This is a genomic window from Micromonospora chokoriensis (assembly GCF_900091505.1).
GTDB classification, from domain to species: Bacteria; Actinomycetota; Actinomycetes; order Mycobacteriales; family Micromonosporaceae; genus Micromonospora; species Micromonospora chokoriensis.
The window spans coordinates 5170018-5226639 of record NZ_LT607409.1; the positions used below are offsets into that span (position 1 = coordinate 5170018).

Annotated in this window: 52 protein-coding genes and 1 pseudogene (2 of these 53 cut by a window edge); 33 read left to right on the plus strand and 20 right to left on the minus strand. The window is 71.1% G+C overall.

Going from position 1 to position 56622, the window contains the following annotated elements; all coding sequences use genetic code 11:
* The 9 genes from GA0070612_RS24010 to GA0070612_RS24050 all read left to right on the plus strand — a co-directional run.
* A protein-coding gene (locus GA0070612_RS24010) for a helix-turn-helix transcriptional regulator (RefSeq protein WP_088989967.1) crosses the window boundary here: on the plus strand, positions 1-114 show its final stretch. Its footprint begins 378 nt before the window's first position; the window shows 114 of its 492 coding nt (coding positions 379-492); its start codon lies beyond the left edge, outside the window; it ends in the stop codon at positions 112-114.
* Between the two features lie 253 nt (positions 115-367).
* Positions 368-2758 (plus strand): sensor histidine kinase, encoded by a 2391-nt coding sequence (locus tag GA0070612_RS24015; protein WP_088989968.1) that lies wholly within the window; start codon positions 368-370, stop codon positions 2756-2758.
* A gap of 16 nt (positions 2759-2774) precedes the next feature.
* Positions 2775-3179 (plus strand): roadblock/LC7 domain-containing protein, encoded by a 405-nt coding sequence (locus GA0070612_RS24020; RefSeq protein WP_088989969.1) that lies wholly within the window; start codon positions 2775-2777, stop codon positions 3177-3179.
* A 51-nt stretch (positions 3180-3230) separates the two neighbouring features.
* Positions 3231-4424: an ABC transporter substrate-binding protein gene (locus tag GA0070612_RS24025; protein WP_088989970.1), complete on the plus strand. Its 1194-nt coding sequence runs from the start codon at positions 3231-3233 to the stop codon at positions 4422-4424.
* A complete protein-coding gene (locus GA0070612_RS24030; protein WP_231924695.1) occupies positions 4424-5317 on the plus strand; it encodes a branched-chain amino acid ABC transporter permease in 894 nt (297 codons plus the stop codon). Before GA0070612_RS24025 ends, GA0070612_RS24030 begins: the two co-directional genes overlap by 1 nt.
* A complete protein-coding gene (locus GA0070612_RS24035) occupies positions 5314-6327 on the plus strand; it encodes a branched-chain amino acid ABC transporter permease (RefSeq protein WP_157742579.1) in 1014 nt (337 codons plus the stop codon). Before GA0070612_RS24030 ends, GA0070612_RS24035 begins: the two co-directional genes overlap by 4 nt.
* A complete protein-coding gene (locus tag GA0070612_RS24040) occupies positions 6324-7067 on the plus strand; it encodes an ABC transporter ATP-binding protein (protein ID WP_088989973.1) in 744 nt (247 codons plus the stop codon). Before GA0070612_RS24035 ends, GA0070612_RS24040 begins: the two co-directional genes overlap by 4 nt.
* Positions 7067-7864 (plus strand): ABC transporter ATP-binding protein, encoded by a 798-nt coding sequence (locus tag GA0070612_RS24045; RefSeq protein WP_088989974.1) that lies wholly within the window; start codon positions 7067-7069, stop codon positions 7862-7864. The genes GA0070612_RS24040 and GA0070612_RS24045 overlap by 1 nt, the downstream gene beginning before the upstream one ends.
* A gap of 6 nt (positions 7865-7870) precedes the next feature.
* Positions 7871-8674 (plus strand): methyltransferase, encoded by an 804-nt coding sequence (locus tag GA0070612_RS24050; RefSeq protein ID WP_088989975.1) that lies wholly within the window; start codon positions 7871-7873, stop codon positions 8672-8674.
* A gap of 173 nt (positions 8675-8847) precedes the next feature.
* On the opposite strand, the gene GA0070612_RS24055 is transcribed toward GA0070612_RS24050, so the two are convergent.
* The 3 genes from GA0070612_RS24055 to GA0070612_RS24065 are packed head-to-tail and all read right to left on the minus strand — an operon-like array spanning position 8848 to position 11107.
* A complete protein-coding gene (locus GA0070612_RS24055; RefSeq protein WP_088989976.1) occupies positions 8848-9819 on the minus strand; it encodes an ABC transporter permease subunit in 972 nt (323 codons plus the stop codon).
* On the minus strand, positions 9816-10715 hold the full coding sequence (locus GA0070612_RS24060) for an ABC transporter ATP-binding protein (protein ID WP_088989977.1): 900 nt from the start codon (positions 10713-10715) through the stop codon (positions 9816-9818). The genes GA0070612_RS24055 and GA0070612_RS24060 overlap by 4 nt, the downstream gene beginning before the upstream one ends.
* A complete protein-coding gene (locus tag GA0070612_RS24065) occupies positions 10712-11107 on the minus strand; it encodes a GntR family transcriptional regulator (protein ID WP_088989978.1) in 396 nt (131 codons plus the stop codon). Before GA0070612_RS24065 ends, GA0070612_RS24060 begins: the two co-directional genes overlap by 4 nt.
* Positions 11108-11623: 516 nt before the next feature.
* Here GA0070612_RS24065 and GA0070612_RS24075 point away from each other — a divergent pair.
* Positions 11624-11911, plus strand: coding sequence for a hypothetical protein (locus GA0070612_RS24075; protein ID WP_088989980.1), 288 nt, complete (start codon positions 11624-11626; stop codon positions 11909-11911).
* A 678-nt stretch (positions 11912-12589) separates the two neighbouring features.
* Here the strand turns inward: GA0070612_RS24075 and GA0070612_RS24085 are convergent.
* Positions 12590-12757, minus strand: a complete 168-nt coding sequence (locus tag GA0070612_RS24085) for a hypothetical protein (protein ID WP_157742580.1) — start codon at positions 12755-12757, stop codon at positions 12590-12592.
* 855 nt (positions 12758-13612) lie between these two features.
* Between GA0070612_RS24085 and GA0070612_RS24090 the strand changes: the two genes are divergently transcribed.
* The 3 genes from GA0070612_RS24090 to GA0070612_RS24100 all read left to right on the plus strand — a co-directional run bounded on the left by GA0070612_RS24090 (position 13613) and on the right by GA0070612_RS24100 (position 14586).
* The gene (locus GA0070612_RS24090; RefSeq protein WP_088989983.1) at positions 13613-13864 is read left to right on the plus strand and encodes a hypothetical protein; all 252 of its coding nucleotides are present in this window, start codon (positions 13613-13615) and stop codon (positions 13862-13864) included.
* Positions 13861-14079 (plus strand): hypothetical protein, encoded by a 219-nt coding sequence (locus GA0070612_RS24095; protein WP_088989984.1) that lies wholly within the window; start codon positions 13861-13863, stop codon positions 14077-14079. The genes GA0070612_RS24090 and GA0070612_RS24095 overlap by 4 nt, the downstream gene beginning before the upstream one ends.
* A 222-nt stretch (positions 14080-14301) precedes the next feature.
* Positions 14302-14586: a hypothetical protein gene (locus GA0070612_RS24100; protein ID WP_088989985.1), complete on the plus strand. Its 285-nt coding sequence runs from the start codon at positions 14302-14304 to the stop codon at positions 14584-14586.
* A gap of 44 nt (positions 14587-14630) precedes the next feature.
* Here the strand turns inward: GA0070612_RS24100 and GA0070612_RS24105 are convergent, their stop codons facing one another.
* A complete protein-coding gene (locus GA0070612_RS24105; RefSeq protein WP_088989986.1) occupies positions 14631-14840 on the minus strand; it encodes a helix-turn-helix transcriptional regulator in 210 nt (69 codons plus the stop codon).
* A gap of 337 nt (positions 14841-15177) precedes the next feature.
* On the opposite strand from GA0070612_RS24105, the gene GA0070612_RS24115 reads away from it, so the two are divergent.
* Positions 15178-15393 (plus strand): hypothetical protein, encoded by a 216-nt coding sequence (locus GA0070612_RS24115; protein WP_157742581.1) that lies wholly within the window; start codon positions 15178-15180, stop codon positions 15391-15393.
* 152 nt (positions 15394-15545) lie between these two features.
* Here the strand turns inward: GA0070612_RS24115 and GA0070612_RS24120 are convergent, their stop codons facing one another.
* The gene (locus GA0070612_RS24120; protein ID WP_088989989.1) at positions 15546-16157 is read right to left on the minus strand and encodes a dihydrofolate reductase family protein; all 612 of its coding nucleotides are present in this window, start codon (positions 16155-16157) and stop codon (positions 15546-15548) included.
* 268 nt (positions 16158-16425) lie between these two features.
* On the opposite strand from GA0070612_RS24120, the gene GA0070612_RS24125 reads away from it, so the two are divergent.
* The 4 genes from GA0070612_RS24125 (at position 16426) to GA0070612_RS24140 (ending at position 20817) form a co-directional block, all read left to right on the plus strand.
* The gene (locus tag GA0070612_RS24125) at positions 16426-17406 is read left to right on the plus strand and encodes an ATP-binding cassette domain-containing protein (protein WP_088989990.1); all 981 of its coding nucleotides are present in this window, start codon (positions 16426-16428) and stop codon (positions 17404-17406) included.
* Complete coding sequence (locus GA0070612_RS24130) at positions 17403-18230, plus strand: ABC transporter permease (protein WP_088989991.1); 828 nt, start codon at positions 17403-17405, stop codon at positions 18228-18230. Before GA0070612_RS24125 ends, GA0070612_RS24130 begins: the two co-directional genes overlap by 4 nt.
* Positions 18231-18334: 104 nt before the next feature.
* A complete protein-coding gene (locus tag GA0070612_RS24135) occupies positions 18335-19876 on the plus strand; it encodes a hypothetical protein (protein WP_088989992.1) in 1542 nt (513 codons plus the stop codon).
* Positions 19877-20016: 140 nt separating this feature from the next.
* The gene (locus GA0070612_RS24140; protein ID WP_088989993.1) at positions 20017-20817 is read left to right on the plus strand and encodes a trypsin-like serine protease; all 801 of its coding nucleotides are present in this window, start codon (positions 20017-20019) and stop codon (positions 20815-20817) included.
* Here the strand turns inward: GA0070612_RS24140 and GA0070612_RS24145 are convergent.
* Positions 20798-24007, minus strand: a complete 3210-nt coding sequence (locus GA0070612_RS24145; protein ID WP_088989994.1) for a BTAD domain-containing putative transcriptional regulator — start codon at positions 24005-24007, stop codon at positions 20798-20800. The genes GA0070612_RS24140 and GA0070612_RS24145 overlap by 20 nt on opposite strands.
* A gap of 112 nt (positions 24008-24119) precedes the next feature.
* Between GA0070612_RS24145 and GA0070612_RS24150 the strand changes: the two genes are divergently transcribed.
* From GA0070612_RS24150 to GA0070612_RS24175, 6 genes are all read left to right on the plus strand, one after another.
* Positions 24120-24953: an ABC transporter ATP-binding protein gene (locus GA0070612_RS24150; protein WP_088989995.1), complete on the plus strand. Its 834-nt coding sequence runs from the start codon at positions 24120-24122 to the stop codon at positions 24951-24953.
* Positions 24954-24986: 33 nt separating this feature from the next.
* Positions 24987-25970, plus strand: a complete 984-nt coding sequence (locus GA0070612_RS24155; RefSeq protein WP_088989996.1) for an ABC transporter substrate-binding protein — start codon at positions 24987-24989, stop codon at positions 25968-25970.
* A 5-nt stretch (positions 25971-25975) separates the two neighbouring features.
* Positions 25976-28075 (plus strand): iron ABC transporter permease, encoded by a 2100-nt coding sequence (locus tag GA0070612_RS24160; protein ID WP_408630580.1) that lies wholly within the window; start codon positions 25976-25978, stop codon positions 28073-28075.
* A 22-nt stretch (positions 28076-28097) separates the two neighbouring features.
* Positions 28098-29003 carry a siderophore-interacting protein gene (locus tag GA0070612_RS24165; RefSeq protein ID WP_088989998.1) on the plus strand — a complete coding sequence of 302 codons (906 nt, stop codon included), beginning with the start codon at positions 28098-28100 and terminating at the stop codon, positions 29001-29003.
* 128 nt (positions 29004-29131) lie between these two features.
* Positions 29132-30604, plus strand: coding sequence for an SDR family NAD(P)-dependent oxidoreductase (locus GA0070612_RS24170; protein ID WP_088989999.1), 1473 nt, complete (start codon positions 29132-29134; stop codon positions 30602-30604).
* Positions 30605-30658: 54 nt separating this feature from the next.
* The gene (locus tag GA0070612_RS24175; RefSeq protein WP_088991729.1) at positions 30659-31135 is read left to right on the plus strand and encodes a heme-degrading domain-containing protein; all 477 of its coding nucleotides are present in this window, start codon (positions 30659-30661) and stop codon (positions 31133-31135) included.
* Positions 31136-31180: 45 nt separating this feature from the next.
* Here GA0070612_RS24175 and GA0070612_RS24180 read toward each other — a convergent pair whose 3' ends face one another.
* Entirely contained in the window at positions 31181-32557 is a 1377-nt protein-coding gene (locus GA0070612_RS24180) for an FAD-dependent oxidoreductase (protein ID WP_197699231.1), read from the minus strand.
* Positions 32558-33225: 668 nt separating this feature from the next.
* Here GA0070612_RS24180 and GA0070612_RS24190 point away from each other — a divergent pair.
* Positions 33226-34554: an alpha/beta hydrolase gene (locus GA0070612_RS24190; RefSeq protein ID WP_088990001.1), complete on the plus strand. Its 1329-nt coding sequence runs from the start codon at positions 33226-33228 to the stop codon at positions 34552-34554.
* A gap of 27 nt (positions 34555-34581) precedes the next feature.
* Here GA0070612_RS24190 and GA0070612_RS24195 read toward each other — a convergent pair whose 3' ends face one another.
* A complete protein-coding gene (locus tag GA0070612_RS24195; RefSeq protein WP_331716381.1) occupies positions 34582-35799 on the minus strand; it encodes an MFS transporter in 1218 nt (405 codons plus the stop codon).
* Between the two features lie 50 nt (positions 35800-35849).
* On the opposite strand from GA0070612_RS24195, the gene GA0070612_RS24200 reads away from it, so the two are divergent.
* Positions 35850-36944 (plus strand): ROK family transcriptional regulator, encoded by a 1095-nt coding sequence (locus GA0070612_RS24200; protein WP_088990003.1) that lies wholly within the window; start codon positions 35850-35852, stop codon positions 36942-36944.
* Between the two features lie 75 nt (positions 36945-37019).
* Here the strand turns inward: GA0070612_RS24200 and GA0070612_RS24205 are convergent, their stop codons facing one another.
* Entirely contained in the window at positions 37020-37406 is a 387-nt protein-coding gene (locus GA0070612_RS24205; protein WP_088990004.1) for a MerR family transcriptional regulator, read from the minus strand.
* A 116-nt stretch (positions 37407-37522) separates the two neighbouring features.
* On the opposite strand from GA0070612_RS24205, the gene GA0070612_RS24210 reads away from it, so the two are divergent.
* Positions 37523-38227, plus strand: a complete 705-nt coding sequence (locus GA0070612_RS24210) for an SDR family oxidoreductase (RefSeq protein ID WP_088990005.1) — start codon at positions 37523-37525, stop codon at positions 38225-38227.
* Positions 38228-38254: 27 nt separating this feature from the next.
* On the opposite strand, the gene GA0070612_RS24215 is transcribed toward GA0070612_RS24210, so the two are convergent.
* Entirely contained in the window at positions 38255-38707 is a 453-nt protein-coding gene (locus GA0070612_RS24215; protein WP_088990006.1) for an Rv0361 family membrane protein, read from the minus strand.
* 55 nt (positions 38708-38762) lie between these two features.
* The gene (locus GA0070612_RS24220; RefSeq protein WP_088990007.1) at positions 38763-40025 is read right to left on the minus strand and encodes a L,D-transpeptidase; all 1263 of its coding nucleotides are present in this window, start codon (positions 40023-40025) and stop codon (positions 38763-38765) included.
* A gap of 214 nt (positions 40026-40239) precedes the next feature.
* Between GA0070612_RS24220 and GA0070612_RS24225 the strand changes: the two genes are divergently transcribed.
* On the plus strand, positions 40240-40887 hold the full coding sequence (locus tag GA0070612_RS24225) for a hypothetical protein (RefSeq protein WP_157742582.1): 648 nt from the start codon (positions 40240-40242) through the stop codon (positions 40885-40887).
* A 37-nt stretch (positions 40888-40924) separates the two neighbouring features.
* Here the strand turns inward: GA0070612_RS24225 and GA0070612_RS31600 are convergent, their stop codons facing one another.
* On the minus strand, positions 40925-41251 hold the full coding sequence (locus tag GA0070612_RS31600) for a hypothetical protein (RefSeq protein ID WP_157742583.1): 327 nt from the start codon (positions 41249-41251) through the stop codon (positions 40925-40927).
* A 19-nt stretch (positions 41252-41270) separates the two neighbouring features.
* On the opposite strand from GA0070612_RS31600, the gene GA0070612_RS24230 reads away from it, so the two are divergent.
* The 3 genes from GA0070612_RS24230 to GA0070612_RS24240 all read left to right on the plus strand — a co-directional run bounded on the left by GA0070612_RS24230 (position 41271) and on the right by GA0070612_RS24240 (position 47232).
* A complete protein-coding gene (locus tag GA0070612_RS24230; protein WP_088990009.1) occupies positions 41271-42368 on the plus strand; it encodes a DUF1996 domain-containing protein in 1098 nt (365 codons plus the stop codon).
* A 213-nt stretch (positions 42369-42581) separates the two neighbouring features.
* Entirely contained in the window at positions 42582-46847 is a 4266-nt protein-coding gene (locus tag GA0070612_RS24235) for an nSTAND1 domain-containing NTPase (RefSeq protein WP_088990010.1), read from the plus strand.
* A 46-nt stretch (positions 46848-46893) separates the two neighbouring features.
* The gene (locus GA0070612_RS24240; RefSeq protein ID WP_088990011.1) at positions 46894-47232 is read left to right on the plus strand and encodes a CU044_2847 family protein; all 339 of its coding nucleotides are present in this window, start codon (positions 46894-46896) and stop codon (positions 47230-47232) included.
* Between the two features lie 65 nt (positions 47233-47297).
* On the opposite strand, the gene GA0070612_RS24245 is transcribed toward GA0070612_RS24240, so the two are convergent.
* From GA0070612_RS24245 to GA0070612_RS24255, 4 genes and pseudogenes are all read right to left on the minus strand, one after another.
* Positions 47298-47927 (minus strand): hypothetical protein, encoded by a 630-nt coding sequence (locus tag GA0070612_RS24245; protein ID WP_088990012.1) that lies wholly within the window; start codon positions 47925-47927, stop codon positions 47298-47300.
* A gap of 76 nt (positions 47928-48003) precedes the next feature.
* A pseudogene (locus GA0070612_RS33080) lies at positions 48004-48081 on the minus strand (hypothetical protein); the annotation flags it as partial.
* 52 nt (positions 48082-48133) lie between these two features.
* Positions 48134-48307 (minus strand): hypothetical protein, encoded by a 174-nt coding sequence (locus tag GA0070612_RS31955; RefSeq protein WP_167393670.1) that lies wholly within the window; start codon positions 48305-48307, stop codon positions 48134-48136.
* Entirely contained in the window at positions 48304-48522 is a 219-nt protein-coding gene (locus GA0070612_RS24255; protein WP_088990013.1) for a flavin reductase, read from the minus strand. The genes GA0070612_RS31955 and GA0070612_RS24255 overlap by 4 nt, the downstream gene beginning before the upstream one ends.
* 407 nt (positions 48523-48929) lie before the next feature.
* On the opposite strand from GA0070612_RS24255, the gene GA0070612_RS24260 reads away from it, so the two are divergent.
* Positions 48930-49679: a helix-turn-helix domain-containing protein gene (locus GA0070612_RS24260; RefSeq protein WP_088991731.1), complete on the plus strand. Its 750-nt coding sequence runs from the start codon at positions 48930-48932 to the stop codon at positions 49677-49679.
* A 119-nt stretch (positions 49680-49798) separates the two neighbouring features.
* Positions 49799-50302 (plus strand): hypothetical protein, encoded by a 504-nt coding sequence (locus GA0070612_RS24265; protein ID WP_088990014.1) that lies wholly within the window; start codon positions 49799-49801, stop codon positions 50300-50302.
* 66 nt (positions 50303-50368) lie between these two features.
* Here the strand turns inward: GA0070612_RS24265 and GA0070612_RS24270 are convergent, their stop codons facing one another.
* The 3 genes in view from GA0070612_RS24270 to GA0070612_RS24280 are tightly spaced (at most 32 nt apart) and all read right to left on the minus strand, a layout consistent with a single transcriptional unit that may run on beyond the window.
* Positions 50369-51346: a hypothetical protein gene (locus tag GA0070612_RS24270; RefSeq protein ID WP_088990015.1), complete on the minus strand. Its 978-nt coding sequence runs from the start codon at positions 51344-51346 to the stop codon at positions 50369-50371.
* A 32-nt stretch (positions 51347-51378) separates the two neighbouring features.
* Complete coding sequence (locus GA0070612_RS24275) at positions 51379-52905, minus strand: OmpL47-type beta-barrel domain-containing protein (protein WP_088990016.1); 1527 nt, start codon at positions 52903-52905, stop codon at positions 51379-51381.
* A gap of 8 nt (positions 52906-52913) precedes the next feature.
* Positions 52914-56622: the 3' portion of a ThuA domain-containing protein gene (locus GA0070612_RS24280; RefSeq protein ID WP_088990017.1), read on the minus strand. The gene runs 230 nt beyond the window's last position; only the last 3709 of its 3939 coding nucleotides appear in the window; its start codon lies off the right edge, out of view — the gene reads right to left on this strand; its stop codon occupies positions 52914-52916.

Below are 56622 nucleotides of genomic sequence, written 5' to 3' on the forward strand. Positions count from 1 at the left end.
GACGAGCTGCGTGAGCTGATCGGCCAGGTGCTCAACACCCCGGCCGACCCGGGCGAGCCCAGCGACACGCAGCGGCGGCAGCTCGCCGCCGACCCCTACGACGATCAGCGCTGACCCCACGGACCCAACTCCGTCTCACGGCGTCACCGGATGCTGACGTTGGGTACAGATGCTGGTACGGGCAGTTTGTACCACGGCCAGGTCTGGTCTACGAGCGCGGCTTCCGGCCGAATGGGACTTGCATTCGGCAACGTGCGGATAGACCGTCATCGACGAGTCGTGGGAGTCAATCTTGGCGTCGAGCACCCGGTCCCACGCGGCCAGACCCTACCCGACCCGTCGACGCGGTTGGAAGATCGCCGGCCGGATGCGCCTCATCGTCGCGGCACCGCTCGTCGCCGTCATCGGCTTCGCCGGGCTCGCGCTGACCGAGAGCGCCCGACAGACGGCCCGTGCCAGCGACCTTCGGATCCTCGCCCAGGTCGGCGCCGAGGCCGGCGACCTCGCCTACCGCCTGCAACGCGAGCGGATCGCCGCCGCCGACCTGCTCACCTACGGCGCGCCGGAGCAGCAGGACGCCTTCAGCGCGGAGATGACCGCCACCGACGACGCGGTCAGCCGCTACCGCGCACACCGTGAACGGCTGAGCGCCGACACCGACGCCAACCGGGACCTCCTGCGCCGCATCGACGCGGCCCTGGACGGCCTCGCCCCGCTGCGCACCCAGGTACGCACGGCGACGCACGCGTCGGTGTCGGCGATGACCTTCAGCTACCGCATCGCGATCGCCGATCTGATCAACTTCCGGGAAGCCGTCTCGCACGGCGTGGTCGACGCCCAACTCGCCGACGGGATCCGCGCCTCGGCGGCACTGTCGAAGACCGCCGAGGCGATCGGTCAGCAGCAGGTCGCCGTGCTGCGGACCGTCGCGGGCGGTGAGCTGACCCCGGCCATGCAACAGGACATCACGGCAGCCCGTACCAGCTACACCGAATCGAGCCTGTCGTTCCTGGCCCTCGCCCCGCCCGAATGGAGCAGCTGGTGGGAGCAGGCCGGCACCGGCAAGGAGGCGCTCGCCCTGCAACGGATGCAGGACGAGGTGTCCCGCGCCCAGCCGGGCTCACGGCTGCAACTGGAGACCCCGAGTTGGGTGTCCACCACCCAGACGCGTGCCGCCCGCCTGGCCGACCTGCGGGCACGGGTCGACGCCGCGGTCCGTGACGACGTGCGGGCCGCACACGCCGACCAGCGCCGCCGAGCCGTCGCCGAGGCGGTCGGCGTCCTCCTGGCGCTGGTCCTCACCGCGCTGGTGACCTGGGTCGTCGCCCGGCAGATCACCCGGCGCCTGCGTCGCCTGCGGGACGCGGCGAACGCTGTCGCGTTCGAGCAGCTCCCCGCCGTGGTGGCCCAGCTCCAGCTACCGGGCAGCGCCGCCGTCGACCCGGACAAGCTGGCCCGCCAGCAGTCCTCCGCCGCCCTCGAGCCGTCCAGCGACGACGAGATCGGCGAACTGGGCCAGGCGTTCAGCGCCGTCCACCAGGCCGCCGTGCGGACCGCCGCCGAGCAGGCCGTCATGCGTGCCAACACCGCCGACATCTTCATCCACCTGAGCCGCCGTGAACAACGACTCGTCGATGCCGTCCTGGCCCAGGTCGACCTGGTCGAACGGGACGAGACCGACCCCGACCGGCTCCACCAGCTGTACACGCTGGACAACCTGGCGACCCGGATGGGGCGGATCAACGCCAGCCTGCTGGTGCTCGGCGGCGTCGGCGTCGGCCGCGTCCGCCAGCGCGACGTCCCCCTGCAACAGGTGCTCCAGGCGGCGCTGTCCCAGATCGAGCACTACGCGCGGATCCGGCTCGGCATGATCGACGGGGACGTCGCCGTGGCGGCGAAGACCGTCGACGAGGTCGTGCACCTGCTCGCCGAACTCATGGACAACGCGACGACGTACGCACCGCCGGGCAGTGAGACCTGGGTGAGCGGCCGGAGCCTGGGCGACCGCGTCATCATCCAGATCAGCGACGAGGGCGTCGGGTTGTCGCCCCAGCGGATGCAGCAGCTCAACGAGCTGTTGGCCCGCCCACCCGCCATCGACGTGGCCGCCGTACGGGCGATGGGGCTGGTCGTCGTCGGTCAGCTCGCCCAACGCCTGGGCGCCACCGTCCAACTGCGACGCGGCCCCCGACGCGGCACCCTCGCCGAGGCGACGCTTCCCGCGGCGATCATCCGGTCGCTGCCGCCGGAGGAATACCTGCTCGCCCCCGGACGGCTGTCCCGCCGGGCGGCCCGCACGACCAGCGCCCCACCGCCGTACCCGCCGCGCCCCGAGCCGACCGCCGGGCACCCACCGGCCGAGCGGACCCTGCCCACGGCCACGGTGTTCCGAGCGTCACCCCCGCCCCCGGACCGGGGTGACGCGCCCACCGAGGAACTCCTCATCTTCGAGCAGGTCAACCACTGGTTCCAGAGCGACGTCGTCGACGGCCACGAGACCCGGGAATGGTCCAGTCCCGCCGACGACGCCTGGCGCACCGCCGCCCGGGCGACCACCCCCGACGTCAGCACGACCACCACCTCCGGCCTGCCCAAACGGCAGCCGCAGCGGCACCTCGTTCCCGGTGGCGTGACCGTCCCCCAGCAGCAGCAGAGATCCGAGTACCGCGACCCGGCCCAGGTGGCGACGGCGATGGCCGCGTACGCGCGGGGTGTGGCGAACCGACGGCGCACCCCGATCAACCTCGGCAACCCATGACGCGACAGGAGAGCACGTGAGCGACCAACAGGATCTCGGCTGGCTGCTGGACAACTTCGCGGCACGTGCCAGCGAGGTCAGCCATGCGATCGCCATCTCCAGTGACGGCCTGATGGTGGCCGCCACCCGTGACCTGCCGCCGGACCGGGCCGACCAGTTGGCCGCGACGGGTAGCGGGCTCGTCAGCCTGCTGCGCGGAGCGGCGGCCTTCTTCGACGCCGGCGCGGTGATCTCCAACGTCACGCAGCTCGAGGGCGGATTCATGTTCTCGATGGCCTTCAACGACGGCGCCTCGCTGCTGGTGCTCGCCGCGCCCGAGTGCGACGTCGGCAAGGTCTCCTACGAGATGACCGAGCTGGCCAACCGCATCGGCGACGCCCTCACCCCCGCGGCCCGGGCGGCACTCGCCCGCAGCCGCTGACAACCCCGGCGCCCCCACGCCGGAGACCCCTCCCTTCCTCTGGAGAAAGACATGCCTCTCACCACCCCTGGGCGCAGCCGTGCCCTCACCGCCGCACTGCTCGCGGTCGTCCTGACCGGCAGCGCGGCCTGCGGTGACGACGCGCCGGGCACGAGCGCCGGCGGTTCGATAAAGATCGGCCTGCTCGCGTCCCTGTCCGGGACGTACCAGGCCGTCGGTACGGAGATCCGCGACGGTTTCCAGCTCTACCTCGACACCCACGACGGCAAGCTCGGCGGCCGACAGGTCGACCTGGTCGTCGCGGACGAGGGCAACGGGGCCCAGACCGCCGTCCCGGCGGCCACCAAGCTCCTCAAGCAGGACCGGGTGTCGGTGCTCACCGGCATCGTCGGCGGCGGCTCGGTCGCCGGGGTCGTCCCGCTGCTGGAGGAGACCAAGGTGCCTCTCGTCGGCTCCAACGGGCGGCCGGAGCTCAAGGACGTCTCCCGCGTCTGGCACACCTCGTACCTGTCGGACGAGCCCGGAGCGGCGATCGCCCAACACGTCCGGGACAACGTGAAGGGCTCGGTGTACGCCATCGGCCCGGACTACCAGGGCGGCTGGGACGAGCTGCGCGGGTTCACCGACGCGTTCGGGAAGATCGGCGGGAAGCTCGCGAACGCCGACGGCAAGACGACCTTCACCCCGTTCCCGGCGACCACCAACTTCACGCCGTACTTCGCCCGCATCAAGGCCTCCGGCGCGTCGGCCGTCTTCACGTTCTACGCCGGCAGCGCCGCCGTCGACTTCGTCAAGCAGTACGCGCAGTCCGAGATCAAGGACATCCCGCTGTACGCGGCCGGGTTCCTCACCGAGGGCGGTGTGCTCAACGCGCAGGGCGACGCGGCCCGGGGCATCTACTCGGTGCTCAACTACTCTCCCGACCTCGACAACGCCGAGAACCGCGCCTTCGTGGCGGCGTGGAAGTCCAAGCACGACGGTTCACCGACGACCTACGCGCTCGCCTCGTACGACGCGGCGGCGGTGCTGGACCGGGCGATCGGCGCCGCCGGGAACGACCCGACGCCGGAGGCCATCAACACGGCCATCGGCCAGCTCGGCCAGATCGCCAGCCCGCGCGGCACCTGGCAGTTCTCCACCAGCACACACTCCCCTGTGCAGAAGTGGTATCTGCGGCAGGTCCGCCAGGACGGCCGGGCGCTGTCCAACACCGTCGTGGGTGACCTCGCGACCGTCGGCCGGTGATGGCGGTGGCGGCCGGCACGAACCGGATCGACCCGTACCTGATACCGGCGCTGGACGGAGTCGCCTACGGGCTGCTCGTGTTCGTCGCCGCGTCGGGCCTGGTCTTCTGCTTCGGCGTCGCCAACATCCTCAACCTGGCGCACGGCATGCTCTACGCGATCGGCGGTTACACCGCCGCGGCGCTGCTCGACGGCGGCTGGGCGAGTCTGTCGTTGGCGCTGGGGGTCGGCGTGCTGGCCGCCGCCGCGGCGGGGGTGCTCCTGGCCGGGCTGCTCACCCCGGTGGCCACCGGTGACCACCTGGGTCAGGCACTGCTGACGTTCGGCGTGGCGTTGGCCGGCGGCAGCCTGCTCGTCGCCGGCTTCGGCCCCGACGATCCACAGGTCCGGGTGCCCGCCGCCCTGGAGGGCTCGGTGGTGGTCGCCGGTCACCGCTACGCCGCGTACCGGCTGGTCTTCATCGTCGTCGCCGCGGTGATCGCCGTCGCGCTCTACCTGATGGTGCGACGGACCAGGGCCGGGATGCTGGTCCGCGCGGCCGTCGACGACGCGGAGATGGTCGCCTGTCTGGGGGTGAGCCCGGCGCGGATCCGCGCCGGCGTGCTCGCCGCCGCCGGCGCGCTGGCCGGCGCGGCCGGGGTTCTGGGCGCGCCCATCATCGGCCCCGGCACGGACACCGCGGACACCGTGCTGCTGTTGTCCCTGGTCGTCGTCGTTCTCGGTGGCCTCGGCTCCATGGGAGGCACCCTGCTGGCCGCGCTGGCGATCGGCGAGATCCAGACGCTGGGGGTGGCCCTGTTGCCGTCCGCCGCGCCGTTCCTGCTGTTCGCCGCCATGGCCGCGGTGCTGGCCGTGCGCGCACGCGGCCTGGCCGGCAGGTGGAGGACGACGTGAGCAACGAGGTCGTCCGGCGGGCCCGAGGCGCCGTCGCGGCACTGGTCCTGGCCGGGTTGGTCGTGGCGCCCTGGGTGGTCGACGACTACACCACGGCGATCCTCGCCCGGACGCTGGCGCTGGCCCTGGTCGGGGTGAGCGTGGCCCTGCTCACCGGTGTCGCTGGCCTGCCGACCCTCGGCCAGACCGCGCCGTACGCCGCGGGCGCCTACGCGTGCGCCGTGGTCGGCAGCCGGGTCTCCGACGTCGGCGTCGTGCAGCTCGCGGTCGCGGCGGGCGCCGGGGCGGTGCTGGCCGCGCTCACCGTGCCGCTGGTCGTGCACGCCCGGGGGGTGGTCGTCCTGATGATCACCCTGGCGATCGGTGAACTCGCCGTCGTCGTCCTCGGTCGGTGGCGGTCGGTGACCGGTGGCACGGACGGGTTGGCCGGCATCGCCGCGGTCCGCCCCTTCTGGGGGCTCCCGCCCCTCGCCGACGACCAGTCCCGGTACCTGTACGCCCTGGTCGTCACGGCCACGCTGGTCGGCGCGGTGCTGGTGCTGCTGCGTACCCGGGCCGGGCTGCTGCTGCGGGCCGGCCGGGACGACGAGGCGCGGCTGCGGGCCAGCGGGCACCGGGTGCCCCTGTACCTGTCCGGCGCGCACGTCGCCGGCGGGGCGATCGCCGGTGCCGCCGGCTCGCTCCTGGTCGTCGCCCAGCAGTACATCTCCCCCGCCGACTTCGGCTTCGACACGTCGGCGCTGCTGCTGCTCGGTGTCGTCATCGGTGGCACCGCCTCGGTGGGCGGCGCCCTGGTCGGGGCGGCGCTGGTCATCGCCGCCCGGGACTGGTTGTTCGGCCTGCTGCCGGGGCATGCGCCGCTGGTGCTGGGCCTGCTGTTCGTGGCCACTGTCTACCTGCTGCCCACCGGCGTCAACCGGGCCCGCAGCCGGCGGCTCCGCCCGCCGGAGGCTCCGTCACACCAGCCCGCCGCCGTCGAGCAGGCCGCCGTCCCGGAGCTGCGCCGATGACCGGCCTGCTCGAAGCCCACTGTGTCACCGTGCGGTACGGCTCGCTCGCCGCGCTCGACAGCGTGGACCTGTGCGTCCACGACGGTCAGCGGCACGCGTTGATCGGCCCGAACGGCGCCGGCAAGACGACGCTGCTCAACGTGATCGGCGGGTCCACGAGACCGCAGCGCGGCACGGTGCGCTTCGACGGGCGCGACGTCGGCCGGTGGGGACCGGCGGCCCGCGCCCGACAGGGCATCAACCGCATCCACCAACGTCCCGCGGTCTTCCCGACGTTGACCGCGACGGAGAACATCGTGGTCGCGGCGTTGCCGCGGGTCATTCCACGGCGCAGATGGTGGCCCGGCGGACGTCGCCGCATCGCGTACCACAGGGCGGGCGCGCTCCTGGACCAGATGGGCCTCGCCGACGTCGCGGCGGTGCCCGCCGGGCACCTCGCACACGGGCAACGGCGTCAGTTGGAGATCGCGATGGCCCTTGCCGGTCGCCCCCGCCTGCTGCTCCTCGACGAACCGGCCGCCGGACTGTCCGCCGTCGAGGTCGGCCGCCTGGCCGAGATGCTGCGGACGCTGCCCAGGGCGGTCGCCCTACTCCTGGTCGAACATCGACTGGACCTGGTGTACGCCCTCTCCGACACGGTCACCGTGCTGCGCGACGGTCGAACCCTGGCCGCCGGCACGCCGGACGAGATCCGAACCTCGCCGCTGGTGCGGCGGGCCTACGCCGACGGGGTGGCCTGATGCTGTCCGTGGATCGTCTGTGCGCCGGCTACGCCGGAGGGACCGTGCTGCACGAGGTCAGCCTGCGGGTACGCCCCGGCAGCATCCAGGCCGTGGTGGGTCGCAACGGGGCGGGCAAGAGCACACTCGTGCACACCATCGCCGGGCTGGTGCGCGCCTCCAGTGGTCGCATCGAGGTCGGCGGGGTGCACCTCGCCGGCCGGCAGCCGCACCGCATCGCCCAGTCCGGCGTCGGTCTCGTCCCGCAGGGCCGACGGGTCTTCTCCCGGTTGACGGTGGCCGAGCACCTGCACCTGGCGGCAGCGCCGTGGCGGGCCCCCGCCTCCGGTGGTGCGGGCTGGACGGTGGCCCGGACCCTCGACCTGCTGCCTCGGTTGGCGGCACGGCTACGACACCGCGGCTGTGAACTGTCCGGAGGTGAGCAGCAGATGCTCGCCATCGCCCGGGCGCTGCTCGGCCAACCACGGGTGCTGCTCCTCGACGAGCCGTGCGAGGGCCTGTCGCCCGACCTGGCGGCGCGGGTTCGCGAACTCGTCAACGGCCTCGCCGCCGACGGCTTGACCGTGCTGCTCGTGGAACAGCAACTCCAGCATGCGATCGAGATGGCGGACCGGGTGGCGGTGCTCGAATACGGCCGGGTGGTCTACGACCGACCGACGGCCGAGGCCCGCGTCGACCCCGCCCCGCTGGCGGCGATGGTGAGCGTCGCCGCCGCCCCCGTGCCACGGCCACCCAACCGGTCGGCCCCCCGGCTCTGGGCCGACACCCCCACGTCACCCGACCCCTCGGAGAGGTAGACACCGATGGCAACCGCTACGAGCGATGGCACGTACACCTTCGACAACGGTCAACCGGAGGCCGTTCCCCAGATGCACGCCCTGGAGTCCTTCCTGGACCCGATCACGACACGCCGACTCGCCCGACCGGTGCTGCAACCGGGCGCGACCTGCTGGGAGGTCGGCGCGGGCGGCGGCTCGATGGCCCGGCGGATCGCCCGCGCGGTCGGCGACGACGGGTCCGTCCTCGCCACCGACATCGACACCACACATCTGGTGGCCGAGGGCAACCTGCACGTACGCCGACACGACGTCCGGACCGAACCGGCACCCGGGGACGCGTACGACCTGATCCACGCCCGGCTGGTGTTGCTGCACCTCCCCGAGCGACGGCGGGTCCTGCGTACGCTGACCGGCGCGTTGGCTCCGGGTGGGTGGCTGGTGGTCGAGGAGTTCGACTGCACCGCGACGCCACGGGTGCTGACCGCGCCGAGTGACGACGCCGCGAAACTCTTCGGGCAGGTGATGGACGCCATGATGGGCGTCCTGGAGGACCACGGCGCCGACCTGGGCTGGGCGCAGGACGTGCACACCGAGATGGCCCTCGCCGGCCTCACCGAGCTGGACACCATCACCCACTCGCAGAGCTGGGCAGGTGGCTCGACCGGCGCGTCGCTCTACGAGACGAACTCCCGCCAGTTGGAACCGGACCTGCTCGCCGCCGGGTTGTCGCCGAACCAACTGAACGCGTTCCGGCGGCTGGTCCGTGACCCCGGGTTCGCCGTCATGTCGTACCACTTCGTCTCCACGCGGGGCCGCCTGCCGCAGTGAGCAGACAGACCACCGCATGGAGAGCGGTCGCGCCGTCCGTAGCTCCCGCCGCAGCACGCCCCCCGCTGAGCCGGACAGCTCTCCGACGGCGTCGACCGCAACCGGCCGGGTTCCTGACAAGGAGCCCGGCCGGTCCGTGCGCGAGCCGGTCCCCGCCGGCTGCGGTCCGGGCGCTAGATCATTCGGCGCCGAATCCGCCACACCACCACTCCGATCAGGACCGCTGCGACGGCGACGAACAGGGTCGCCTCGATGAGCTGGAACGTCCAGAACCGCTCGGCCGGGTGGTAGACCCCGAACTGCTGGACGCCCCGCGCGTGCAGGAAGTGGTTGAGGTTGGTGCCGGCCCGGTTGGCGGCGTCCTCCAGCTCGTAGTATTCGGTCGAGCTCAGCCTGCGCCCGGTGGCGTCTGCGTAGCCGTGTTCGATAACCCAGTCCGCGAAGCCGGAAACCGGCCGGCGCCCCGCCTGGTCCTTGCCGACGGGGATCGGTTCCATGGTGGTGAGCGGGGTGGCGTACGCGGGCCGGGCCAACAGCGCCACCGACATCCGGGCGGCGAGGAACGCCCCGAACGCGACGCCGAACGCGGGCAGGCTGCGCCGCAGGATCGCCCCGGCGGCGGTGGCGACGCCGAAGGCGAACAGCGCGTACGCCACCGGGACGAGTCCTTCCAGGTCGAAGGCGTCGTACTGGAACCGCCCCTCCCACGCGTCGAACGGCTGGCGGAACCAGGTGAGCACCGCGGTGAACAACCCGGTGAGCGCGACGGTGACGCCGGCCAGCGCCGCGAGCTTGGCCGCCAGCCAGCGCATCCGCGGCACGGCCTGCGTCCAGGCGAGCTGCCAGGTGCCGTCCTCCAGTTCGCGGGCGAGCAGCGGCGCACCGAGGAACGCGCCGATGACGACGGGGACCAGATAGAAGGCCGCCAGGAGGTTCTCGACGTTCCCGTACTCCTCGTCGAGTCGGCGGAAGGAGGCCGCGCAGTCCTCGGTGATGCCGGCCGCTCCCGCACACCGGGCGGGACCGCCGGGGAACAGGTCGTGGGCCTGTGTCCCGAGCACGAGCAGGGCGATGCCGAACAGGCCGACGAGCAGACCCAGGACGCAGACCTCGGTCCGGTGCTGACGCCAGATCAACCACGTCATGCCGCCACCCCCGACGTGACGGCGGCGCTCGGGTCGGACGGCCGGCGCAGGTACGCCAGCACCAGGTCCTCCAGCGCGACCGGCTGGGCCTGCCACCCGGGCGCGGCCGGGAGCCCGCCGTCGCGGACCAGCACTGTCGAGTGCCGGTCGCTGTGGACCGCCTCCACGACGGCGCCGGCCCGGTCGAGGTCGGTGGTCGTGCGCGGGCCGACGAGCAGCCGGTGCTCGGCGAGGAGGGTCTCAATGTCACCGGTGAGGGTGACCCGGCCGTTGTTGAGCACGATCAGGTGGTCGCAGACGCGCTCCAGCTCGTGCACGACGTGGGAGGAGAAGAGGACGGTCACCCCGTCTTCGGCCACCGCGCCCATGAGGACCTGGAGGAACTCGTGCCGGGCGAGTGGGTCGAGACTGGCCACCGGCTCGTCGAGGACGAGCAGGTCCGGTCGCTTCGCCAGGGCCAGCGCCAACGCGACCTGGGCCTGCTGCCCGCCGGAGAGCGTGCCGGCCCTGCGGTCGAGCGGGATGCCCAGCTTCGCCAGCCGGCGCTCGGCGAGCCCCTGGTCGAACCGCAGGTTGCAGGCCCGGCCGAAGCGGAGCATCTCGGCGACGGTGAAGCGCTTGTACAGCGGGTGGTCCTGAGCCAGGAACCCGATCCGGGAGAGGGTTTGCGGGGTGCTGGCGGTGACGTCCTGGCCGAGGACCTCCACCGTGCCGGTGCTCGGCGCCAGCAACCCGACGACCAGGCGCAGCAGTGTGGTCTTGCCCGCGCCGTTCGGCCCGACCAGGGCGATCACGCCGCCCGTCGGCAGGGCCAGGGTGCAGTCGCGCAGCGCCCAGCCCTTCCGGTACCGCTTGCCCACACCGTCGGTGCGCAGTGCGAACTCGGTCGCTGTCACGCCACGTCCTCATTCCTGGTCTGCTGGTGGACGGACGTGAAGAGCGCATCGACCGCCTGCTCGTCGAGCCCGGCCGCGTAGGCGCGGCGCAGCCAGGTCGTCAGACCGCGGCGCAGCGAGGTGTACGTCGATGCCGACATCACGGCCGACTGCTGTTCGTTGACGAACGTGCCCTGACCGGGCCGGCCGGTGACCAGGTTCTCCTGCTCCATCTGCCGGTACGCCTTGGCGACGGTGTTCGGATTGATTGCGAGGTCCTCCACCACCTCGCGGATGAGCGGGAGGCGGTCACCGGGTTGGAGAAAGCCCAGCAGCACCGCCTGGCGGACCTGCTGGACCAGTTGCAGGTACGGCGGCACGCCGGAGTGGGTGTCGAGCCGAAAGACGAACACGGCAGCTCCTTACTGCTTTACTAGTGCCATAGTAAAGCAGTAAATCAGTGGTCAAGAGAGCCGACGTGCCCCACGACCGTCGCACCGGATCTGGAATCGGGCAACATGCCGCGGCCGGTCAGACCGCCCCGCAGGGAGGACCGGGCTGTCGGTGTGGTTCAGCGTGGGATGGTCTCCTGGCCGGCCAGGACATTCAGGTCGTCAGGGCGGGCGGACAGGGGCCGTCGCTCCATCGAGCCGCCACGCTCGACCCCTTCACCGACGCGCAGATGGCGGACATCGTCGCCGGGGACGTGCTCGACGGTTCGTTCTGCTGGACAGCCGGGCTCGGGTGGCTGGCCTGGGACGGTTTGAGGCACGTGGGGCACCCGGTCTCTGCACACCTCGGCCACCCCTGGCCCATACGTGTGAACACCCGGGCCACCCCCGGCCGACTGGTCGAAGAAGCCGGGTGAACACCCCCGCTACCGCTGGCCCACTCCTACTACGTCCCACCCACGAACGGAGGAGACGACCATGACCACCACGACCATCGGCTACCTGTTCCCTCACCCGCGCCACGGCGCCATCTCCCTGGCCGTCCCCTGCGAGCCGTGCCGCGCGTTCCACTGGCACGGGGCCGGCACCATCGACCGGCCGCTCCACGCGCCGGGTGACGTGACTGAGCGGCTGTCGCACTGCCCGAACGGTAACGAGTACTCCGACATCCGCATCTCGGCCGACCCGTTCCGCCGGGCGTGGATGACACCGCAGCGCGGCCGGTTCTCCGCCGCGTACCGGCGGCACGTAGATGTGACCCGATGAGCGAGTGGCGCGAGGCTCCGCCGTGGTCGGCCGCGGAATGGCGAATGCCAGCGACCCGGGCTGAGATCGTGGCGGAGCTAGACCTCTGCGAGGTGCCGGTGACGGCCACTCCAGCGCAGGCGTACTGCCGCCTAGAGCTGTCCGGCCCGTGGGTCGCTCGCGGCCCGATGTCCGCCGCGCTGCGCTACCGGCGCGAGCGAGTGTCCGTCCTGTCCGGACGGGGGGACAGGTAGGACAGCCACGGACAACGGACGGCCCGGACAACCGGTGTTATCCACACGGCTGGCCACGTTCGGGAGCGCTCCGATGTCCGCGCTGTCCGGTTGCTGGTTGTCCGCCTGGCCGACACCACCGATACGTCTGGCCCGGACCTAGGTCCGGGCCAGACGTTCTCCCTGTTCAACGCCGATCGGTCCACTGACCTAGGTCGCCGCCCCAGGTCCGGACAGCCCGCGTGTCCGCGCTGTCCGCGTGTCCGCTGTCAGGAGGTTGTCCAGCGCTCGGACACGGCCACGTCCCCCGGGTTGTCCAACCTGTCCGCGTGTCCGTCGCTGTCCGCGTCCAAGGCTCTCCGGCTGTCCACCCGTGCCGGTGAACAGTTCAACCGGAAGGTGCAGCCCTAGGCGATGAACTTGCGGAGTCCGGGCGCAAGCGGCGCTCGCGCCCGGACTCGTCGCGCTACCGCCGGCCCCGGGGAGGCCGCTTGCGCAGCACCACCGCAATCGCCCCGATCGCGGCCAGGGCAATGCCGCTGATGGCGGGAATCGCCACCGGGGCGACGTTGCCCTTCTCCTCCGCGCTACTCAAGACGATGCAGAGCAACGCCCCGATGGACAGCGCTGTCACCAGCAGCAACCCTGCGATCAGGGCGTTCTCCGTGCTGCCAGCTCCCCCGGGCTGGTGCGGCCCGGTACCTCTCGTTACCGTGGTCACTTGGTCTCGTTCTCCCTCGCAGATGGTCCTTACCTCGGACATGAGCGGACGTGACCGTTCAAGGCGGCCCCGGGGATGCCAGTCCCCGGGAGTCCGCCGCCTTGACCTGGCGGACCAGGCTGGCTACTTCCGTTGGAGCAATGTAGCTAGCGGACCGGACAGCGAACCCACCACCGAGCGTTCGGCGGCCCTCTCTCCCGCGCTCGGTTGGACTGTAATGGCACCTCCCCCCGCTACCGTCCCGCCCCGCACGCGCCAATGCGGCGCAGCCAAAGGGCAAATGCACATCAGTGCGACAGCTTCCGGAGCGCCGCTGTGGATAAGCATGTGGACGCTGTCTGATGGATCGGTGGTTTCGCCGCCCGTCTCCCACCATCAGAACGAACGCGGTACACGAACGTTTCTTGCGCAGCAGTGCGGTGTCCTTGTGTTCCACCTCGGGCGCGTAGCGCAGGCAGCGCACCTCCCGAGGCGGTCCGCGAACCGTGTCCGCCCCCTCACCGCCCGGGTATGTCAGGCGGTCTGTATCACCTCAGCGAACATGTCGAAGTCCCCGGAAAAACCTCCCCGGAACCGATGCTAGAAACCGCAGCAGTAGTCGATCTTCTCGGCGACCCCACCCGCGCCCGCGCTTCGGCTGCGCCCACGATCCGGCCAACGTGATGTACATGCCGGGCCACTTGCGGACCAGCCCCAGCTCCGGCGCAGGCTACTCGGCCTGGACGTCCCCGCCGCGCTGGTGATCCAGCACGAGCAAGGCGTGATCGCGTGAGCCCGCTTGCCCGGCCGGACGTGACCGGTGCCGCACTCGGTCGGTGCCGCATCCACCGCCGGCCACTGCTGGCCGAGCAGCCCGCCGTCCTCGCGGAGCAGATCGCCACCGACCGGCTTGCTCGGGACTCCGGCACACCTGGCCCGCTGCCGCTCCCCCAGCCGTCGCGCCGACACGGCTACTGCTCGGACTGCGTGGCCTCCCTGGCCGCTGCGGCGGTGGTCTACCTGAACGGAGACGACCAGTGACGCCCGAGGAGGAGTGGCAGGCCAGCCAGGCGCGACGGGCGGCAGAGGCAGCCCGGTGGGAGGAATCCACCCGCCGCAAGCTGGACGCCAACCGCGCCGCGCTGGCCACGAGGCAGGCATGGCAACCGGCCGAGATCGCCGAGATTCAGCACCGGTTCCGCGTGGCCATGATGGGCGGCGGATCGCTGCTCCCGACGAACGGGGACGACCAGTGAGCATCTACCCGACCGACACGCGCGTGAGATACGCCCCCGACCGTGGCGTGTGGGCCATGACCACGCCGCAGGGGCAGACGACATCCTCACCGCGATGATGGTCTACGCCGAGCGCGCCGGGCACCGGGTTGCACCTGCGGTCGGCAGCCGTCCGGCGACCACTTCGCCGGTCTCCAGACCTCCGAGCCGCGAGCGCACCGGATCGGGTCGCAGGGCGGCACGGTGCTCTACGGGCACGGGCCGGTCGGTTTCAGCGGCCCCGACGCGGTGGAGGCCAACGCGCAGCACTGCCCGCACGACAACCGGGAAGGCGAGGAACGGGCGCGGGTCAGCGACCTCCGCAGGTACGGCGCTGCGTACGCGACTTTGGCCGAGACGCAGGAGTTGAGCGATCTCCGCGAGGCCCTTAGCGGTGTAGAAGGCGCACTAAAGGATCAGGACCACATCGGGGTCGGAGCGCACGCGCGGTACATCTCGGAAGCCCTGGAGAGCATTGCCAAGCGCTAACGGCACCAAGACGAGCGGCCCGGACCCACTAACTCCGGGCCGTTTCAGCGTGCGTCCGGGTCCGCGTCTCGTGCTTGGTGTGGCCGGTGCTCGGTGATCCACGCTTCCACGTCCTCCACCAACCACACCGCTCCCCCGGCCAGGCGATCGAACGGCTCCGGGAAATCTGGCCTGCTGGTGATCTGCACGACGCGGGCGCGGGACACCTGGAGGCGTTCCTGTAGCTCGGCGCTGCCGTACAGCCTGCGGACCATGGACCGGACGCTATGCGGACCCGACAGTGTCATATGTGACAGCTGTCAGACTTGACACTGTCGGGTGCGACAGGGCACGATTCCCTAGAGGGCTCGTACGGACGGCAACCAGCCAGGGCCTTTCGGTGAGCGGTCCGGGTTCCTGATCAGGGATCGGTGCCCGGATCTGCCCGTTTCTGGGAGGTGGAGCCGTGGCCATGGACGACGGACCCGTGACGCCAGCGCTGGTCATCTGGACGGCGCAACGGGTGATTGCCCAGCATCACGAGCCACCGAGTGAGCACCGGGCCACCGGTGGCTGCGGGCAGTGCCAGGGCGACCGGCGCGAGATGTTGACGTGGGCGCGGGGCACGCTCCGGGAGCACCGCAGGTGATCGAGCGGGAGTTGCCCCGGTCGGTGTGGGTGCCGATGGTGGCCCGGCAGACCATCGCGGAGCACCAGGCCGGCAGCGCGTGTCGGCGCTGTCGGCCGGACGGGTGCACCGAGCTGCGGTGGGCGCGCGACCGGTTGAAGGCGTACCGGGTGGCCGGGAACCGGTCGCAGCGGTACTGACACCGGACAGTCGTCGGCCCCACCCCTTAGATGGGGGTGGGGCCGATTCCTTCTCCCACGTCTCTAACGGTGTGTCGCCACCGTGACCAGACTGCACGGACCCGCACGACCTGACCGACCGGTCCGCGCGCGGGCAGGGGAAGGTCAGGCGGTTACTTCGGGACGGTGAAGCGCAGGTGCGTGACGTGCGGTGATTCGATCACCGCGGTTCGTACGAGCTCGATGTGGTCGGTGCCGAGATCGTCGAACGGGCGCGTGCCGGCGCCGAGGAACACCGGTACGAGTTGGATGTGGATGTCGTCCACCAGCCCGGCCTTGACGAACTGTCGTGCGGTGGTGGGCCCGCCCATGATGAGGACGTTGCGGTCGCCCGCTGCATGACGGGCCTGACGTAGCGCGCTGTGCAGGCCGTCGGTGACGAAGGTGAAGGTGGCGCTCTTCATCGCCAACGGTTCGCGTGCCTCGTGGGTGACCACGAAGCACGGCACCGGGAACGGGGTGTCCTCCCACAGGTCCACACCGACGTCGAACGTCCGCTTGCCGACCACCACGGCACCCGTCGTCGCGTGGATTTCCCGCGCCTGGGCGGCGTCGACGCCGACCGGGGTGACCCCGTCAGCCGCCACGGCGCGGTCGCCGTCGGAGCGGAACAGCCACTCGTGCAACCGTTCGCCGCCCACGCCCATCGGTTGTTCCCTGGTGACGTCGGGTCCGGCGGCGAAGCCGTCCAGCGACACGCTCATGCTCAACAGAACGCGGCCCATCGCGTCCTCCTCGTCGTTCGGGTCCCGTCAGGTGAACGTCCCGCAGGAGTATGACGTGACTCGATGGCGCCGAGGGGGCACCGCCGTGATCCACTCGATATCGGGGAAGTGGGGTTATCCGAGCGGCTCGGACACCCCCAAGTCGGGGAACGCGAGTGGATCACGCTGGATGCCGGCCGCCGGACCGGAGGCGGCGAGTCGGCAACCGTGTCAGCCGGTGTCGGTCGCGTGTCGGGGCGGTGTCAGCGGGCCGGCGCATGCTGTACGCATGACAGCTGACCTGGTGATCGAGGCCGAGGGCCTCGTCAAGACCTTCGGGAAGACGAGGGCGCTGCAGGGCGTGGACCTCGCGGTTCCCCGGGGCACGGTGCTCGGGGTGCTCGGCCCCAACGGCGCCGGCAAGACCACCGCCGTACGCATCCTCTCCACCCTGCTGACCCCGGACGGCGGAACCGCGCGGATCGGTGGTTTCGACGTGGTACGGGACGCCGAGCGCGTGCGGCAGAGCATCGGGCTGACCGGCCAGTACGCCTCGGTCGACGAGGACCTGACCGGACGGCAGAACCTGGAGCTGTTCGGCACCCTGCTGGAGCTGGGGCGTTCCGGCGCCCGGCGACGGGCCGCCGAGCTGCTCGACTGGTTCGACCTGACCGACGCCGCGAACCGGCCGGCAAAGACCTACTCCGGCGGCATGCGGCGACGCCTCGACCTGGCCGCCAGCCTCGTCGGCTCCCCCGACGTGATCTTCCTGGACGAGCCGACGACCGGGCTCGACCCAGCCAAGCGCGAGGACATGTGGGACGTCGTCCGCTCGCTGGTGGGCAACGGCTCGACGGTGCTGCTCACCACGCAGTACCTGGAGGAGGCCGACGCGCTCGCCGACGCGATCACGGTGATCGACCACGGCCGGGTGATCGCGCACGACACACCCGACGGGCTCAAGCGGGTGGTCGGCGGGCAAACCCTGGAGGTCCGGCCGTCCGACCCGGCGCATCTGCCCCGGACGGCGGAGATCCTGAGCCAGGTCGGCTCCGGCGCGCCGGCCGACGAGATCCGCAAGGGCGTCCTCGCGGTGCCGGTCACCGACGACGCGGCCCTGACCGAGAGCGTCGCGCGCCTCGCCACGGCCGGCATCGCGGTCACCGAACTGTCCCTGCACCTGCCGAGCCTCGACGAGGTGTTCTTCACCCTCACCGGGCGTACGGCGTCCGACGACGACACCACCCGCCCCACGGAGGTCGCGGCATGAGCACTCTGACCGACGCACCACCCACCCGGAGCAGGGCGCTGTCGACGATCACCGCGCACCCGCGACCGTTCCGACTGGTCCGGCACTCGTTGGCGCTCGCCAAGCGCAGCCTCATCAAGACCTGGCGTACGCCCGAGGCGCTCATCGACGTCACGTTGCAGCCGGTGCTGTTCCTGGTCATCTTCGTGTACGTCTTCGGCGGCGCGGTCGCCGGATCGACACACGACTACCTGCAGTTCCTGCTGCCCGGCATCCTGGCGCAGACCATCGCGACAGGTGCCATCGCGATCGGCGTCAACCTCAACACCGACATCTCCAAGGGCATCTTCGACAGGTTCCGGTCGTTGCCGATCCCCCGCTCCGCACCACTTGTCGGCGCGGTCCTCGGCGACGTCGTCCGGTACGTGATCGTCACGGTGTCGACCCTCGCGATCGGCTACGTGATGGGTTTCCGGATCGAGACCGACCTGTTCCGGGCCGTCGCCGGGTGTCTGCTCGCGGTGCTGTTCGCGCTCTGCCTGAGCTGGCTGCCGGTGCTCGTGTCGATGAAGGTGCGGACCGCGGGCGCCGTCCAGGGCGTCATGTTCGCGCTGATCATGCCGCTGAGCTTCGCGTCCAACGTGTTCGTCGGGGCCGACACCCTGCCCGGCTGGATGCAGGCGTTCGTGGACGTCAACCCGATGACCCACCTGGTGGCGTCGGTACGCGGCCTGTTCCTCGGCACCCCGCTCGGCTCGCACGTGTGGTGGACCCTCGCCTGGTGCGCCGGTTTCGTGGTGCTGTTCATGCCGCTGGCGCTGCGCGCGTACCGGAAGAAGATCTGACCTGGTCGCGGCGTCGGCACCCGGAGGGGCCGGCGCCGTGACCGAGCCGGACACCACTCCACATCCATTGACCAACGTCGCTGCATGCGACATGCTTTCCCACCATGGCGGAGTCAACGGTACGGTCGGTCGAGGACCACACGCCGCGCAAAGACCGCCAACCGACCGTGGCCCGCCGCCGTCTGCTCACCGGTGGGGCGGTCGTCGCCGCATCGCTCGTGAGCCAGAACCGCGTCGGCAGCTCCGCCCGGGGGGCGACGGCCGGCACCGAGCTGTCCGTCGGGAAGGTCGACATCACCCCGGCGGCAGGCGCGTTCCTGGCCGGTTACGGGGTGGACGTGCCCCGCCGGTCCACCGGGACCGCCGCCGCGCTGTTCGCGCGGTGCACGATCGTCTGGTCCGCGGGCGTGCCCCATGTCATCGTCACCGCCGACGTCCTCGGTTTCGCCCGCGGCCTGCACCGGGTGATCCGCAGCCAGGTGATCAGCCTCGGCGTGACGGCGGAGAACTTCGCCCTCACGGCCACCCACACGCACAACGGCCCCGTGCTCACCGACAAACTCGACCCGTTCATCGCCTACGCGATGACCTCCACCCAGCAGGCAGAGGTGCGCGCCTACAGCGACCAGTTGGCCGCGCGGATCGTGCACCTGGTCCGTGACACCCTCACCGGCCCCCGCACCGCGTGCACCCTCGACTACCAGGTCGCCAGCCAGCACTTCTCCTTCAACCGGGAAGGGCTCCCGTACGTCGAAGCGGACGTGCCGGTCCTGACGGCTCGTACGCCGGGCGGCGAACCCCGCGCCGTCCTGTTCAGCTACGGGTGCCACCCGGTGACAGCCGGCTCGCAGACCATGTTCGACCCGGACTACCCCGGAGACGCGGCCGCCCGGATCGAGCAGGCGACCGGGGCGTTCGCCCAGTTCCTCCTCGGGCCGGCCGGTGACCAGGACCCCGTCGGCGGGCGGGGCTGGGCCCAGCGGGAGCTGCGGGGCACCGCACTCGCGCAGACCGTCACGACCGCGGCGCTGCGGCCGGGTCGGCCGGTCACCGGCCCGACGACGACCCACTACCGGGAGGTGAACCTGCCGCTGGACGTGACGCCGACCGCTGACAATCTCCGGCGGGTGACCGCCTGTTACTCCGCTCGGGCGGCGAACACGGGCCTGCCGGGTTACTACCGGCGGCACGCGCGACAGATGATCGCGCAGATCGAGGCCGGCACGTTCGCGACGTCGATCCCCGTACCCGTGCAGTCCTGGCGGTTCAGCGGGACCCCGGACCTCCACCTGCTGTTGGCCGGCGGCGAGATCGTCTCCGGATACGCCGTCTACTTCCGGGCCCGATACGGCACGTCGAGCCGGCTGCTGTTCGCCGGCTACGCGAACGAGGTACCCGCGTACCTCCCCAGTGACGAACTGCTGCGGCGCGCTTCGACGTACGCCGGCGGGATCGACAGCGACTTCCCGGGCATCGCCGGCGGCTCGATGACGGTCTACGGCTGGTTGGGACACCTCAAAGGAAAACCGACAGCGACATCTCCCGACGGGGCAGAACAGATCCTGATCGGCGCGATCGAGGCGGCGCTGACCGCGGCACCGACGCCACGACTCACGTCCCGGGCCGGCGGCGTCCGTTGGTCGTGAGGCACAGCCGGTCGTCAGGAACTCGCCGCGGCTCTCGTGCACAGGACGGAGGAGGCGCCAACCCGACATCGGTCACCACGTCGTTTCATCCTCTGGAGGTCCACGTGTTACGTCGACTCATCACCTCGTCCCTTGCGGTCATGGCACTGCTCCTGGCCACGACGGCCACACCGGCGGTCGCGGCCGGTTACATGTTCAAGCCGGGGCACCCGATGTTCCTCGAGAAGAAGAACAACCTCAACAAGTACTGCACCGGCGGCTACGCCGTTCGGGGCTCGTCCGGCATGTTCATCGCCACCGCCGGGCACTGTTTCGGCATCGCCGGTCTCCCGCCAGCGGCTCAGCGCATCGTCTACGGCACCGACACCCGCTTCGGATACGCGATCAGGAACGACAACGTCGGCGACTACTGGGGCGACAACAGTTTCGACGGAGCGTTGGTCCAGCTCGACTCGGGCAACGACGCCCAGCAGATCGTCGTCGACCCGTTGACGGGCCGGTCGCCGGGCAACGGGCGGGTGACCGGCTACTACCGCAACAGCGCCCTCTCCCAGGGCTTCGTCATCGGCAAGATGGGTCGGACCACCGGGTGGACCGAAGGCGTCGTGACGAGCTGGCAGGTGATCACCTACGACGACGGCATGCGCGACTATCTCCTGTGCTCCACCGTGCCGGCGGCCGGTGGTGACAGCGGTGGGCCGGTCTGGCGGTGGGACGCCAACGGGGTCATGGCGATCGGGATCGTGGTCTCCGGGGGGAACGGGGGGATGTGTTTCAACCCCATCGAGAACGTCCTCTCCCGGTTCGGGGCCTGGCTGCCGGTGTTCGCCGCGAGCAGCGCCACGACCACGACGTCAGCCGCCCAGCCTCGGGTCGTGACCGAACGCGTCGGGCCAGCGGTCCCGGTCAACCTCACGCCGGTCAGGGGTGAGCGACTCTAGGGCGTTCACCCCTGAGCAGCAGGTCGTCCATCAGCTCGCGGATCCGGGCGGCGGCTGCGGCGACCGGTCGCCCGCGCCACGCGACCAGCAACGACTCGCGCCGCTCCTCGTCAGCGAGGGCGGCGTCGAGTCGTTCGGCCCGCCCGGGTGGGAAGAACATCCCGACGTGGGTGCCGACCCGGGTGGCGAGCATGAACAGTTCCCGCGCGGTCTCGTCGTCACCACGGTACGCCGCGAGCTCGGCGCCGCCCTGCGCCCACGCGCCGATGATGGGTAGGTCCTTCGAGGCGAGCGCGTCGTCCCGGGCGAGGGTCAACAGGGCGACCGCGTGCGCGTCGGGGTTCTCCCCCGGCACCGGTCGCTCCTGCGCCACCCGCAGGTCCAGGACCGCCACGGCGACGCGCAGCATGGCCTGCGGTTGTGACTGCGGGCTCGTCCAGCCGGCCAGGATCCGGGTGACCCGGGCACCGCACGCACGGGCCTCGTCGTACTGCTGACGCTGCCAGGCCAGGTGGGCAAGCCCGAGGCAGGCGACCGCGGCGTCCACCGCCTCGCCGTCGCCCGGGGCGGCCGTCTCCACCAGTCGTCGTTCGGCCTCCCCGTCACCGGTCAGGGCGAGCTGCACGTCCAGCCGTACCCGGATCGACCGGGCGTCCTGGGTGGCACCGATCATCTCCATGTGGCGGACGCTGCGCGCCAGCCACCCGGCCGACCCGGTGTCCGCGCTGGGATCGAGGAACTGCCCGACGGCACCCGCCGCCATCGCCATGCCCCAGTGGTCACCGGCGACCGCGAAGCGGTGGTATGCCTGCTCGGCATCGGCGACCGACGCCTCGGGCATGCCGCCGTTCTCCCGGACCGCGGCCCGGGCGAACAAACCGAGTGCCTGCACGTACAGGTCGGGATGCGTGACCATCTCGTCGGCCGCCTTCAGGCTGCGGTCCGGGTCGGCCGTGTCGAACTGGGGCAGCGCGGACGCGAGGATCGTCAACCGGGACGACACCTCGTCGGGTCGCTCGGCGAGGAGCGTCCGCAGCGCCCGCCGGGCGAGCACCGCGAGCCGCAGTTCACCGCTGATGCCCGAGTTCACCCCGGTCAGCAGGCACAACCAGGCGAGCCGGTCGGCGTCGGGTAGCGGTCGGCCGGCACCACGACCGTGCAGGATCGCCGAGTGGCGTCGTCGGACCGGGTCGTCGACACCCATCATTCCGCGCGCCCACCCGAGGACCTCCAGGTGCAGGCCGCGCACCGTCCAGAGGTGGAGCAGCGCCGTCGCGACGTCGACGGTGGCCGGCTCGTCGTCCGCGGCGAGCGCCCAGCGCAGGGCCGCGAGCAGGTTGTCCTGCTCGGCGGCGCAGCTGTGCAGCGCCTCCACCTGGTCGGGGCCGACGAACCGGCCGGCGAGCGCGACGGCTCGCTCCCGGGCCCACGCGACCAGCCCGGTCATGGCCGCCCCTCGGGCACCGACCGCGTCGAGCCGGGCTTCGCCGTACTCACGGACTGTTTCGAGCATCCGGTAGCGCGGCGGGCCGTCCCCCTCGACCAGGGTCAACAGGGACTGTTCGACGAGTGCCGCCAGGCCGCGACGGACCTCCGGGGTCTGCGCGACGGCGGCGGCGAGGTCCGCGGTGAAGGGCGCGGGGATGACCGCGATCCGTTGCAGCAGGTCGCGGTCGTCTCCAGCGAGCAGCTCCCTGCTCCAGTCGACGAGCGCCCACAGGCTCGCGTGCCGCTCCGGCAGGCCGCGCAGGGCGTCGTCGAGCAGCGCGAACCGGTCGGTCAGCCCGGCGAGCACGTCGTCGATCGGCATGTGCCGTAGTCGCGCCGCGGCCAACTCGAGGGCCAGGGGCAGGTTGTCGAGCCGGTGGCAGAGGGCCAGCGCCCGCGCGGTGTCCCAGGTGGGCACCGCGCCGCCGGCCCGGGCCCGGGATTCGAGGACGGCGAGCGCGTCGGCGTCGGGCAGCGCGGTCAGCCGGTGCACCAGTTCGCCGGCCAGGCCCAGCGGGGCCCGGCTGGTGGCGAGCACCGCGGCCTCCGGGGACGCCACCGCGACCAGGTCCGCCACGACGGTGGCCACCGCGTCGAGGACGTGCTCGCAGTTGTCGAGCACGACCAGCCCGTCGAGGTCGGGTGCGACGGCGCGAAGGCGTTCCTCCGGGCTGAGCACCCGCCGTTCCAGGCCGAGATTGCCACCGGTGGACGAGGTGTCCGCGCCCCCGAGGGCGGCGAGCACTGTGGGCAGCACCTCGTCGGGCGAGCGCAGGCCGGCCAGTTCGATCACGCGTACCGACTGCCCGGCCGCGGCCGTGCGCCGCGCCACCTCGGCGGCGAGGCGGGTCTTGCCCGCGCCGCCGGATGCCACGATCGTCACCACCGCCGCGTCGGCGAGTGCCTCCGCCACGGCCTCGACGTCCCGTTCCCGGCCGACGATGGCGGTCATCGGCCGACGCCAGGCGGTCGGCAGGGCGATCCGCGCCGGTTGCCGGGGGGTCTCCGCGACGGCCGGGGTGGTCAGCTCACCGCGCAACAGCGCGAGGTGGACCTGTGTGATCACCGGCGACGGATCGGTGCCGTACCGGTCGGCCAGCTCGACCCGGAGTCGTTCGACCACCTCCAGCGCCTCCGCCTCCCGCCCCTGGGCGGCGAGGATCCGGACGAGCAGGGCGGCCGAGGGCTCGTCCGGCGGCGTACGCGCGGCGAGCCGGCTCAGGTCGGCCTCGTCGAACGGGCCCACACCGGCGAGGGCCGCCTGCGCGCGAAGCGCGGCGACATCGGCGAACAGGCGGGTGTCCTCGGCGCTGACCAGCTCCGGCACCTCGGGGAAGAGGGCGCGTGCCTCGTCGGCGAGGCTGCGGGCGGCCGGCAGATCGCCGCTGTCGAAGGCGGTCCGCGCCCGGTCGACCAGCGTCCGCGCCTCGACCGCGTCGACGGTCACCTCCTCGGCGGGCAGCCGGTATCCGCCGGGCACCGCGACCACGGACAGTCCGAGGCGGCGCACCCGGGACACGAGTGCCTGCACGGCGCCCGTCGCGTCGTCGGGTGGGGCGCCGTCCCAGACGGCGTCCACGAGCAGGCTTGTGGAGACCGCCCGTCCCCGCGCGTCGACGAGCGCGCGAACCACCGCCGCGAGCCGGTCACCTCGAACGGGTTGGCCGTCGACAGCGAACGGACCGAGGGTGGTGATCTGCACGGACCCAGCATCCCCCACGTACGCGAGCCCGCGACGACCGCCGGTCCATCCCGCTGACCTGACCCGATGGGCGACTTGACACGCCAGCGATTCGTTAGGTTAGCCTAACCTCATGCAGAACGAGTTGGCGTCGGCCAACGGGGGGCGCAGCCTGTCCGGCGTCGACCTCCGTCTGGGTTACCACGGTGTGCCGGTGGTGCACGGCGCCATGATCGACCTTCGCGCGGGCGCCGTGACGGCCCTCGTCGGACCCAACGGCAGCGGCAAGTCCACCCTGCTGCGGGCCCTGGCCCGCCTGCACCCGATCGACTCCGGTCTGGTCCACCTCGCCGACGGCGTCGCCGCCGCGAGCCTGCCGTCGCGGGAGTTCGCCCGTCGGGTCACCCTGCTCGCGCAGAGCCGTCCGGTGCCCAGCGGTGTCACCGTCCACGACGTCGTGGGCTACGGCCGGCACCCCTACCGGGGACGCTGGCGCACCGAGGATCCGGACGGTCCCGCCGCCATCGCCCGCGCCATGGACGTCACCGGCGTCGCCGCGATGGCCGAGCGGCCGGTCGACGAACTCTCCGGCGGCGAGTTGCAGCGGGTGTGGCTGGCCACCTGCCTGGCCCAGGACACTCCGGTGCTGCTGCTCGACGAACCCACCACCTTCCTCGACCTGCGCTACCAGGTGGAGATCCTGGACCTGGTCCGTGACCTCGCCGACGACCACGGCGTCGCCGTCGGCGTCGTCCTGCACGACCTCAACCAGGCCGCCGCCGTGGCGGACGAGGTGGTCCTGCTGCACCAGGGCAGGGTCCGCGCCACCGGCACCCCGGCCACCGTGTTCACCGAGGAAGCCCTCACCGAGACCTACGGCATCCGCATCGAGGTGACCACCGATCCGATCAGCGGACTGGTCACCACCCGCCCCGTCGGGCGGCACGCGGTCCGCGCCCTGGTCTGAAACACCCCTCATCCCCAGTAGAGAAAGACCGTCATGACCCGTACCCGTTTCACCGCCCTCATCGCCGTCGTGGCCGCCCTGACACTCGGCGCCTGCGGCACCACCGAGAAGGCCGCCACTCCCGAGACGTCCGCCTCGGCGGCCGGCGGGCCGGTCACCCTCACCGACAGCCGCGGCAAGGAGATCACCCTCAAGGCCCCGGCGACCAAGGTCGTCGGACTCGAGTGGGGTGAGGTCGAGATGCTGGTCAGCCTCGGCGTCATGCCGGTCGGCGTGGCCGACCCGAAGGGCTACGGCACCTGGGTCACCTCCGCGAAGCTCGACCCGAGCGTCAAGGACGTCGGCGCTCGCGGCGAACCCAGCATCGACTCGATCGTCGCCCTCCAACCCGACCTCGTCGTGATGGAGGACGACCGGGGCGGCGCCATCGTCAGTCAGCTGGAGAAGTTCGTCCCCGTCGTGGTCGCCAAGGCCAGCGACGCCACCGACAACCTCGGCCGGATGCGCGCGGACCTCAACATGATCGCGAAGGCCGTCGGCAAGACCGCGCAGGCGGAGAAGCTGCTCGCCGACTTCGACACGGCCATCGCCGACGGCAAGAAGAAGATCGCCGACGCGGGCGCCGCCGGCCGGCCGTTCGCCATCGCCGACGGTTGGAAGGAGGGCAGCACCGTCAGCATCCGGATGTTCGGCAAGGGTGCGCTCGTCTCCCAGATCGGCATCCAGCTCGGCCTCACCAACGCCTGGACCGGCAAGACCGATGAGGTGTGGGGCCTCGGCCAGACCGACGTCGAGGGCATGACCGTGCTCAAGGACCCGAACGTGCACCTCTTCTACAACGCCTCCGACGGCGACGACGTGTTCGCCGACGGGCTCGCCGGCAACGCCATCTGGAAGTCGCTGCCCTTCGTGCAGAAGGGCAACCTGCACAGGATGCCCAACGGCATCTGGACCTTCGGTGGGCCGCTCTCCGGCAAGCAGTACATCGACGAACTCGTCAAGACGTACGCGGTGTGAGCGTGCTGAACGCACCCCCACGCCCGGAGTCGGCCACCCGGCCGGCTCCGGGCGGGCGCCTGGCCGTGCCCCGCGTCGCCGGGGTCTTCGTCGCCGCGATCCTGCTGCTGCTCGTGGTCGGGGCGGTGCACCTCACCCAGGGCACCTCGACCGTCGGGGCCCTCGACCTGCTCCGGCTCGTGACCGGCGGCGACGACGAGGCGGCCCGCGTCCTGATCGCCTCCCGGCTGCCCCGGCTGCTCGCCGGGCTGGCCATCGGTGTGGCCCTCGGGTTCGCCGGCGCGGCGTTGCAGTCGATCGCCCGCAACCCGCTCGCCTCCCCCGACACCCTCGCGGTCAACGCCGGCGCCCACCTGGCGATCGTCACCGTCGCCGCGTTCGGCATCTCGTTACCGGCGCTGCCCGCCGGCGGCCTCGCCTTCGGTGGAGGGTTGGCCGCCGCCGGCCTGGTGATGGCGATGTCCGCCGGCGGGCAGGCCGGCACCACCCGGCTGATCCTCGCCGGCTCGGCGACGGCGCTCGCGCTCGGGTCGGTGACCACCCTGTTGCTGCTCCTCTTCGAGCAGGCCACCATCGGTCTGTTCGCCTGGGGCAACGGCTCGCTGGTGCAGAGCGACCTGACCGCGCTGACCCAGCTCGCCCCGGTGATCCTGGGCGCAGCCCTCGTGCTCGTGCTGCTCGGACACCGCCTCGACATCCTCGCCCTGGGCGACGACACCGCCACCGTGCTCGGCCTCGACGTACGGCGTACCCGGCTCATCGTCATGGTGCTGGCCGTGCTGCTCTCCGCCGCCGCGGTCACCCTCACCGGCCCGGTCGGCTTCGTCGGCCTGTGCGCCCCGGTCATCGTGCGGCTGCTCGGCCCCGTGGTGCCGGGGGTGCACCGGCACCGCGTCCTGCTGCCGTTGTCCGGCATCGCCGGGGTCATCATCGTGCTCGGCTCCGACGTGCTGCTCCGGGCCGCGATGGGCGGGCAGGCCGGTGTGGACATCCCGACCGGCGTGGTCACCACCCTGTTCGGCGCGGCGATCCTCATCTGGCTGGCCCGCCGGCACCGCGACGCGGGCCCCACCCGCCGCCCGCCCGGCGGGCACGCGGCCGTCCGCTCCGCCGCCTTCCACCGTGGCGTCGTCGCCGTCACCGCCGTCGTGACCATCTGCGCCGTGGCGGTCGGCATGCTCCTCGGCGACACGTGGGTGCTGCTCGGGGATGTCGTCAACTGGATCAACGGCAGCACCGGGCCCGCGTACACCTTCGTGCTGGACCAGCGGTGGCCGCGCGTCGCCGCGGCGGTCCTGGCCGGCGCGGCGCTCGCGGTCGCCGGCACCACAGTGCAGGCGGTCTGCCGCAACCCGCTGGCCGAACCCGGCATCCTCGGCATCACCGCCGGTGCCGGGCTCGGGGCGGTCACCCTGCTCACCTTCGTGCCGTTGGCCGGCGTGTGGGCCGTCTCCGGCGTCGCCGGGCTCGGCGCGATGGCGGCGTTCGCCCTGGTGTACGGCCTGGCCTGGCGCGGTGGGCTGAGTTCCGACCGGCTGGTGCTGATCGGCTTCGGCGCCTGGCAGGGCGGCATGGCAGTGATCACCTTCCTGGTCGTCGCCTTCGACCCGTGGAACACCGGGAAGGCGTTGACCTGGCTCTCCGGCTCCACCTACGGGCGGACGCCGACCCAGGTGCTGCCGGTGCTGATCGCCCTGCTCGTGCTCACCCCGGCAGTGGTCGCCGCCCGTCGGGAGCTCGACCTGATGGCGTTGGACGACGACACGCCCCGGGTGCTGGGCGTCCGCCTGGAACGCACCCGGTTGGTGGCGCTCGGCGCGGCGGCGCTGCTCACGTCCACCGCGGTCTCGGCCGTCGGGGTCATCGGCTTCGTCGGCCTGGTCGCCCCGCACGCCGCGCGGGCCCTGGTGGGCGGGCGGCACTCCCGGGTGCTTCCGGTGGCCGCCCTGCTCGGCGCGGCGCTGGTCAGCATCGCCGACACCCTCGGCCGGACGATCATCGCCCCGGCCCAGGTCCCCGCCGGCCTGGTCACCGCCATGATCGGCACCCCGTACTTCGTCTGGTTGCTGTGGCGCTCCCGCGCCGTGACGAACAACCCCCGCTAGCCGTCGAGCCGAGAGAGGCACCATGACCAAGACCCTGCCCATCGCCCCCTGGCGCGTGTTCACCGTCACCGTCGCGGCGCTACGCCGACTCAGCCCGTCCTTCGTCCGGGTGACCTTCACCGGCGTCGACCTCGACCGCTTCGCGGACAACGGGTACGACCAGCGGATCAAGCTGGTGCTGCCGGTGCCCGGTCACCACGGGGTGAACCTCGCCGGTGGCGCGGACTGGTACGCGGCCTGGCGGGCTCTGCCGGAGCACCTGCGCAACCCGATCCGCACCTACACCGTGCGGGCGGTCCGGCCCCACCTGGCCGAGGTCGACGTCGACCTGGTGCTGCACGGCGACGGTGGTCCGGCGACGCGCTGGGCGCGACGGGCGAGCGTCGGCGACGAGATCGCCCTCGTCGGTCCGGACGCGGGCTACGACGGCAACCACGGCGGCATCGAGTTCCGGCCGTCGACCGGGAGCTGCCTGCTGCTGGCCGGGGACGAGACCGCCGTGCCGGCGATCGCCGGCATCTGCGAGCGGCTCCCCCTCGACACCCGGGGCACGGTCCTGCTGGAGGTGCCCGACGCCGACGACGTGTTGCCGCTGGTCACGCCCCCGGGCATCGAGGTCCGCTGGCTTCCTCGGGGCCTCGACGCACACGGCAGCCGGCTGGTGCCGGCGGTCGCCGCCGCAGCGGAGGAACTGCTGCTCCCCGGCCCGTCCGGGACCGGGCAACCCGTCGCCGACCTGGACGTGGACACCGAGATCCTGTGGGAGGTCCCCGAGGAGGTGGCCGCGGCACCCCTGTACGCGTGGTTGGCCGGGGAGGCCGGCGTGATCCGCACCCTGCGGCGGCACCTGGTCTCCGAGCGGGGGCTGGACCGACGGGCGGTGGCCTTCATGGGTTACTGGCGTCTCGGGCACGCCGACCCCGCCTGACCGCCGCGAGCCGCAGACCGGGGCGGGCCGTGAGGTGCGTCGGCGGGGGCGCGGTGCGTACAGTTTCGGGTCGGACTTGGGGCGAGCCGGGGTGACCCGGCACGGGATACGGGACGAGACGACGACGCATGACGGTGGACAACATTACCGAAAACGGTCAGAAGGGCATCGACCGCGACCGCGGTCCCCAGGGCATTGACCGAGAACGGCTGGAGACCTGCCTCAGCGTCTTCGAGGCGTTGGAGGCGCTGCCGTCGGACCACCCGGACGTGGTGCGGGTACAGCGGGCCACCGCCCGTCTCTACAAGGTGGTCAAGCAGCGGCGACGGGAGGAGCGGCGGGACGCCATCCTCGCCGCCGACCGGGCGGTGACGGAGGCCACCGCCACCGGCGCACCGGGACGGATCGACGACGAGACCCAGGGCATCCCGCTCGCGTCGTCGGTCGCGGGCGAGACGGCGGGCTTCCTGCACAACCCGCGCGGGTGCTACGTCTGCAAGCAGCGCTACCACCAGGTGGACGCCTTCTACCACCAGCTCTGCCCGTCCTGCGCGGCGCTCAACCGGCAGCGCCGCGACGCCCGTACCGACCTGACCGGTCGGCGGGCGCTGCTCACCGGCGGCCGAGCCAAGATCGGCATGTACATCGCGTTGCGGCTGCTGCGCGACGGCGCGCACACGACGGTGACCACGAGGTTCCCGCACGACGCGGTACGCCGGTTCGCCGCGATGCCGGACAGCGCCGACTGGCTGCACCGCCTGCGCATCGTCGGGATCGACCTGCGTGACCCGGCCCAGGTGATCGCCCTCGCCGACTCGGTGAGCAGTCAGGGCCCCCTGGACATCCTGATCAACAACGCGGCACAGACCGTCCGCCGCTCCCCCGGGGCGTACGCGCAGCTGGTCGCCGCGGAGGCCGCGGCCCTGCCCGACGGCCCGCTGCCGGAGTTGATCACCTTAGCCAAGCCGGCTGGACCGGACGCCCCGGCGGGCGCCCTCACCACCGGGCTCACCCCGCACGCGCTCACCGCGTTGGCGCTCACCAGCGGGTCCGCCTCGCCGGAGCGGATCGCGGCGTCCACGGCCATCGACGCCGGAGGTCTCGTACCGGATCTCGACCCGGTCAACAGCTGGGTCCAGCGGGTGCAGGAGGTCGACCCGGTCGAGCTGCTCGAAGTGCAGCTGTGCAACGTCACCGCGCCGTTCGTGCTGGTCAGCAGGCTGCGCCCGGCGATGGCCGCCGCGCCGGCCCGCCGCAAGTACGTGGTGAACGTGTCGGCGATGGAGGGGCAGTTCGGCCGTGGCTACAAGGGGCCGGGGCACCCGCACACCAACATGGCCAAGGCCGCGCTGAACATGCTGACCCGCACCAGCGCCGAGGAGATGCTGACCGACGGCATCCTGATGACCAGCGTCGACACCGGCTGGATCACCGACGAACGGCCGCACCCGACGAAGATGCGCCTGGCCGACGAGGGCTTCCACGCCCCGCTGGACCTGGTCGACGGCGCCGCCCGGGTGTACGACCCGATCGTCCGCGGCGAGCAGGGCGAGGACCTGTACGGCTGTTTCCTGAAGGACTACGCGCCCTGCGCCTGGTGACCGCCCCCAACAGAACGACGACGGGTGATCGCCCGCGACGACGAGGAGAAGAACATGTCAGACGACCGTGACGCGTGGCCGACGCTGGACGAGCTGCTGCGCGAGGAGGGCGAGCTGGAGCTCGCGGGCCTGTCCGAGACGGACGCGTACGACCTGGGGACGCTCGCCGTCGCCGCCGCGCGGGAGCAGCGACTGCCGGTGTCGATCGGGGTGTGGCGGGCGGAGCGCCAGCTCTTCCACTGTGGTCTGCCGGGCTCGACCGCCGACAACGACGCGTGGCTGCGCCGCAAGGGGCGCGTGGTGACGCGCTTCGAGCACTCGTCGCTGTACATGGCCCGGTTGTGCCACGACAAGCAGGTGACACTGGCCGAGCGGTACGGTCTGCCGGCCGAACGGTACGCGGCGGCCGGGGGCGCGGTGCCGCTCCGCGTCCGGGGCACCGGTGTGGTGGGCTGGGTCGGTGTCTCCGGGCTGCCGCAGCTCGACGACCACCGTTTCGTCGTCGACATCCTCCGCAAGCTTCCCCGCTGACGTTATGGACCCGGCGGCCGTCACCCGAGGCCGCCGGGTCGGTCGTCAACGCGCCCGTCGGTTGGCGCGCAGGGCACCGAGGAGCACGCCGGGCCGGGTCAGCGAGCGCGGGTGCTCACGCATGGAGACGACCTCGTTGAACCGGCGTGCTGTCGCCACGTCCGTGACGGTCGCCTCGATGATCTGCCGGCTCGCCCAACTGGAGATCCGGTGACCGCGCGGGTAGGGACCGTCGACGTGGGGCAACGCCAGATCGGCGGAGGTCGAGATCGACCAGGCGGCGTCGACGACCACCCGCTGCAACGCGAGGAAGTGACGCGCGGGTGCCCGCAGATCCGGCCCGGACCGCAGGTACACCGACAGGCAGGCCGCGTACAGGGCCGCCGACGTCATCCCCTGCCCGTACACCGGGTTGAACGACGCGACGGCGTCGCCGACGCTGACCAGGCCGGCCGGGAACCTCTTCAGCGCGTGGAAGTCCCGTCGGCGGCTGTCGGCGTGGTGGTAGGTCTGGACGTCGCCCAGCATCTCCTGATCGGCGACCTCGCCGAACTCCGGCGGGAACTGCTCCCGCAGGCGGCGGACGAAGTCCTCCGGCGTGCGCCCCGGTCGGTCGTCGCCGTAACCGGCCATCATGGCCATCCACCGACCGTCCTCGATGGCGAAGAACGCGGCACCGGCCACGTCCACTCCCCTCTTCGGGGTGTGCAGCGCCATCACCACGGTCGTGGCCGGGGTGACCTCCGGGCGGCGGAACAGGGCTGTCGCGTAGTTCAGGTGCACTGTCATCCGCCGGGTCACCGGCCGCTCCCAGCCGGCCTGCTCCAACCAGTCCGAGAGTCTGCTCGACCGACCCATGGCGTCCACCACGAAGTCGCCGGTCTCCACGCCGGTCACCCCGGCGCCCTCGCAGCGGACCCCGGTGACCGCGTCGCCGTCGAACACCAGACCTGTCGCGCGGGCGGTGACCGTCTTGACGTTGGGGAGCCGGAGCACCTGTTGGCGGATCAGCCCCTCCAGGAGCGGACGGCTGCCGGCCAGGCTGTCGGCGTCGTCGGGGACGACGACCTTCGGACGGCCGTCGAGGTAGTTGAGCCGCGCCTCGGGCGGCGCCTCGACCGCTCCCTGCGCCAGCGCCGCGTCGCGGAAGCCGGGAAACAGGCGCTCCAGCTGGAGAAAGCCGCCGGGCAGCAGCGCGTGCAGCTGTGTCCCCTGGGGTACGCCGGGCCGCGCGCCGGCCACCTGCGGGTCGTCCCGGTCGATGATGACGACGCTGTCGGCGTGATCGGACAGCACCCGGGCGGCCAGCAGGCCGGCGACGCTGCCGCCGACCACCACGGCCCTGCCGATCGTCGGTGAGGTCTGCTCAGGGGGGCGGACCGCGTTCAGCTCCGCGAAGACCCGGGATGGGGAGAGGGACATCGTGCTCTCCAAGGGATACGAGGTGTGGTGTGCCCTCCGTGCCGGCGGCGTTCGGTGGGCGGGCGGACCGGTGGACGGTCGTCCGGCGTGACGCCCGCCGATAGTCGCACAACCACCTGAGGGGCAACCGTCTGTGTCCGCCAGATGACCACGTGTCGGACGACGGGGTGGACACGATCGACGTTCGGACGGCGGATTGGCGTGCGGCGATGCCGGCTGTCACGATCTCCGGCAGGCCCGTCGCACGTCGTACCCTCCGTGTCGCCGGCCTGGCCCCCGCGACCTCCGCCGTCGGGTACGCCGAGCGCCACCGCCTCCCCGAGCGGCGGTGCCGCACCCGCCGGCCAGGCCCGCTACGCGAAGGAGGTGACGGCGCTGCTGCGGTGGCACCTGCCCGCCACGGCACAGACGGTGCAGCACAAGGGCTTTCCCGGCGCGATCGACCCGGAGCGGCCCAACCGGACCGCCGCTCACGGACTCGGGGTCGTGCTCAACCAGAGGTGGTTCATGGGCCGGCTCGCCTCTGCCCGGTCCGCGCCCTGCTCGGTGACCTGCTCGCGAAGGAGGTCAACTGATCGACGACCGTCAGGTGTAGACCGACGCGCCCCGCCCTGACAGGATACTTGCGCTATCAGTGCAGATACCTCGTCGCTCAGGGTGGAGGACCGATGCGCGTGTCTCACCGGAGACTGCTCTCCGTACTGGCCGGGGGCGCCCTCGCGGTCGGCGTGGCCGTCGCTCCCGCCCCACGGGCCGCCGACGCCGCCACCACACCGACGTACCGCCCGGTGATCTTCGTGCACGGCAGCGCCGGGTCGGCGACGCAGTTCCAGTCCCAGGCCAAGCGTCTGTCCAGCAACGGCTACCCGATCGACGTCATCGAGGCCCACGAGTACGACTCACCGAACATCGCCACGATCCTGCCGGAGGTGTACGCGGGGCTCGACGCACGGATCACCCGCCTGCTGGCGACGACCGGCGCGGACCGGGTCGACCTGCTCGCGCACTCCCTCGGCACGTTCGTCATGCAGGGTTATCTGAACAGCTCACCGGCCCGCGCCGCCCGCGTCGCCCACTACGTCAACCTGGACGGACGCCCCGCCGCCTCCGTGCCCGGTGGCGTGCCCACCCTCGCCATCTGGGGTGAGGGCGACTCGGCCCGCACCGTCGTCGGCGCGACGAACGTGCACCTCCCCGACCAGTCCCACACGCAGACCGTGTCGTCGCCGGAGTCGTTCGGCGAGATCTTCCGGTTCCTCCGCGGTCGGGCGCCGCACACGACACGGATCGTGCCCCAGCTCTTCGGCACCGCCCGGGTCTCCGGTCGCGCGGTGCTGTTTCCGAGCAACGCCGGCGTCACCGACGCGACCGTCGAGGTCTACCCGGTCAGCTCCCTGACCGGCGGTCGGTTGTCCCACCGGCCCACGCACCGGTTGACGGTGGGTGCCGACGGTTCGTTCGGTCCCGTCCCGGTGCTCGCCACGGCCCGCTACGAGTTCGCGATCGTGCGCTCCGGCGCACCGACACACCACTTCTACTTCCAGCCGTTCCTTCGTTCGGACTCGTTCGTCCGCCTCGCGACGAGCGTGCCCGGGGAAGGGCTCGGCGCACTGGTGGACACCAGCGACCGGCACACGGCGCTGACGATCCAACGCCAGAAGGAATGGTGGGGCGACCAGGGCGACGCCGGCGACCACCTGTGGATCAACGGCACCGACGTCCTGAACGCGGCGAACGCGCCACGGGCCAAGCGGACGATCGCGATCTTCGCGTTCGACGACGGCAGCGACGGCGTGAGCGACCTGACCACTCCCCTGCCGGAGTTCTTCAGACAGACCTTCATCACCGGCGTGGACCTGTTCATCCCGGCGGCACCGGCGCACCTCGGCCTCGTGCGGATCACCGTGGGTCAACGCGGCGGCGGACACGACGTGATCAACGTGCCGAACTGGAGGTCGAGCGCCCACCGCGTGTCCATCAACATCGACGACTTCTGACCCGGTCCGACGGGCAGCCCGGCCGCCTCAACCCGCGACGGTGGCCGGGGTTCGCTCGCGCTCGCGTCGCCCGACGGCGAAGCTGACCACCCCCAGGGCCAGTCCGACGATCGCCAGGACAGCGCCGACCCAGGCCGGCGCGAGGTAGCCGAGGCCGGCGGCGATGGCGACGCTGCCCAGGGCCGCGCCCAGGCTGTTCGCGATGTTCATGGCCGACTGGTTGAGCGCCGCGCCCATCAACTGTGCTCCGGGGGCGACGGTGATCAGACGCGCCTGGAGGACCGGCCCGAGGTAGAGGCTGGTCGCACCGACCAGGAACGCGCCGACGAACAGGCCGACCGGGCTCGACGCGACGAGGCTGAACGTCGTGATGCTCACGATCATCGCGACGAACCCGATGATCATGCTGCGCTGGAGGTCCCGGTCCGCCAACCAGCCGCCCAGGGCATTGCCGACGGTCATGCCGAGACCCACCGCCACCAACGCCCAGGGCACCGTCGCGGCCGAGAGTCCGGCCACGTCGGTGGTGACCGGTGCGATGTAGGTGTCCACCGCGAAGAAACCGGCGAAGCCGATCGCGCCGGTCGCGGCGACCAACCAGACCTGCGACGTCCGCAGCGCCCGCAGTTCGGCGGCCGGCGAGCCGTCGACCGCCGCGGCGACCGCCGGGACGACCGCCAGGACCGCCAGCAGGGTGAGCACGAAGACACCGGCGATGACGAGGTACGCGGCGCGCCAGCCGGCCGCCTGCCCGAGGCGCGTGATGAGGGGTACGCCGACCACGTTGCTCACGGTCAGACCGCTGAGCACGATGGCGAAGCCGCGGGCCTCGTTGCCGGGGCCCATCAGGGTGGCCGCGAGCAGGCCCGCCGCGCCGAAGTACGCGCCGTGCGGCAACGCCGCCGCGAACCGGGCCACCATCACCAGGTCGAAGGTGGGGGCGATAGCGGAGGCGAGGGTGCCGACGGCGAAGAGCACGAGCAGCCCGAGCACGAGCTTCTTGCGCGGCAGGCGTGCGCTCAGCGCGGCGATCAGAGGCGCGCCGACGACCACGCCGAGCGCGTACGCGGTGATCATCCAGCCGGCTCGGGCGACCGCGTCGGACGACGACCGGGCGTACTCCTGCGGAAGCAGACCGCGCGCGATGTCGGGCAGCAGGCCCATCGCCACGAACTCGGTCAGACCGATCGCCACACCACCGAGCGCCAACGCGGCAAGCGCCGCCACCCGTCGTCCTCTGCTCATCCCGATCACCGAGAAAATTTAGCAACGGCGTTGCGTAATAGAGTGGCGAGATGACTCGCATCACTGCCGACGTCACGTTCCTGCGCGGCTACAACCAGGCGCGGGTCATGGCGCTGGGGCGTACCGGGCGGACGTTCGAGCGGTCGACGGTGGTCGAGGCGACCGGGCTGACGCCGCAGGCGGTGTCCAAGGTCATCGCCCGTCTGACCGGCGACGGCCTGATCCGTCCCGCCGGTGTACGTCGTGCGGGCATCGGCAAGCCCGCCGTCGTCTACGAGCTCGTCCCCGACAGCCGGTACGCGATCGGCGCCCACGTGGCCCGGCGCACACTGCGGCTGGTCCTGGTCGACCTGGCCGGTGCCGTACGCCACTCGGCGGTCAGTCCGCTGCCGGGCGACTTCACCCCCGAGCAGCTTCTCGACGCCCTGGCGTCCGGTGTCGGTGCGATGACCACCAGCGGCGACGTGGGGGGCCGACTCACCGGCGTGGGCATCGGCATGATCGGCCCGTTGGACCACGCCAACGGCCTGGTCCGGGGTGCCCACGGCCTGCGGCACTGGCACGACGTACCGCTGCGAGAGCTTGCCGAGAAGCACCTCGACCTGCCCGTCCACCTCGACAAGGACGTCACCGCGGGGATCACGGCCGAGGCGTGGCGCCACGGCGCGACGTTCGGCGACGCGGCCCTGATCATGATCGAGTCAGGGATCGGCGGCGGATTCTGGCTGGGCGGCACCGCCCACCGGGGCGCGCACACCAACGCGGGCGAATTCGGCCACACGGTCGTCGACCTGGACGGACCCCGCTGTGTCTGCGGCCGCCACGGGTGCCTGGAAATCGTGCACCACCACGCCGCCGACGCCGGAGACATCGCCCGCGCCGCCCGCGTCGTGGCGGTGGGAGTGGTCAACCTGCTCCAGACCCTCGACCTGGCCCATGTCGTGCTGGCCGGCGCGGACCTCCTCCGGCATCCGCAGACCTATCTCACGGCGGTGACCGAGGCCGTACGGGCCGACGCGCGACGCGCGGACTGGCTCACCACGACGGTGACCCTGTCCGGCCTCGGCGCGGACGCCATCGCCGCGGGTGCCGCGATGCAGGTTCTCGACCAACACTTCGGTGTGCCGGAGTTGGCCCCGATCTGAGCGCCGCCGGACCGTCCCGGTGCGGGCGCGGCCACCGGTCGGCGGTGCGCCAAGGCGTGCCGCGCCGTCGAACCGCTACGCCACCATCGCGGCGGCGAATTCCACGTGGGTGCATCCACTGGTCGGGCTCTCGCTGTGGGCGATGACCGCGTCGAGCCGGTCCCGCGCGCTGCGGAGTTGGGTGATCTGCTCGTCGATGCGGGCACGTTCGGCGCGCAGCAGCGCCCGGGACTCCGGGGTGTTGACCTTTGCGTCGACGCAGGGCAGCAGGTCCAGGATGGTGCGGCTGGACAGGCCGGCCGCGTACAGCGTCTGGATGAGGTGCACCCGCTCGACGGCGCTCTCGCCGTAGTGACGCTGCCCGCCACTGCTGCGTGCGGCGGTCAGCAGGCCCTGCTCCTCGTAGTAGCGCAGGGCGCGTACCGACACCCCGGCCGTCGTGGCGAGTTCGCCGATGCGCATGGATCCTCCCCCGGCCGGTGACGCCTGCCACACGACCTTGTCCCTGACGTCCACGTCAGGTTTTAGCGTAGCTCGCGTACCGCTCGCCCTTGAGACACGCCAGGAGGCAGGACGTCATGCAGATCAACGGTTCGACCGCACTGGTCACCGGGGCCAACCGGGGCCTCGGCCGGCACTTCGCCCGACAGTTGCTGGAGCGCGGCGCGGCCAGGGTGTACGCCACGGCACGCAACCCGGAGCAGATCGACATTCCCGGTGTCGAGAAGCTTCGGCTGGACATCACCGACCCACGCTCCGTCGAGCAGGCGGCGGCCGCCGCGGCCGACGTCACCTTCCTGGTCAACAACGCCGGCATCACCACCTTCACCAACCTGGTGAACGGGGACCTGGGCAAGATCCGATCCGAGCTCGACACGCACTTCTGGGGGACCCTGAGCATGGTCCGGGCGTTCGCACCGGTGCTCGGCGCGAACGGCGGTGGGGCGATCCTCAACGTCCTGTCGGCGTTGTCGTGGTTCTCCTCCGACGGGGCCAACGCCTACGGCGTGGCGAAGGCGGCCGAGTGGAGCCTGACCAACGGCGTCCGGCTGGAACTCGCCGGCCAGGGAACCCTGGTGAGCGGCCTGCACCTGGGGGCCGCCGACACCGACATGATGGCCCACTACGACGGCGACAAGATGGATCCCGCCGACGTCGTACGCGTCGCTCTGGACGGCGTCGAAGCCGGCCGGATCGAGGTCCTCGCCGACGAGTGGAGCGCGTACGTCAAGGCGTCCCTCGCCAACGATCCGAGCGCCTTCTACGCCCCGGCCGGGCGGTAGCTGCGAGCGTCGCCCACGACATCGTGCTCACTGGCAGACGCGCCACTCGTCGTTCTCCTTGACCAGCGCCAACCCCTGCGTGAACTGCGCGCCGGTGGTCTGCTGGACCGCCGTGACGGTCACGGTCGCGGTGACGCGCCCGTTGTAGTTGTTGACGTTCACGCCGACGATCTCGTAGCTGCTGATCGTCAGCTGGGCGGACTGAACCCGGCTGAACTCCTCCAGCGTCATGGTGTCGCGTACCTCGCCACACAGCCGCCCGTACGCGCCCGGGTAGTTGCCGGCCTGCACGTCGTCGAGGAAGCCGGCCGCAGCCACCCGGGCCGGCTCGACGGCACCCTTGACGCTGCGGTAGAACCAGAGACCGCCGCAGGCACCCACCGCGCAGCACACCGCGAGCACCACGGCCACGACGATCAGGACGGTACGAGTGGTCCGGTTGGGCTTCGGCTGAGGAACCATCATCGGCTCGTACGTCATGGCCCGAAGGGTAGGAATGCCGAGCAATAGTCGTACGCCGCTGGGGCCTCTCGGTTCAGCCGACGGAGCGGGCCGGTCCCGACGTCGGTGAGCCGTCCGCGCCCGGGCGCGGCGTCGCGGGCGGCGCCGGCCGGGGACCAGCGGATACGGGCAGTGCACTGCCCTTGACGAACTGCTCCCAACTGGTGTTCCAGGCCGTCCAGCCGTTGCCCGCCTGAAGCCGGACCTCGGTGCCGGTGAAGGTGACCAGATCACCGATCTGGGTGACCGTCATCAGCCAGTCGGCGTTGGCCGGCGAGATGTTCGTGCAGCCGTGCGACACGTTGCGGTGCCCCTGATCCGACACGGACCAGGGAGCCGCGTGGATGAACTCACCGCCCCAGGTGAGGCGTTGCGCGTCCGCGACGTCCACCACGTAGCCGCCGTTCGGCTCGCCGCGGGTGTCGAAGGTGGTGCGCTGGTGCTTCTCCATGATCACCATCTTGCCGCTGGACGTCGGGGTACTCGGCTTGCCCAGGCTGACCGGGATCCTGCGGATCACCTTGCCGTCGCGCAGCACGCGCATCTGCTTGGTGGCGTTGTCGACCTCGAGGGCCACCTGACGCCCGATCCGGGACGTCGCGGTGCGGTCGGCGTCCCCGGTGAGGTTCTCGCCGATCGGCAGACCCTCCAGAGCGGCGCGGACGCTGATCGTGGTGCCCGGTCGCCAGAAGTCGGGGGCGCGGTAGTAGACCTGACTGCCGTCGTCCAGCCAGGACCAGGCCCCGGGCTGCGGCGGGTCCGTCGTGACGAACAGTCGACGCTGCACGTCGGCGCGGGCCGCCCTGGCGACGGGCGGATCGAAGCCGATGGTCACCGGCATGGCAGTGCCGTACGTCCGGCCGTCGGCGACGTACAGCGTGCTGGTCACCTGCGGTTTCGTCGACGTCGGCATCGTGGTGAAGGTCGTCGTACGGGTGGTGGTCCGGCCGGAGTCGCCGACGGCGACCGCCTCGACGGTGTAGGTGCTCCGCGGTCGCAACGCAACGGTGGGCACCCAGGCCGAGCCGTCCTCCCGTCGTTCCGCCCTGACCAGCATGCCGTTGTCGTCGGCGATGCGGACGGCGACGACCTTTCCGCCGGTGACCTGGGCGGTGACCTCGGCGCTGACCGGCACGTCGCGGGACCGGTCGGCGGGCGTCAGAGTCACCTCCGGCGCCGGCGCCTCCCGTTCGGCGGGCCGCACCGGGGCCTTTCGCTCGGTGGTGCATCCAGCGAGCGCCAGGGGCGTGGCCGCGACGGACACCACCACCAGCGCCATCCGTCGTCTCAACCCCATCGACCGCCCCCTGCTCTCGCGTCCGCGTGTCCGCGTGTCCGCAATTCTTTCCCGCCGCTCGCACTGGGTGTGTCGTTTCCGGCAATCACGAAAGAGAGTCGTAAACGGCTTGCTGCCGCGTACCCGATGAGGAGTTTCCCGTGCCGACCCTTGCGGTGCGGGCGGGCTACGGTGTTGGCTTCCGGAAATCGGGGTGAGGCCAGCCGGCGCGGGGGTGCCCACGCCTGGTGACGACAGGTTGGAGCCGGCGGTGGCGATGGTCGAGCAGCTCGTTTCCCGGACGGACACCGCCTACCAGCGGTGGCTGGCGTCGGTCACCGACGACGTCACCGCTGAGGGAGTGAGCGTGTACTGCCTGGAATCGCTGCCGGAGCGCAACACGACCTACGACATCGGCGAGTGGCTCACGGGCTACCTCATGATCGCCCAGGAAGGCGATCGGGGATTCTTTCTCAGGTGCGACGGCGGCGGGCCGGTGTTCTCGGCCGACCTGGGCGGGCTCGGCGAGGTCGACCTCACTGTCATCGCCCCAGGGTTCGAGGTGTGGCTGGGCTCCGGGTTCGCTCTGCCGGCGGACCCGGAGCGAGACCTGCCGCCAACCGCCGACGTCTATGTGGACGGGATTCCGGTCGACCGGGTTCAGCTGCTGGCACGGGCACGGAAGCTGCTGGGTGCGGACTGGCCGTTCGGGGCATTCCGGGGCCTGCTCGCCGCCCAACCGTTCCTGGCGGCGAGATCAGCTCGTCTGTACGTGTTGCTCCGCGACCTCGAGGACGCCCCCGAGTTGCGGCCCCACCTGCTCTACGCCACCGACCACGGCCTAAGCACGGTGTGGCCGACCGACAGCCCAGTAAGCCGGTGACGTGGCACGACACCCCGGCGCGCCCTACCCGGACAGCTCACTGGGCGGCCGGCAGGATGCGGCCGGCGGGCGACATCACCCGCACACCACCACCGAGATGGTGGCAGTGAACCGGCTGCCGGCCTTCGGCGCCGCCGCGTGCCCGGCGTGGAGTATCCACACCGAACCCGATTACAGTTTTTTGACAATAATCAAAGAATTGAGACCGAATCGACAGCCGGACCGCTCCGCACAGCGTATCGAGCAATCGCGGAATGAGTTTTAAGACAGACTTAAACGTCTCAGCTGGAATCAGGCAGGGGGTCAACTCGTACTCTTCCTTCTCGGAAGAAAGGTGACCCCTCTTGTTCAATGTGCGATCCACCCCCAGGCTCCGCCGTTCCGTGACCGCCCTGCTGTTGGCGAGCGTGGCGTTCGCCGGCGGTTGCAAGGACATTCCGGGAACGCCCGGCGCGTCGAGCCCCTCCAGCGACACCGGCATCGGCTCCTCCGACCCGCAGACGCCCACGTCCGCCGCCCCCGGCGACGCGTCGGCCACGCCGGGCGTTCCGAGCGCCTCGGCCACCCCGTCCACCCCCGGTAAGCCGGCGACCCCCTCGACCAGCACCGCCCCGCCCACCGCCTCCGGTGGGTGGATCACCATCGACGCCGCCGCCCAGGCCGCCGCGACGAAGGCGTTCTTCGCGCGCAAGCCCAAGCCGGTGACCGGCAACCCGGTCAAGGTGCCCGAGTTCAACGTCGGCTGCAAGGTCAGCCACCACAACAGCGACGACCCGATCGTGCTGCCGAAGCTGGTGGGCGGCTCCCACAACCACACGTTCTGGGGCAACAGGTCGACCGACGCCAACTCGACCGCCGAGTCGTTGCGGGCGTCGAAGGCGACCACCTGCAACTCGCCGGACGACCAGTCCGCCTACTGGGTGCCGACGATGTACCAGAACGGCAAGGTCGTCGACCCGACCGAGGTGACCGTCTACTACGGATCCCGTCTGAAGGACCCGAGCAGGACCCAGCCCTTCCCGTTCGGCCTCCGCATGATCACCGGCGACGCGAAGAACCAGGTCGACACCCCGGACAAGCAGGGCAACCACTTCTGGTGCGCCGGTATCGGCGGCGAGGTCGGCCGCAGCGCGGACAAGACGTTCCCGGTCTGCGCCAAGACCGCGAACATCGTCCGCCAGATCACCTTCCCGGACTGCTGGGACGGCAAGCACCTGGACAGCCCGAACCACAAGGCGCACATGGCCAACGGCGACCACACCGGGGCGTGCCCGAAGAGCCACCCGGTGCCGGTCCCCTCGGTGTCCTTCGTCATCTCGTACCCGCTGAGCGCGAACACCGACGGCATCACCCTCGCGTCCGGCACCTCGTTCTCCATGCACGCGGACTTCTTCAACGCGTGGAAGGACGAGGCGCTCGCCGCCCGGGTACGCAACTGCCTCGACCAGGGCGTGAAGTGCAACTCGGCGGGCAACTTCTAGGCACGGCAGCACCGCATCTCCTGGCGGCGGCGGCACAACTCCCCCACCCGGGGCCGGACCGCTGCCGCCGTCAGCGGATGCGACGCTCACCGGCGGTCGTCACGACCCAGGACGCCGCGGACAGAGGGGCATTCGAACACCCGCGCTGTTCGATAGCATCAGCGAACGACGGGCTCCCCCTTCGATCGGTTGCCCGACCGAGCCGGGAGCGCCATGGCGGAGGACATCTCACCGGCCGCCGCGCTCGGCCGCCTGCGAGGGCGGTCCGGCCAGGTGGTTGGCACGGCATTTCTCGTCACCGCCGATCTCGTCATCACCTGCGCCCATGTCGTCAGCGCGGCGCTGGGGGGTGAGCACTTCGACGCCGTGGCACCGACGGAGACCGTCACCATCGAGTTCCCGCTGTTCGGTGACGACGCGCCGGTAATCCCTTATCAGGGTTCCGTGGTGAGCTGGTGGCCCGCCCGGCTTGACGGCAGTGGTGACACCGCTGTGCTGCGGCTCGACCGACGGCCGCCGGTGGGCACCCACCCCGCCCGTCTCACTCTGACCGAGCCCGATTGGGGGGACAAGGTCCGGGTCTTCGGCTTCCCCGCCGATCTGGCCGACGAGTTCGGCGTCTGGGTCGAGGCCGAGCTCCGTGCCCGGCAGGGGGCCGGCTGGTTGCAGGTCGAGTCGCCGCCGCACCAGAGAGGGATCGGCCAGGGGTTCAGCGGCTCCCCGGTGTGGAGCCCGGCGACCGGGATCATCGGCATGGTGGTGGCGGCCGAACGCGGCAACACCACGGCGTACCTGATTCCGGTCCGGACCCTGGTCGAGTCCCACCCGGACATCGCCGCGCCGGACCCGACCGAGACTTCCCCTTACCGGGGGCTGGAACCGTTCCTCGAAGAGCATTCCGCGTACTTCCGCGGTCGCGAGGCGCTGACCAGGCACGTGATCACGCAGGTCGAGCGGCATCCCCTGGTGACCCTCGTCGGGCCGTCCGGGAGCGGTAAGTCCTCTCTGGTGTACGCCGGGCTGACGCCATCGCTGCGCAGGCTCGGCATGCTGGTCACCACCTTCCGCCCGCTGCCCGGCGCCCGAGCCACCTCGCTGCTCGCCAACGCGGTCATCGGCGTCGTCGACCCGACCCTGCCCGGGGTGGGTCAGCACGACGAGGCCGAAGCACTGGCGGACATGCTCGACACCAGACCGACCCGGACGCTGTCCTGGCTCGCCGACCAGTTGGTCGACAAGGCCGGCGACGGCGGCCTGTTGCTCTTCTGCGACCAGTTCGAGGAGTTGGCAGCCGAGGACGCCCAGCGGCTGTGGCGGCTCCTGCACAACCTGCTCAACGTCGCCCCACGTCGAGCGGACGGCACTGCGCGGCTGCACGCCGTAGTGACGATGCGGTCCGGCGCACTGGACCGGCTGGTAACGGAGGACACCGCGGAGGCCGCCGCGGTGGGGATGGTGTTCGTTCCCCCGATGACCCGCGACCAGTTGCACGAGGTCGTCACGGCTGCCGACGTTGACTTCGAACCCGGGTTGGTAAGCCGGATCATCGACGACACCGGCACCGAACCCGGGCAACTACCGCTGGTCGAGTTCACCCTGGCGCAGCTCTGGAAACGGCGGAGCACCAGAACGTTGACCCATCGCTCGTACGAGGAGTTGGGCGGCGTATCCGGCGCCCTGGCCAGGTACGCCGACGACGTCTACGACGCGCTGCCGGCCTCGGACCGCCTGGCCACCCGGCGGCTCTTCACCCAGTTGGCCCGCCCCGAGGACGGCGGTGACTTCCTGCGTCGACCAGTCCGGCTCGCCGACCTGAACGACGACCTCCGGCCGGTCCTGGGGCGGCTCGCGGCCAGCCGACTGGTTGTCGTCAGCAGAGCCGCCGACGGTGCCGAGATCGCCGACCTCGCCCATCAGGCGCTGCTGCGGCAATGGCAGAGGCTGCGGGAATGGCTGATCCACGAGCGCGACTTCCGCGGCTGGCAGGAAGGGCTGCGAGTCCGACTCGCCGCCTGGGAGGCCGCCGGCCGGGACGCCGGTGGCCTGCTGCGCGGGGTCGCCCTCGCCACCGCGAACAGGTGGGTGCGGGAACACCCCGAGGACATCGGGCCCGCCGAGCGCGCCTACATCACGTCGAGCAGCGCCGGAGAACGACGCAGAGCCTGGGTGCTGCGGTCGGTGGTCGCTGTGATCTCGCTCCTGGCCCTGGTCGCCAGCGGCCTCGCGGTGGTCGCCGCCCGGCAGACCGACCAGGCCGACGCTCGCCTCCGTACCGCAGCGTCCCGAGCGCTCGCCGATGAGGCGAGTCGGCAACGCGCTACCGACCCCCGCGCGTCTCTGCAGTTGGCACAGGCTGCGTGGCATCACGACCGGACAGCCGAGGCGTCGGGCGTGACCTTCACCTGGTACGCGGCCCTACAGTTCGTGGAGCAGCTCTACCAGGACGCGTGGGAGGGCGACCTGGACAAGATCCTCGCGAGCGCCGACGGGTCGACAGTGGTCTTCGTCAACAAGTCAGGCCTGCCTGCGGTGTGGACCGGCATGAACGGCGAGAACCCCCAGCAGTGGCGACTGCCGACCACCGGCGGCGGCTGGGAGGGCGGCACCTTCGCGCTCAGCCCTTCCGGCCGTCACCTCGGCTACAGCAGCGGCCTCGGCCGCATCGCGCTCTGGGACATCGCGCAGCGCAGCGAGCCGATCGAGCTGGCCAGGCAGAAGACGCGCGACGACCTGAGCGTCAACGGGCAGACCAGCTCGGTGTCGTTCTCCCCCGACGGCAGCAGGTTCATGGTGTGGTCGCATCGTGAGCGGTCGGATACCTCGCAGATCCTGGTGTGGACGGTCGAGGACGGCCAGCCGGTCCGGGTTACGGCACCAGACCTTCCCGCCGGCTCGCTCACCTCGGTGTCGTTCGGTCCTCGAACCGACACCCTGCTGCTCGTCGGGTACGGGTTCGCACGCCTGCACCAGCTCGATACCGGGCGACTCCTGAAGACCCTGCCCGTACCGAAGTCGGTGGACCCGCAGCCCGTCAGCAACGGCGCGCTTCTCGCTCACTGCGATCCGGATCGGGACCTGGTGCAGGTCACCGATGTGGCGACCGGCGAAGCCCTGCGGACGGTCCCGATGCGCTCATGTGCGACGCCTGTTCTGAGGCTTGACGGTCCGCCGTACCTGGTCTCCGCCAACTCGTTCGACGCCTCCGACTCGAACTCCGAGATCAGTGTCACCGACTTGCGGACAGGCCGAACCTATCGGTTCACCACACCACCCATCGACGTCAACCCGCTGAGGCAGTCCCACCGCATCGCGCTGTTCGGCCGGCCGGACGGCCGTGTCGCCGCCCTCGTCGGGGACCGGAACCAGGGCTACCGGCTGGCTGCGACCGCCCCGCAGACGCAGGCACCCGAACAGCCGAAGCAGGGGCCTGCGCAGCCGTTCGGGTCGCTCAGCCTTCGTAGCCCGGACGACCGCTGGGAGGTGGCCGTCAACGGCGAGACCGGCCGCGTCGATCTGGTGGAGGTTGAAACGCGACTCACGATCGCCAGCGCCACCGGCACGCCGACGACCGACGCCGCGAAGGTGATCTTCAAGGGATTCTGCTGCGGCTTCACGAGCGACGGCACCCGCTTCCTGATGGTTCAGGGTGATGAGTTGGTCGCGTACTCGATTCCCGAGCTGAGTGTCGAGCATCGGATGCGACTACCCGTACAGCCCGAGATCGGGACCCCGCCGAACGAGCCCGGCATGTCCGCCTGGGCGAGCTCGGTGGCGGCGGACGGCGACGGCCGGGTGATCGTGTTGCACGCCGGCCTGCTTACCCGCTGGGACACCGCGACCGGAGCCATGACGGACGGTCCCGTACCGCTGAGAACCGACCTTTCGACGCAGCAGCATTCGGCCCTGCTGGCGGTCATGTCACCACTGCCGAGGCCGGGGCATCCCGGCGAGGTCGCTGTCGTCGAGCCCAATGGTGAGGTGGAGATCTGGAACATCGACCGGCGGCGGACCATCGCGACCTTCACAGTCGACGCGGCGAGAGGTCCGGGCACGCCCGTCTTCGATGTGACCGGGTCTCGCCTCGCCGTCCGATCGAGCAACGAGCAGGTCAAGGTCCTTGACCTGAATGGGAGCCGGGCCGAGAGCAGCATCCCCGCCGGCCAGATCGACGCGGTACTCGGCTTCACCCCCGACGGCAGGCTGCTGACCGTGTCCTCGTCGCTCAAGCCGGTTGCACAGCTCTGGGATGACCGTAGTGGAAAGCTGCTGGCGACCCTGACCCTGGCGGCCAGCCCGACCCGCTGGAGCCTGGCCGGTGATCTCCTGTCGCTGACTGACGCCGAACAGACCCGTTCGTTGCGGCTGAGGCCCGAGGTCTGGATGGAGCATCTCTGTTCCCTCAACGAGCGCCCTTACGACGGGACCGAGCGGGCCGTGATCAAACGGCACTCAGGTGCGACAGAGCGCCCGTGCGGCTGAGTCGTACGCTGCGCCCGAGGCTTACCGACCCCAGAGGAGTTGCGGGATGACACACGTCGTGGCGATGCCGGTCGACGGAGGTGAGACGGTTCTGATCGAGGTCTCCGACGAACGGACCGGTATCGAGCGGGTCGGTCGGCCCGGCGAGGTCGTGCGCACCGCCGGGGAGACACTCCAGCAGGCGCTCGCGCGGGTCCGGCCGGCGGCCGAGGCGGTTCTGGACAGCGTCCGGGGTATGGCGAAGACCCCGGACCGGGTCACCGTCGAGTTCGGTATCAAGCTGACGGCGGAGGCCGGTGTAGTGGTCGCCCGCACGGCGACGGAGGCCAACTTTGCCGTCACCGTCGAGTGGTCGATGCCCGCGGCGGCTGAGCCCACCGAGTGAGTGCTGAGCCCGACGCCGGAGACCTCGCGGCAGTCGGACCAGCTCAGTCTCATCGACGCACCGACCTACTTGCGCAGCAGGTTGAGGAAGTCGGCGGCTGGCGGGAACGGCCGGTCCTCGGCGAACTCACCGATGTAGACGACGGCCTCCTCGTCCTGGCCGTAGGAGTAGCCGTCCAGGGCAGGGCCGACCACGAGGATGGTGCCGCCCCGCCGCCAGGCTGCGTACCGCCAGGAGTAGCTACCGATGGCGAGATGCCTGCCCTCGGTCCGGACGTCGCACTCCGGCGGGCCGAGCCGCTCGGCGAACCGGTCGATCGCCGCGTCGAGGCACGCCTCGAACTCCACGCGCCCGGCGCCCCGCAGGCTCGACCAGCCGGGTTGCGAGCCCCAGAAGTCGTCCGGCCACAGCTCTCCGCCCACCACGTAGTAGTGGACGAAGGGCAGGTAGAGGCCGTAGTCGGTGTAGACAGCATGGCCGGCCGGGGTGACGAAGTGCGCCTCGTCGGTGGGCATACCGTCGGTGGACCAGTCGAGGCTGCGCATCGCCGGGCCGGTGACACCCGGATCCTGCCAGGGTAGGTCGGCCAACCCGACGAGCTGATCGGCCAACTTCGCGTCGATAGGGCAGCTGGCGACGCAGTCCTCGATGTCCGTCTCGTCCTCGCCGTGCTCCGGCTGGTGATCTTCCGACATGGCCGGGAATTCTTCCGACGCCGGCACCGCCGCGCAAGCACGGGCCGTGACGAGACCGCCGCGTACGTCTGCTCGACTACGCGAGTGCGCGGGCTTTCACCTCTCCGTCGAGATCCGTGTGCGCGGCGGCAAGGGAGGTGGTGACCAGCAAGGCGTAGACCTCGGGTAGTTCGACGTCGTCACGGACGGCACCGGCACTGTTGGCATCAGACGAGGCGCTGGATGCGGACCTTCGGCCGCTCGTTCCTGAGGTGGCCGTGCTTGTGCTGGCGGACCTGCTCGTCCCAGACAGCCTGGTCGTAGTCCGGGTCCGGCGGGATCCACTTGTGCGAGCCGTCGCTGTAGTGGAACTTCTCATCACCGGGTCGCAGGATGCTCATCGAGTCCAGCCGAGGAAGCGGTGATGCAGGTAGCCGGCGGGAACGTGGGCCAGGTCCTGAGTGGCGTCGACGAGATGGGCGGCCAGGTAGAGGGCCAGCGACACCGGGGCTCGGTCGTACTCGGCTCGCAACTCCCAGCGCCGGGTCCGGCAAGGCCACTCCCGCGCACACCCGCCGCACGTCCAGGCCGGCTTGACCGGATGGTGCGTCGTCACTCCGGGCCGTCCTGGCTGGGCCACCGGCCGCAGTTGATCGGACGGCCCCGCGAGGACGCCACCCGCCGCCCGACCGGCACCAGCTCAATGCCGCCCACGAAGCCACCGCCGATCCGGCACCGCCCGCATGGTCTCCTCCACCGGTATTCGATCCGCCTCCGCCTCGGCAAGAAGCCGCCGCTTGGCCGCTTCCCGCTCGGCCGCCTGGATTTGCTCGCCCCGGCCTGCCGCTGGCTCGCCACCCTTACCCGGCATTGCCACCTCCGTCACCGAAACGCGGCAGCGCCCCCTGCGCCATCGCAGTCTCACAATGACGTCGGAGCGTCACCGGTTGCGACGGCACAACATGCGACAGACAGGACACATTGGTGACGACATTCAGGCGACATAGCGCTATCGTGGCGGTCATGGCCGCCCCCAACACCGCGTTGCGCGCTGTCCGTACCGGAATGCGCATGAGCCAAGACGACTTCGCTCGCGCGCTCCAGGCTGCCGGCCACCGCGTCGGCGAACCCAACGACGCCAACAAGAGACTCGTCCAACGATGGGAGTCGGGCGCGATCACCGCGCCGCGCCCCGTCTACGCCCGCGCGCTGGAGGTCGTCACCGGCCTACCCATCTCGCTACTGGGCTTCGCCTCAATGCCCGGCGAACACGTCATTGACGACGAACGGGGTGGCCACGACCTGACCTCTCCCCTGTCCAGCCTGGCCACGCCGACACCAACGGCCAAGCCCGCCACGGTCCATGGGTCGTACGAAGGTGTTTGGCTCAGCCGCTATCAGTACTACTCCAGCGGCCGGGGGGACTCCTTCGCCGGGCAACACTTCGTCGTGATGCTTCAGCATGGCGACAGGCTGACCGTGCGCAGCCTGCCCGGCTCGGCGGCCTCGTCGCTCTCGATGGACCTGACCGTGGACGGTGCCGTTGTCACAGGCACGTGGGTGGAGCAGACCGACCCCGCCGGCTACTACCGGGGCGCCCGGTATCACGGCGCGGTCCAGCTCCTGGCCGAGCCCACGGGTCGCCGGATAGCCGGAAAGTGGGTTGGATTCGGCAAGGACATGGACGTAAACACCGGCCCGTGGGAGCTTGTCTTCCAAGACGCTTCAACGTCCAAGGCAACGCTCGATCGCTACAACACGTCGGCGACGTGACGCACGTACGGGCGCTGCCGGAACGGACTGAGTCGGCTCTCGTGTCACGGGCGGTGCCCCCGACGGGCACGACACGTCGAATACGGTGGAGCGAACTCGGGCAGAAGGACGGTCCTCCGATGACCCTGGTACGCGGCAAGCTGGGATTCACCGACCCCAGGTCGTTCAGCCTCATCGGCTACCGGCACGGCGGCCACGGGTACGCGTTGTTCCGTGGATTCCCCTCCCCTGCGGAGATCGAGGATAGTCACAGCGACAGCGAGTTTCGGCTGCTCGACATCTGCTTCAGGAACATCGAGCGGATCTCCTGCTGGGCCGGTGTGGGTCCGGTCCATCTGCGACACCCGACGGACGACGAGAAGGCCACCATCCAGGCACGGATCGGCCCGACCCACAACACGAATGTCTACCTGTTGAAGCCGGACTCGATCGAGGAGTACGTCCTAGCCAGCGCGGTCTACTGGGCGGAGTACGATCTCGCCCTTACTGCGCCGAGTCCTCTTGTCGCCGAGGACGAGGAAGGCCGGACGGCCCATTCGCCGGTCGGGCAGCCTGTGCAGTTCGTCGATCAGCCATGGACGCCGTACTCCCTGTTCAACAGCACCGGGACGACGACCGCCTAGCCGGTCGGTACGACGGCGGTGGCCGGCCACCCCCGAGGGGTGACCGGCCACCGCCGCGTCGATCAATCAGAGCTTCGCCGCGCCCGCCTCGGTGGCCTCCTGAACCGCCGAGGTACGCCGTACCTCGGCCCGCTGGTCGCCGGCGTCCTCCCGATCCGGAGCGGCCACCCGCGCCGCCCGGTTGGCGGACGCCGCCGCCTGGTCACCGGTCACGCCACCACGGATCCGGTTGTTGGCGGCCACCTGGGCGACCGGGTCGTTGCCCGTCACCGTCAACCCACCGTTGATGATGTTGTCGTCCACCGTGACACCACCGGTGGTGCTGGTGATGCTGACGTCGGCACCCCAGTAGCCGCCGGAGGCGCAGCTGTCCAGCCCACCGTTGGGGCCGACCTGCACGCCGCCGAGGTTGCCGGCGAACGTGGCCTTGCCGCGCACCGCGCTGCCGCACACCACGCTGCCGGTGGCGCTGTTGAGCACCGACAGCGTGCCGTCGACGAACGAGTCGTGCACGTCGGTGTAGTAGGTGCCGGTGCTGCTGAGGTTGCGCTCCACCTGGGTGCCCCGGTCGAGCCGGACCTCACCGGCACCGACGGTGACGTTGCCGGCGACGGTCGACTCCTCGGCGAACAGGAAGCTGTCGATGGTCGCGCTGCCCTTCGGCCGCACGGTCACCGTGCCGGTCCGGGCGTCGGACAGGAAGATGCCGTACCCACCGGCGGCGAGCACCACCTGACCGTCGACTGTGGTCTGCGTGGCGTCGAGGTAGCCGTCCGCGGAGACGCGTACCTCACCACTGATCCGGCCCCCGGTCACCACCAGGTTGCCGCCGGCGGCGACGGTGACGTTGCCGGTGATCGTGGTGCCGGTCAGCGCGCAGGACTCGCCGGCCGGCACGTACAGGTCGTTGGGCACGGTCACCGCACCGCCGGTGCCGATGCAGTGGGTGACCAGGTCGGCGTGGGCGGTGGGGGCCACGGTCAGCACCGTGGCGGCGACGACGGCGGTCACGGTGGCCAGCTTGGCGACGGTACGTCCGGGCATCGTGGTACTCCCTGTCGAGAAGATTCGAGGACTCATGCGCCGACGTCCGATCGGGCCGCGGCCCGGACGATGGCGCCCTGCTGCCGCCGGTCGAGCGTTCCGCCGGTCACCAACGCGAGGGTGACCGCCTCGACGTGCCGGACGAAGTCGGCGTGGCCGGGGTAGTCGGCGTGTTCGTCGATCAGATCGTTGATGGTGCAGCCGTTGCCGGTGTCGACGTTGCCGACACCGGTGTCGTCACCGTCGATGACCACCGTCGCCCGGGTGTCGGAGTCGGGGCAGGCGTCGGTGCCGTCGGCCACCACGGTGAACGTCATCGACTGCTCGGCGGAGGCGTTCCCCGCCTTGTCCGTCGCCCGCACGCGCACCGTGTGCGCTCCGGTGGCGCGAACGGTGACCGGAGCGGAGTACGCGGTCCAGACGCCGGTGTCCAGCGCGTACTCGACAGTCGCCACGCCCGACTCGGCGTCGGTGGCGGTGACGGTCACCGTCGCTGCGCCGACGTACGCGCCGTCGTCGTTGCGGTCGCCGGCCACCGTGGCGGTGACGGTGGGTGGCGTGGTGTCCTCGGCCTGCGGCTCGACGACGGTGAAGTGGGACATCTGCTCGGCCGACGTGTTACCGGCGACGTCGGTGGCCCGGAAGTGCAGCATGTGCATGCCGACCGCGGTCACCACGACCGGGCTCGTGTACGCGGTGAAGGCGGCCCCGTCCAACGCGTACTCGATGGTCGCGACACCGGACCCGGCGTCGGTGGCGGTCAGCGTGGCGGTGACCGTACCGACGTAGTTGCCGTCGTCGTCGCGGTCGCCGGCCAGCGCGGCCTTCACCTCCGGCGGGGTGGTGTCCTCCTCCCCCGGCTCGACGATCCGGAACGACACCGACCCGACCGCACTGGTGTTACCGGCCTGGTCGGTGGCCCGGAACTGCACCGAGTGGTCGCCGACCGCGGTCACCCGCACCGGCTCGGTGTACGGCGCGAAGCTGGTGTCGTCGACCTGGTACTCGACGGTCTCCACCCCGGAGTCGGCGTCGGTGGCCGTGACGGTCACCGTGGCCGCGCCGAGGTAGTTGCCGTCGGGGTCCTGGTCACCGGCAACGGTGGCGGCCACCGTCGGCGGTGTGGTGTCGCCGCCCCCGCCGCCCTCGGTGACGACCAGTTCGCCGACCATCTGGCTGTGGCCCGGGATCGAACAGAAGTAGCGGTAGCGACCCGGGGTGAGGGTCACCGTCGCCTGGTGGCGGCCGTTGGTGGCGTCGAACGGGCTGGCCAGGATGTTGAGGGTCACGTCGTGGTTGTAACCCTCGCTGCTGGTGTCGAAGGTCAGCGTGTGCGGCATCCCGATGGTGTTGCCGGTGGCCTCGCTGTTCTCCCAGATGATCGTGGTCTCGCCGGCCACGGCGGTGGCGGGTGCGGACTTGTAGCGGGTGATGTCGCCGTCGGCGGTCCAGGTCAGCACCTGTGCCGCGGCTCGGGGGGCGGCGGAGGCCGGCGTCGCCACCCACGGGGTCACCGTGAGCAGGAGCGCCGCCAGCACTGCCGTTATTCGTCGGGGCATCGTCTCTCCTAGAGTTCCCGTACGCGGACGTTGCGGAACTCGGCCAGGTCGTTGTCACCGTGGTTCTGCAGACCGATGAAGCCGCGCAGGAACTGCCGCAGGTCGGTCGGCGGGTCGCCGGCACGCGACGACTGTTTGCCGGGTGTGTTGTCGAATTCGTTGATCACCACGCCGTTGCGGATCATCGTGTAGTGCTGCCCGACGACGCGGATCTCGTAGTCGTTCCACTCGTTCTTCGGCGTCACGCCGGCCTGGGCGAGCGGCACCGGGTCGAAGTTGTAGACCGAGCCGGTCTTCTGCGGCTCACCGGTCTCACCGTCGTAGATCTGGATCTCGTGTCCGCAGTAGATCGCCATCCACGCGGTCGAGGTCCGGGCCGAGCCGATGGTGCCGCAACTGCCCGGTGGGCGCTGCTCCAGAGGCGTTCGCAGGTCCGGGAACCGGATGAAGACGCCGGTGTTGGCCCGTCCGGTGCCCGGTGCGATGTCCTTGAACTGGAGCCGCAGTGAGAAGTCGCCGAGTTCCTTGGTGTGCCAGAGCATGCCCAGACCTCCGCTGGGCCGCAGCGAACCGTCCGGCTGGATCGCGAACGACCCGGTCGGTGCCTGCTGCCAACCGCGCAGCGAGTCGGCGGTGCCGTCGTAGAGCGGCTCGTACCCGGTGTGCCCGTCCCGGCCGATCTCCGACGCGGCGGCCAGCCGGGTCAGGGTGCCGGCCTCCCGAGCGTTGAGCAGGTCGTCGTCCTGCAACGCCTGGGCCACCGCCTTGACGTGCCGGACGAAACCGTCGTGGTCGGCCCACGTGCTCTCGTCGTCGATCAGGTCGTTGGCCGTGCAGCCCTGACCGACAGTGCGACTGGGCACGCCGGTGTCGGTGTCACCGAGCCAGATGTTCTGCCGGTCGTCCGGCACCGCGCAGCCCACCGTGACCGTGCTCTGCACCGTCGCCGTCTCACCGTCGGCGTACGTGACGGTCAGCTTCGCGGTGTAGGTGCCGACTGTGGCGTACGTGTGTCGGGGGTTCGCCTCGGTCGACGTGGCGCCGTCGCCGAACTCCCACCGGTGGCTGACACCGCCGGAGCGTGCGCCGTCGAAGGCGATGGTCAGGGGCTTGTTCTGCACGGCGACGGTGTTCGCCGCCGGCACCGGGGTGGGTGCCCCACCGGTGTAGGTGATCCGGATCAGCTTCTGGTTGGGGTGCAGGCTGAAGAACCCGCCGCCGTAGTCCAGCAGGTAGAGCGCGCCGTCCGGCCCGAACGTGGCGTCCATCCAGCTCTGTAGCCGCGTGTCGCCGTTGCCGCCCGGAATGATGGCCCGCAGCGACTCGGCGTACACGGGTGGGGCGGCCTGCGGCACACCGGCCGGGTCGACGGTCACCGCGACCCGGTTGGCCGCGTTCGACTGGTCGCCGATGAACCACTTGCCGTCCCAGTGCTCCGGCCACGCCACGCCACTGGCGGTGTCGACGAGGCTGCGGTGGTACGTCGGACCGGACATGATGGCCTGCCCGCCGCCGCGCAGGTACGGCTGGGTGTAGGTGGCGTCGGCCGCCACGTAGGTCGGCAGACCGCTGCCGTCGGTGCGCTCCGGGAACACCGGGCCGCCGCCGTCGGGCGAATACCAGATCATGTTGTCCCGGGCGGCCGGGATGTCCACCAGTCCGGTGTTGCGGGGCGACTCGTTCTTCAGGTTGTCGCAGTCGTACCAGCCGGTCAGGACCGTCGCGTCGGTGGTGCTGCGGTCCCGGTACGGCTGCCGGTTGCCCATGCAGTACGGCCAGCCCTGGTTACCGGCGGAGGTGATGATGGTGGCGGTCTCGTACTTCGCCGGGCCCAGGGTGGGGCTGGGCGACGAGGCGTCCGGGCCGACCCAGCCGGCGGTCAGCCACTGGTGCTTCGGGTCGATCTGGAGGCGGGCGATGTTGCGCACGCCCATCACGTAGATCTCCGGGCGGGTCTTCTCGGTGCCCGGCGGGAACAGGTTCCCCTCCGGGATGGTGTACGTGCCGTCCGCCTCGGGGTGGATCCGGATGATCTTTCCGGCGAGGTCGTTGGTGTTACCCGACGTACGGCGGGCGTCCTGGAACGAGATTCCCTGGTATTCCTGGGTCCAGTTGTTGCCGGCGTAGCCCTGTGACCCCTCCGAGGAGTTGTTGTCGCCGGAGCCGACGTAGAGGTTGCCCTCGGCGTCGAACGCCATACCGCCACCGGCGTGGCAGCAGCTGTGGATCTGCACCGGGAACTGGAGCAGGTCCTTGCGGGTGCTCTGGTCGACGGTCTGCGCCTGCCGGTCGTAGGTGAACCGGGAGACGGTGCGCTGCCCGACCCGCTTCACCCGGTCGATCGAGTCGTGCGGCATCCAGTAGACGTAGAGCCAGCCGTTCTCGGCGAACTTCGGGTCGGGCACGATGCCGAGCAGGCCCTCCTCGTTCTTCACCAACTCGGAGCCGCTGCCCCGGTTGCCCATCACCTCCAGGGTGGTGAGCAGCTTGACCTGCTTGGTCCGCGGGTCCCAGGAGTGGATGGTGCCGCAGCCCTTGCCGACGTTCGGGTTGTTCCAGTCCGCGATCGGGCCGCTCGGGCAGGCGGCCTTGCCGACGTAGAAGACCGTGCCGTCCGGTGCGATGGTGAGCCCGTGCGGTTCGCCGATCTGGTCCAGCTGACCGGTCTGGTTGGCGGCGGTGAGCCGCTCCACCTTGTAGTTCGCGGCGATCGTGGCCTGGCAGTCTCCGCGTACGCGGCCGGTGGTCCAGTTCAGCGCCCCGGTGAGGTGGGTGCGGAACGCCTCCTCACCGTAGCTGCCCTCGGTGTGGCCCATGCCGGTGTAGAACGACCGGCCACCGTCGTAGTCCCGGCACCAGGAGACCGGGTGGAACGGGCCGTTGGCGGCCGCCCCCGGGTTGTAGTGCCGCTCCTCGACCTGGGCGAGGGTGTGCACGCTGCCGATCGGGTTCGGGTCCCAGTTCTCCCACCGGTCGGAACGGGTGATGGTCAACGGCAGCGACGCTGTGGCCGGGTGTTTGCGGTCCAGGATGTTCACCACCGCGCGGTTCACGGCGGGCGGCTCCGGGGCGGTGGTGCTGCCGGTGAACAGGCGCAGGTCAGCCAGCTGGGTCAGTGGCTCCCCACTGTTCGCGGTGATGTTCAGGCGGTAGCGGGTGAACTCCTGCGGGGCGGCGATGTCGAACCGGCGGGTCTGGAACCGGTCGGGGAAGACCTGGCCGGTGCGCCGGTCCAGGTCGGTCCAGCTCTGGCCGTCGGTGGAGCCCTGCAGGGTCCAGTCCTTCGGGTCGCGGCCGGAGGAGTCGTTGGCCGACGTCAACGCGTACCCGGTGACCCGCTTGGCGGCGGCCAGTTCGTAGGCCACCCAGGCGGTCGGGGTGCGGGCCAGCCACTTGGTGTTGGCGTCGCCGTCGGTCAGCTTCTCCTTGGTCTCGTTCGGGGCGTTCTCGCCGCTGGCGGTCACCCTGGCCACCGGCTCGGCGACCGGGATGGCGCCGGCCGGGCGGGTGCCGATCAGGCCGGTGAACCAGGTCGAGTCGACCTGGGCCCGCGCCGCGTCGGCGATGCCGACGAAGCCGCCGCCGGCCTTCATGTAGCTCTGCAGCGCCGACTCCTGGTCGCGGTTGAGCGCGGCGCCCGTCGCGGAGAGGAAGACCACGCTGCGGTACGCGGACAGCCCCGCCGGGGTGAACACGCCGGGGTCCGTGGTGGCCGTG

Excerpts from the sequence above, each read along its gene's own strand:
- GA0070612_RS24270 (WP_088990015.1), bottom strand. The coding sequence starts at position 51,346 with ATGCCCGGACGTACCGTCGCCAAGCTGGCCACCGTGACCGCCGTCGTC.
- GA0070612_RS31955 (WP_167393670.1), bottom strand. The coding sequence starts at position 48,307 with ATGAGCATCCTGCGACCCGGTGATGAGAAGTTCCACTACAGCGACGGC.
- GA0070612_RS24045 (WP_088989974.1), top strand. The coding sequence starts at position 7,067 with ATGCTGTCCGTGGATCGTCTGTGCGCCGGCTACGCCGGAGGGACCGTG.
- GA0070612_RS24240 (WP_088990011.1), top strand. The coding sequence starts at position 46,894 with ATGACACACGTCGTGGCGATGCCGGTCGACGGAGGTGAGACGGTTCTG.
- GA0070612_RS24190 (WP_088990001.1), top strand. The coding sequence starts at position 33,226 with ATGCGCGTGTCTCACCGGAGACTGCTCTCCGTACTGGCCGGGGGCGCC.
- GA0070612_RS24180 (WP_197699231.1), bottom strand. The coding sequence starts at position 32,557 with ATGTCCCTCTCCCCATCCCGGGTCTTCGCGGAGCTGAACGCGGTCCGC.
- GA0070612_RS24025 (WP_088989970.1), top strand. The coding sequence starts at position 3,231 with ATGCCTCTCACCACCCCTGGGCGCAGCCGTGCCCTCACCGCCGCACTG.
- GA0070612_RS24275 (WP_088990016.1), bottom strand. The coding sequence starts at position 52,905 with ATGCCCCGACGAATAACGGCAGTGCTGGCGGCGCTCCTGCTCACGGTG.
- GA0070612_RS24125 (WP_088989990.1), top strand. The coding sequence starts at position 16,426 with ATGACAGCTGACCTGGTGATCGAGGCCGAGGGCCTCGTCAAGACCTTC.
- GA0070612_RS24220 (WP_088990007.1), bottom strand. The coding sequence starts at position 40,025 with ATGGGGTTGAGACGACGGATGGCGCTGGTGGTGGTGTCCGTCGCGGCC.
- GA0070612_RS24050 (WP_088989975.1), top strand. The coding sequence starts at position 7,871 with ATGGCAACCGCTACGAGCGATGGCACGTACACCTTCGACAACGGTCAA.
- GA0070612_RS24135 (WP_088989992.1), top strand. The coding sequence starts at position 18,335 with ATGGCGGAGTCAACGGTACGGTCGGTCGAGGACCACACGCCGCGCAAA.
- GA0070612_RS24015 (WP_088989968.1), top strand. The coding sequence starts at position 368 with ATGCGCCTCATCGTCGCGGCACCGCTCGTCGCCGTCATCGGCTTCGCC.
- GA0070612_RS24030 (WP_231924695.1), top strand. The coding sequence starts at position 4,424 with ATGGCGGTGGCGGCCGGCACGAACCGGATCGACCCGTACCTGATACCG.
- GA0070612_RS24200 (WP_088990003.1), top strand. The coding sequence starts at position 35,850 with ATGACTCGCATCACTGCCGACGTCACGTTCCTGCGCGGCTACAACCAG.
- GA0070612_RS24155 (WP_088989996.1), top strand. The coding sequence starts at position 24,987 with ATGACCCGTACCCGTTTCACCGCCCTCATCGCCGTCGTGGCCGCCCTG.
- GA0070612_RS24175 (WP_088991729.1), top strand. The coding sequence starts at position 30,659 with ATGTCAGACGACCGTGACGCGTGGCCGACGCTGGACGAGCTGCTGCGC.
- GA0070612_RS24235 (WP_088990010.1), top strand. The coding sequence starts at position 42,582 with ATGGCGGAGGACATCTCACCGGCCGCCGCGCTCGGCCGCCTGCGAGGG.
- GA0070612_RS24245 (WP_088990012.1), bottom strand. The coding sequence starts at position 47,927 with ATGTCGGAAGATCACCAGCCGGAGCACGGCGAGGACGAGACGGACATC.
- GA0070612_RS24130 (WP_088989991.1), top strand. The coding sequence starts at position 17,403 with ATGAGCACTCTGACCGACGCACCACCCACCCGGAGCAGGGCGCTGTCG.
- GA0070612_RS24105 (WP_088989986.1), bottom strand. The coding sequence starts at position 14,840 with ATGGTCCGCAGGCTGTACGGCAGCGCCGAGCTACAGGAACGCCTCCAG.
- GA0070612_RS24075 (WP_088989980.1), top strand. The coding sequence starts at position 11,624 with ATGACCACCACGACCATCGGCTACCTGTTCCCTCACCCGCGCCACGGC.
- GA0070612_RS24260 (WP_088991731.1), top strand. The coding sequence starts at position 48,930 with ATGGCCGCCCCCAACACCGCGTTGCGCGCTGTCCGTACCGGAATGCGC.
- GA0070612_RS24170 (WP_088989999.1), top strand. The coding sequence starts at position 29,132 with ATGACGGTGGACAACATTACCGAAAACGGTCAGAAGGGCATCGACCGC.
- GA0070612_RS24040 (WP_088989973.1), top strand. The coding sequence starts at position 6,324 with ATGACCGGCCTGCTCGAAGCCCACTGTGTCACCGTGCGGTACGGCTCG.
- GA0070612_RS24265 (WP_088990014.1), top strand. The coding sequence starts at position 49,799 with ATGACCCTGGTACGCGGCAAGCTGGGATTCACCGACCCCAGGTCGTTC.
- GA0070612_RS24140 (WP_088989993.1), top strand. The coding sequence starts at position 20,017 with ATGGCACTGCTCCTGGCCACGACGGCCACACCGGCGGTCGCGGCCGGT.
- GA0070612_RS24055 (WP_088989976.1), bottom strand. The coding sequence starts at position 9,819 with ATGACGTGGTTGATCTGGCGTCAGCACCGGACCGAGGTCTGCGTCCTG.
- GA0070612_RS24120 (WP_088989989.1), bottom strand. The coding sequence starts at position 16,157 with ATGGGCCGCGTTCTGTTGAGCATGAGCGTGTCGCTGGACGGCTTCGCC.
- GA0070612_RS24165 (WP_088989998.1), top strand. The coding sequence starts at position 28,098 with ATGACCAAGACCCTGCCCATCGCCCCCTGGCGCGTGTTCACCGTCACC.
- GA0070612_RS24210 (WP_088990005.1), top strand. The coding sequence starts at position 37,523 with ATGCAGATCAACGGTTCGACCGCACTGGTCACCGGGGCCAACCGGGGC.
- GA0070612_RS24195 (WP_331716381.1), bottom strand. The coding sequence starts at position 35,799 with ATGAGCAGAGGACGACGGGTGGCGGCGCTTGCCGCGTTGGCGCTCGGT.
- GA0070612_RS24205 (WP_088990004.1), bottom strand. The coding sequence starts at position 37,406 with ATGCGCATCGGCGAACTCGCCACGACGGCCGGGGTGTCGGTACGCGCC.
- GA0070612_RS24150 (WP_088989995.1), top strand. The coding sequence starts at position 24,120 with ATGCAGAACGAGTTGGCGTCGGCCAACGGGGGGCGCAGCCTGTCCGGC.
- GA0070612_RS24215 (WP_088990006.1), bottom strand. The coding sequence starts at position 38,707 with ATGACGTACGAGCCGATGATGGTTCCTCAGCCGAAGCCCAACCGGACC.